Here is a 45,888-nt window from a genome sequence, read left to right on the forward strand (position 1 = left end):
CCGATTGAACTTCGGGGGTGCCGTGGAGAGCTGATCGGAGCGCTGACCGGAAACGGTCGACGCCGAGCACCCTCGCGGCGATCAGCGACAAAGTCGTGATGTCCACGTCACACACGTCTACGGGTGCGGCACCGTTGGACCACAGCCGCTCGTTTGCCATCGCCAGGTCGACAGCTGTGCTGTACCGCTGGGCCATCGCGCGAAGATGGCTGATGACGGAGTCCGTCGAATCCGGTCCTGGGCGGAGCAAGCTGGAGGCGATGCCCCAGTACACGCGGATGGGAGTACCCAGCGCGCCGACCGGGAGCACACCACGTCGATGTGGGGACTCCGAGATCAGAAACCGCAAGTGCCGCTGGACGCGCCGCCGAGGCGCGGCGTCTCCGTGCATCCCCGGATCTGATTCGCTTGGCGGGGCAGCGACGACATGGCCGGCTCCGAAACCACGGACCACGCCAGTGGCGGCGACAAGAAGGTATGCCTGCTGCTGCGGGTGCGACAGAGGCTCCGGCGGAAGGTTGTCCCCCTCGGCCGGGCTGTGCGGTTCCTGTCGGCCGACCATCGTCTCGATGTGCGAGGCCACCTGTGACACGCCCGGGGCTTCCGCGGAGTAGGCGACCCGAAGGTACGTGCCGAATCCGTGGCCGAGATCGTGCAGGATCTCGCCGGCCGCTGAAAGCAGTTGCCTGGCCCGCTCCGTGTCGAACAACATGGCCCACTGGCCCGCGAGACGCAACGAGGTGGCCGTGTCCACTCTCTCTGTCCAGTCGGCAACGTCGGAGACCGCGGTGCTGGTGTGCGGACCGTGCCTTTGCGCAGGATCGAAGAGACCGCGCGAGAGTGTGGCCGCGTAGGATTCGAAGAAGTCGGCCGCGCGACGGGCCTGATCGGGATCGATACGCAGCAGATCCAGCTCACGCTCGCTCACTCAGATCAGCTCCCGCACGTTGCTGAGTCTGTCCGGGGATGTGAACCGTGGATTGGTATGGATCCAAGCCTGCGAGAAGCTCAGTTCCCGGCGGTTCCAAACCCACTTTTCGCAGCTGTGAATATGGTTGTCCGGAACGATGATCTTGGCGACAATCTCGCCCTCCAGCTGGTAGGCCGAGTACCGGCGGTAGGTATTCAGGTCGCGCACCTCTTCGGCGACTCCCTCGATCTCGACCGCCGGCCGCGGGCCCACAAGCACCCAGCAACGGAAGAGATATGCGGTCTCGTGTCGGCCGAACTCGGTCGCGAACCAGAGAGCGGTCCGCCGGGCCGTGTGCGCGAAGTTCGTCTTCGCGAAGGTGTCACGCTCGACCGAACCGGCCGTCAGCGAGATGAACGGGGTCTGCTCGTGGAAAGGCTCTCCAGTGGCGGGATCGGGATCGGTGAAGTGGTTGACGTGCATGTCGATGTTGTCGGCGGTCAATTTCATGCGCCTCGCACGCGGGGTGATGGTGTGCGCCCCCCGCCACCAGTTGCAGATGATCCCCGCGCGGTCGTCAATGACCTTCTTCGCCTCCGTATCACTCCCCAGGGACATTCCCTTGACGCACCACTGAACGATCACTGTTGCTCCGATCCTGGGCACACTTGTGCCGCTTGTTCAGCCGAGAAGGATGCGCATGGCCGTCTGGAAGAGGACTTGGGCGCTGTTGGTGGATCCCTGAGCGCCTCGGCGCCGTGCCTCCGCCTGGAGTTTCTGCGAGTCCGCGCTCGTGTAGATCAAGAAGGGCGTGGATTCGCCGCGTTCGCGCAGCTTCTCCAGCAGGACGTAGGCTTCCGCCGGGCCCTCTCTGCGAGCCATGTCCGAGATGATGAGCGCGAACCTCTGCCGCTCCGTTTTCGATAGAGCCTCATCGGTCGAAAGTGCCAGCGAGATCTGCACGCCTACGGCTTCGAAAGCCTGCCGCTCGTTTATATTGCTCCTGGGATTGTCGTCGACCCACAGGGCCCGCTTGCCTGCTGCTGCGATGTCTCGCGCCGGTACCGCGTCCCGGACGGACCTGGCGATGCTCTGGATGTCCGGAGCCGCCGATGCTGTGTCCTCCCTCTTGACAGAGGCGAGTGTGAGTGAGGCCGTGGCGGACATCAGCTCAACGTAGTTCTCCTCGTGCTTGAAATCGCCGGGCCCGAACAGTTTTGTACTGTGTGTGCTCACCAGCCACGCGAAGATGCCCAGTACCAGGATCGGAAAGATCACCAGGAAGTAGATGAGCGGAGTCTTCTCGGTTGCGGACAGCGAATCGGCGAACGTGGTGACCAGAGCGGCGAATCCATAGACCATCACGATGAACAAGGCAATGATGCCCAGCGGATTGCGGGACAGGCCCTGGGCGGCTTTACTTAATTCTGCTAAGGCGTTTGTCACTTCGACTTCCCCGGTATGAGCGGCGATAGCCGCGGGGTGGTACAAGGCAGTAGCCCGAGGGTAGCCGTCCGTAGTAGCGTGCGTGCTCGGTTCTCGCCTTCCGGCCCCTCAGAGCCCTCGCAGCCGCTCCGCTGCCTCCTTCAGGACCTCGGCGCTCTTGCAGAAGGCGAAGCGGACGAAGGGCGCGCCCTGCTCGCGGTGGTCGTAGAAGACCGTGTTGGGGATCGCGACCACTCCGCAACGCTCCGGCAGCGAACGGCAGAAGGCGAACCCGTCGCTCTCGCCCAGGGGGCGGATGTCGGTGGTGATGAAGTACGTGCCGGCCGGGCGGAAGACCGTGAAGCCTGCCTCCGCCAGGCCGCCCGCGAGCAGATCCCGCTTGGCCAGCATGTCCGCGCGGAAGTCCGCGAAGTACGAGTCGGGCAGCTTCAGGGCCTCGGCGACCGCGTACTGGAAGGGTCCGGAGGCGACGTACGTCAGGAACTGTTTGGCCGAGCGGACCGCCGAGACGAGGCTGGGCGTCGCCGTCACCCAGCCCACTCCTGTTTCGTGCACTCATTTGCGTGTCGTGCAACAGGGCCCCACGGGCATCTGCGGCACCGCCGGTGAGCAGGCCGCTGTTCGTGTCCCGTGACGCACGTTCCAAAGGCATCCGCGCTCTCCCGGCCGCCGCCCGTGCCACTCCCGTTCCGGACGACACCCTGTGCCGTCCCCTGAAGCGGCCCTGTCACCACCGGACGACGGAGCCGTGGCAACCGCAGAGCCTGTCCGGACTGCTCTCACAGCGCATGGACGGCTCCTTCTCGTGTGTGGCCGTGTGGGCCTGCGGGGCTGCGGGGCCGGCGTCGATGGGGTTCGGCCGGAGAGGCGTGCCGTTCTGTGGTGCGGGCCCGTACGACGAAGTTCGGTTCGCCGTATGGACGTTCGAAGCCTCGGTTGCCGCGGGTGACTACCACCACGTGATGCCCTTGAGGCAGCGGGCCGCTCGTCCTCGGCCGAGTTGCCGACCGTGGTTCGGCGGTAGCGTGGCACGGCAGGGAGTGCTGCGGACAGGTTGGGCGATTCTTGTGCGGATGCGGTTCGAACCCGACGCCGAGGAGGAGTTCGAGGCGGCGTGCGGGCTGCTGGTCGACCGGTTGGTCCGGTGGGCCGCGGGCCAGGGCCTGCCGGGGGCTGCGGAGATGGCGGCCTTGTTTCTCGGCGCGCTCCAGGAGCGTGGCTTCCGGGGCGACGAGGAGCCGGCGGATCGGCTGCGCGCGGCCACGGGAGACGCGGCGATCCCCCTCCTGCGCCCGCTCGCGGTCGATGGAGATGCTCGCCATGCTGCTGGAGGGCGACCCGGCAGAGTCCGGTGGCCGGCTGGATCTGTCCACCGGGGAGGTTTGGCCGGCGTTCACTGACGAGCTGGCGCCCGGGCCCCCGGCCGAGGAGGCGGACGATTCCGAGCGATGGCGGTACGTGCCGGCTCCGTGGTCCCGGGCCGGTTACCGGGACATGGAGCTGTTCATCGAAGAGGTCGGGGACGCCGCCCTTGCCGACCGGCTGCGGATCGCCATCGGTGGGCGGGGCGCCTTCCGGCGCTTCAAGGACGTCCTCGCTGGTGACGAGCGCTCCTGGAGCCGGTACCACCGGTTCCGCGATGAGCGACAGCGCGGCAGGGCCCGCGCCCGGCTGGCCGAGGAGGGCTACTGCCCGCCCATCACCTTCTTCGTAGAGCCCAGCTCGGGTTCGTATCCTTCGGGGCCCGGGCCTGGCGGCACCGGTTGATCGCTGATGGAAGCGTGTCAGCCGACGGACAGGGCTGCGTGATGTGGCTGCCGATCACCTGTGTCCCGGTCGACCAGGCAGCAGTCGAGCTTGCCGACGAGGACGCGTGCTTCGAGCGATCCCAGAGGCGGCGTGAGTTCAGGACGCGAGGTGTTGCAGGCGGCTGGTGGCCTCGTGGAGGACGTCGTTCCTCTTGCATAAGGTGAAGCGGACCTGGCTGCGGCCCGCGTCGGAGTCGTCGTAGAAGACCGAGTTGGGGATGGCGACGACGCCGCAGCGTTCGAGGAGGGCGCGGCAGAAGGCGTAGGCGTCCTTCTCGCCGAAGGGGGTGATGTCGGTGGTGATGAAGTACGTGCCCTGGGGCTGGTAGGCCTCGAACCCGGCTGCCCGCAGGCCGTCGCCGAGCAGGTCGCGCTTGCGGCGGAGGTCGGCGCGGAAGCTGTCGAAGTACGCGTCCGGCAGGCGGCCGGCTGCCGTCCCGGCCTGGAAATCAGAGCGTAGTCAGAGTACAGTCTGAGTATGAGCATCGTGCACTCGGTATCCGAATCGGAATCCGTCTCGTTCACCGATCTGTCTCGGAACCCGAAGGCGGTCGCCGCGAGGGCCGCCGCCCTGGGATGCCTGCGTGTCACGCACCGAGACGCGCCCGACATGGTGCTGACCACGGCCATACACGCAGAGCGCAGCGAAGAAAACCTGACCACCGCGTCCCGACTGTTCCTTGCCCTGATGAAGCAGGACGGTGGCGCCAGGTCGCTTCTGCTCGCGCTGCCTGAGGTGTTCCCGTGGGTACGCCACCTGGACGACGAAGAAGTCCGGGAATTCACCATCGAGCTCCTGGATGCGCTGTCCGACGCCGCTGAGCTGGGCGCCAGGGAGGCTGTGCACCGAGCGATCGTCTCGTGGCGGGCAACTGCCCGCATCAACGCCGACCCTGACCAGCTCAGGGAAGCACTCCGTCCGCTCGGTGGCGTCGACCTCGGCCCGGTCGAGGTGCACGGGTGAGCCCGAAGAAGGGCGATCGGGTCAGCGTCCCACCGCTGAGCGGCTGGAACGTCATCCACGGGACGACGGAGGCAGCAACCGGTTGGGAGGAGCTGTGCCGGGTGGCGTTGCCGAACGCGCATCGCTGCCTGGAAGCCCTTCGCACGGACCCGCTGTCGCGGGCCAACTGGAACCGCCAGCACCAGCTCCGCGGCAGGCACGCCACCAGGGAATGGAAGGGCTCCGAGCTGGAGCAGTGGGAGTGCGAGATCACCAGCGGCGGCCGGGTTCGCTACCTGGTCAGTCCGGATACCTCGACTGTGATCCTGGTGTACGCCTCTCCGCGACACCCGAAGGACACCGAATAGCCCGACGGCCCAGGGCCCTATGCGCCCAGTGACTTGAGACGGCGCGTGGCCTCCTCCAGCACGCCCGTCCGCTTGCAGAACGCGAAGCGAACAAAGGGTGCGCCCTGCTCGCGGTGGTCGTAGAAGACCGCGTTGGGGATCGCGACCACCCCGCAGCGTTCGGGAAGGGCGCGGCAGGAGGCGAAGCCGTCTGTCTCGCCGAGGGGGCGGATGTCGGTGGTGATGAAGTACGTGCCGGCGGGGCGGAAGACCTTGAAGCCCGCCTGCTCCAGGCCGCCCGCGAGCAGGTCCCGCTTGGCCAGCATGTCCGCGCGGAGATCCGCGAAGTACGCGTCGGGCAGGCGCAGGGCCTCGGCCACGGCGTACTGGAAGGGCCCGGAGGCGACGTACGTCAGGAACTGCTTGGCCGAGCGGACGGCGGTGACGAGTTCGGGAGAGCCGGTGACCCAGGCGACGCCTCGTTCGCGCACTTATTCGCGTGAGGGCCCACGGGGCTGCACACTCGAGAGACAGTGAGCTGTTGTGTACACATGAGACACTCGGTACCCTTGGGTGCATGACGCAGCCCATGCCCATAGAGTCGATCCGCGATGTCCGGGCACACCTGGCCGAGGTCGTGGAGCGGGCCGACCGGGACGACGTACCTACCGTCATCACCCGGCGCGGCAAGCAGGTCGCCGCCGTGGTGTCCATCGAGGTGCTGCGCAAGTACCAGGAGTGGGAAGAGCGCGAGATCAACCGGATCATCGACGAGCGCATGACCAACCCGGCACCCGGCATCCCGATCGAGGACATCATGAGGGAGACGCTGGCGCGCAGTGAGTGAGTACCGCACCGTCTTCCGGGCCGAGGCTCAGGCCGAACTCCGCAAGGTCCCGCGAGACATGGCCCTCCGCATTCTGGCCAAGCTGACTGAGCTGGAGAGCGACCCGATGGGGTTCAACACCACGGCCCTCGTCTCCCAGCCCGACCGGCGCCGCCTACGGGTAGGCGACTACCGCGTGATCTACACAATCGACAACGGCGAGCTGGTGGTGTGGGTCGTACACGTCGGGCATCGCTCCACCGTCTACGACACCTGAACACTCCTGGCATCGGGTCAGAATATGCAGACGATCCAGCACGGGATCGGTGAAGAGGCCGGGCCCGTAACAGCCTGCACCACAGACGATGCAGGTGCCGGGCTGACCGGAGTGAGAGGGGAGACCGTGCCGCAGGAAGGGCGACGTGCGGATACGTCGTGAGGGACACGCCACGATGAGGGCGAGGGTTGCAGCGGCTGCCGCGCTGGTGCTGGTTCTTCCCGGATGCGGCGCGGCAGGCAGCGCGTCGACGAGCCAGGAACGGCCTTCGGCCACTTTCGAGACTCGGGACGGGTTCCGGCTGGAGGTGCTGATCGGGCCGAACGGCCAGGCCCATCTGAGCGTCACCCCGTGCGTGGAGAAGTCCGAGGTCGCTCGGCCGACGAGCAAGCCGAATGGCCCCGACTGTTCGAGGCAGACGCTGCCGGAGCCGAACGTGCGGTCCACGTTCTGGTCGAGTACGACGCTCCTGCCCAGCTGACGGAAGACGACGTCCGGAGCTCGGAACTGCTGGGAAACGCCCGCCCTCGTTTCGTGGACGGCACCCGGGGCCTGTCGTCAGCCCGCCAGCGCTTTCAGACGTCCCACCGCCTCCTCCAGCACCGAGGTCCGCTTGCAGAACGCGAACCGCACGAACGGGGCACCGGCCTCACGGTGGTCGTAGAAGACCGCGTTCGGGATGGCGACGACGCCCGCGCGCTCCGGCAGCGAACGGCAGAAGGCGAAACCGTCGGTCTCGCCGAGCGGGCGGATGTCGGTGGTGATGAAGTACGTGCCGGCCGTCCTGAACACCTCGAAGCCCGCGTCCGTCAGCCCCGCCGCCAGCAGGTCCCGCTTGGCCCGCATGTCTTCGCGGAAGGCGGTGAAGTACGAGTCGGGCAGGGCGAGCGCCTCGGCGACCGCGTACTGGAACGGGCCGGACGCCACGTACGTCAGGTACTGCTTGACCGAGCGGACGGCGGCGACGAGACCGGGGGCGCCGGTGACCCAGCCGACCTTCCAGCCGGTGAACGAGTAGGTCTTGCCGGCGGAGCCGATCGTGACCGTGCGCTCGCGCATGCCGGGGAACGAGGCCAGCGGCGTGTGCTCGGCGTCGTCGAAGACCAGGTGCTCGTAGACCTCGTCCGTCACCACCAGCAGGTCCCGCTCCACCGCCAGTTCGGCGACCGCCGCCAGTTCCTCCCGGGTGAGGACCGTGCCGGTGGGGTTGTGCGGGGTGTTGATCAGCAGCAGGCGGGTGCGGTCCGTGACGGCCGCGCGCAGCTCGTCCAGGTCCAGGCGGAAGGCGCCGGCGTGCGGCCGGAGCGTCACCGGCACCCGGCGGCCGCCCGCCATCGCGATGCTCGCCGCGTAGGAGTCGTAGTACGGCTCCAGGGCCACCACCTCGTCGCCGGGCTCCAGCAGCGCCAGCAGGGCGGCCGCGATGGCCTCCGTGGCGCCGGCCGTCACCAGCACCTCGGTGTCGGGGTCGTACGACAGCCCGTAGCGCCGGAGCTGGTGCGCGGCGATCGCGGCACGCAGTTCGGGGACGCCCGGGCCCGGCGGGTACTGGTTGCCGCGCCCGTCGCGCAGCGCGCGCACCGCGGCCTCCCGGATCTGCTCGGGGCCGTCGGTGTCGGGGAAGCCCTGTCCCAGGTTGATGGCGCCGGTCGACGCGGCGAGGGCGGACATCTCGGCGAAGATCGTCGTGCCGAACTCCGCCAGACGGCGGTTGAGGTGCGGGCGCGCGCTGGAGGTCATGCCGGTCATCCTGCGCCCAAGCTCCGGAGTTCCTCAACACTGCCTTGGGGCTGAGCGCATGCAGCGACGCGGCGGGCACCGTCTCTGAGCCGGGAGAGAGCCGGTGTCGACCGTCGTCATCTGTCGGCGTCGGCCGGGCTCGGACGGCCCAGGGGCGGCCCGGGTGGCGCCGGACCACGGCCCTCGACGTCGGCAGGGTCCGGACTGGGAGTTGTCGTCAGATGTCACGCCCACATCAGCAGGGACGCGAGGGTGACGGCTGCCTGGTAGGACTCGGCGGTCTTGTCGTAGCCGGTGGCGATGCCGCGCCACGGCTCGAGGCGACGGTGCGGCGGCCGCCTTTGTCCCAGCCCCGCAGCGGGCTGCCCACCGGCCCGCCCGCTGCGGGTGGGCCGGTGGGCCGGTGGGCCGGACAGCGTCGTCGATGCCCACCAGGGTCGTGACGGCCTGGGCGTCAATGGGAGCAGCCGGCGACAGCGCCGGCCGGTGCGCAGTTGTTCGGGTTGTTCGAGGCGAAGAAGCTGCCGACGGCAGTGACCGGTCCCGAATCGACGAAGACACCCCCGCCGTCCGTGGCGGAGTTGCCGGTGACGGTGACGCCGGTGAGGGTTGCGGGCATCTGCACATTGCGCAGGCCGCCCCCCGGTCCTGCCACCGACTTGTTGTTGCGGAGGGCTCCGCCGATCATCTTCAGCGGACCCTCGTTCAGAATGCCGCCGCCGCCGATAGAGCTTGTGACCCGGTTGTCCTTGACGGTCACGCCCGTCAAATCGGTCTCGGTGTCGTTGGCTCCGCCGAAGAAGCCGCCTCCGCTCGTGGCGGTGTTGCGCGCGAGGCTTCCCCCGGACATGCTCACCGTGTTGTCCGGGGCGCCGATCCCGATCCCGCCGCCGAAACCGGTCGCGGTGTTGTTGTCGATCCCGCTGGCGCGCAGCACGAGCGTGACACTGGGCCCCCCGGTGGCGATGCCTCCTCCGAAGTTCGTTGCAGTGTTGTGGCGCACGGCGCTGCCGCTCAGCGTCAGTCTGCCGCCGAGGACGGCCAGGCCGCCACCCAAGGAGGCGGAATTGTCGCGAACGGTGCTGCCGTTGAGTGTCAGCGCGCCGCTGCTCTCGATCCCACCGCCGAGGGAGGCCTTGCCGCCTGCGACGGTGATGCTGTTGAGAGTGAGGGAGCCGCTGGAATCCACCTCCATGACGCGGAAGTCGCTGGTGGACGTGGTACTGCGGACGACGGACGTCCCCAGACCGGAGATCGTGATGTTCCCGGTGACACGCGTCAGTCCGTTGTTCCCGGCGAACGGGCTGCTCAGTGTGTAGGTGCACCCCGGTGCCAGGGTGATGAAGAAGGGACCGGAGGCGGCGTTGCCGGCCACGATCGCCGCGTTCAATGCCTGGACGTCGCCACAGGGCACGAGGGTCGCCGCACGGGCGGCGGCGACGGTGCTTGCCGCGGCGGGCGTCGCCGCGGTGACCGGAAGAGCCAGGGCCCCGCAGCATGCCAGGAGTGCGACCGAACTCCGGTACGTTCGGCTCCTGGCCCCGGGGGCCGTTGTGGCGGGCGCGAAGTCCGCGGCGGGTCTCGCCACTGATGTATCGGAATCATGCATGGCAGCTCCGTGTGATCGGGCCGCCGACGGGTCCGTCATCACCTGACGCGATGGCTCGGGGCGGCGCAGTTACGCCCGGTCTATTGACCGATCCCACCTGCTGCTGCACGCACTCACCTCCAGATCACCCGTACGCCAGAACGAATGCTCCTTCCGAGGTACTGGGCTTCATCGAGTGATGTCGGGACGGTTTGCCCGACAGCGGGTGGCTCGCGCCCGGCGGCTGCCTGCTGAGTGAGACCGGCGAGCACCGGGCGCAGGCGGCGGTGCAGACTTCACCCGCGTCGGTCTGATGACCCGTCTGACGGAGTCCGAGGAGCTGTACGCCCATGTGGTGATCGGGCGCAGAGAGCAGGGCCCGTGCCAGTTCCGGCGCCCGGGCGATGAGCCCCGGGGGAGGGCCACACCGTGGTCCTCCCCGTTCCGTGCTCCGAAGGGACTACGCCCCACCTGGCAGGCCACATCCAGGACCGCTGGTTCAAGACCGAGACCGACTCCGCAGGCAAGTCCGTCCGCGTCCAGAGCGACCGCCACGGGTCCGGCCCGCGTTACCGGGCCCGTGACGTCGGTCCCGACGGCACCGAGAAGTCCAAGAGCTTCCCGGACGGAAAGAAGCGTCTCGCTGAGAAGTGGCTCAGCGCCGTCGGGACGGACACGACGCGCGGTCGTACACCGACCGGAAGATCACGGCCCACAGGCGGCCCAGTAATCCACGGACGGCCCCTGAACTGTCCTTCTGTGCAGGTCAGGGCCATGCCTCCGTGAGAAGGCTCTGAAGTTCCTCAACTCCGCTTTGGCGCGGTCGGCGGCCGGGCATCCCCCGGGCACCGCACGAGAGGCGGTGCCGGCGAGGCGCCCACGGGGGGTCGCTTCGCGGGGAGAGGAAGGAGGGGGCGCCATGGAGATCGGATTCGGCCTGGCTCTGCTCGCGCTGCTGGTCATCGCGGGGGTGGCGGCGAGCAGGAAGCGGGACCGGAACAGGGGCCCGGACCTGAGGAAGAACAAGGCCCGTTCGACCGGCCGGTCCCGCTCGTCCCGCACCAGGTACCCGTCGTCCTCGTCGTCGCACGACAGCGGCGCCAGTTGGTGGGTCGCGGGCGCGGCGGACGGCGGTTCGTCGTCCGGCGGCCATCACGGCGGCCATCACGGCGGCCATGACGGCGGAGGTCACTCCGGTGGTCACCACTCCTGCGGCGGAGGGCACTCCTCGTGCGGCGGCGGCTCGTCGTGCGGCGGGGGTTCCTCGTGCGGTGGCGGCGGCTGCGGGGGCGGAAGCTGACGGGGCGCGAGCGGGGGAGGCGGCCGACACGGGGCGGCCGGCTCCCCCCGGGCCGCGCGCCCGCGGGAGGAACCGGTCCGGCGGGCGGCCGGGCGCTCCCCGGGCCGGCGCCCCGCGCACGTCGTAGTTGAACAGTTGAGCTGTGGAGCCCTCTGAGGGATGGAAACCCCACGAACTTGGGTAAAAACGCTGTGGTGGCACCACTGTTCATGATTCCCTCTAATTCACCAATGCGGCCGTCCTGCTCACCGACACAGCCCTCGGACTCCCGCAGTCGCCCCCACCGGCCGGGCTGACTGGGCTGACAAGGCCGAACTCCCCTCCTTGTTCGTTAGCGGAGCCGACCCATGCTCACGACCCTGAACACCTCCTACACCGATACCCGTGCCGCCGACCTCGCCTGGGCCCTCGGCCGCGAGCCGCTGCCCGCGCTGGCCACGCTCGACCTGGAACTCGGCGGCGCCAGCCTGCAGTTGCGGCTTCTCGGCGCGTCCCACCAGGTGCTGGTCGAGGAGGAGCGGGGGCGATGTTCCGAGACGGTCGCGTGCATCCCCGGGTCCAGCACCCCGCTGCCGCTGGGCGTGGCCAAGCGCGTCGACGACTGGGAGTACGAGTTCGCGGCGCGCGTCGAGTTGCTCGCGCCGGGCTCGTTCGAGGGCCGCGCCCAGGAGTTGCTGGCGCTCGTCTCCGACCACCCGCACGGCCTCGCCGGCGTCTTCCCCGGGAGCCCGCACGCCTTCACCGCGCTGCTGGCCCAGTGGCGCGAGGGCCAGGTCCACTGGCGCACCTGGCACGCCTATCCGCAGGACGGCCAGTTGGTGGCGACCCGGACCCGGGTCGGGGCGCGGGTCCCGGCCGGACGGCCGGGACCGCACGCCTTCCACGCGGCGTAAACCAGTAATGCGTCAACTGCGCGGAGTTCCACACGTGTGGGTGACGAAGCGTACCGAGCGAGTGACGTAACGTCGCAGCGTGATCGATCCGCACGCTCCCGCTCCGCTGGGTGTCCCGCCCTGGACGGCCCCCGTACGGCTGCCCGTCCGGCCCGGCACCGGACGGTTCCTGGTGCTGGTGTGCGTCTTCGTCTGCGCGGCCTGCGGGCTGGTGTACGAACTGGAACTCGTCGCCTTCGCCTCCTACCTGATCGGCGACTCGGTCACCCAGGCCTCCGTCGTGCTGTCCGTGATGGTGTTCGCGATGGGCATCGGCTCCCTCGCGGCCAAGCGGCTGCGCTGGCACGCGGCCGCCGGGTTCGGCGCGATCGAGATCGCGCTCGCCCTGGTCGGCGGCTGCAGCGCGATGGCGCTGTACGCGGTGTTCGCCTGGACCGGTGGCTGGGGCGGGATCTGGGCCGACGGCCCGCGCTGTCTGCTCGTCGCCTTCTCCCTCGCCATCGGGCTGCTCGTGGGCGCGGAGGTGCCGCTGCTGATGGAACTGATCCAGCGCATCCGCCGCCAGGACGCGGGAGGCGCGGTCGCCGACGTGTTCGCCGCCGACTACGTGGGCGCGCTGGTCGGAGGCCTCGCCTTCCCGTTCCTGCTGCTGCCGTTCCTCGGCCAGCTCACGGCGGCGCTGCTCACCGGCGCGGTCAACGTGATCGCCGGGGGCGCCCTGGTGCTCGGCCTGTTCCGCCGCGACCTGAGCCGCCGGGCCCGCTGGACCCTGCTGCTGGCAGGCCTCACCGCGCTCGGCGTCCTCGCCGCCGCGGCCGCTCTCGCCGACGACTTCGAACGCGCCGCCCGGCACGCGGTCTACGGCAAGGACGTCCGGGTCGCGGTGCGGACCGGTGTCCAGGAGGTCGTCCTCGCCGGCGGCACCGGCGGCCGGCCCCTCGACCTCTTCCTGGACGGCCGGCTCAGGGCCGGTGGCGGCGACGAACGGCGCTACCACGAAGCCCTGGTCGAGCCCGCGCTGAGCGGCCCGCACACGCGCGTGCTCCTCCTCGGCGGCGGTGACGGCCTCGCCGCCCACGAGGTGCTGCGCCACCGCGACGTGCGCCGCGTCGACCTGGTCGAACCCGACGCCGGCCTGACCCGCCTGGCCCGCCGCGACCCCGGCCTGTCCGCACTCAACGGCCACGTCTACGACGACCCCCGCCTGCGTCCGGCGACCGCGGACGCGCTCACCTGGCTGCGCGGGGCGCCGGCGGGGGCGTACGACGTCGTGATCGCCGACCTGCCCGACCCCGGCGTCACCGCCAGCACCAAGCTGTACTCCCAGGAGTTCTACGGCCTGGCCCGCCGGGCCCTCGCCACCGGCGGGCGGCTGGTGGTGCACGCCGGACCGGTCACCGGCCGCCCCCGTGCCTTCTGGACGGTGGCGTCGACCCTCCGGGCGGCCGGCTTCGCGACCGCCCCCTACCGGGTCCCCGGCTTCCCGGCCGGCCCCGACCGCTCGGCCGACGCCTCCCGGGCCCCGCAGGACTGGGGGTTCCTGCTGGCGGCACCGGGCGCTACGGCACCACCGCTGCGGCTGACCGGCGAAGGGCCCGCACCCCGCACCCTGACCGGGGACGACCTGGCGGCCGACGCGCGCGCGGCCGCCGCCACCCGGGTCAGGGGACTGCCGGCGTCCACGCTGGTGCACCCGCGCTACTGACGGGGGTGCCCGTGTCTCACGGGCGGTCGTGCAGGGACTGCTGGGCCCACACGGTCTTGCCCTCCGCCTGGTACCGGGTGCCCCAGTCGTCGGCCAGCGTGGCGACGATGAACAGCCCGCGCCCGGTCTCGTCGCTGGTGCGGGCGTGCTTGAGGTGCGGAGCGGACATCGCGGCGTCACTGACCTCGCAGGTCAGCACGCCGTTGCAGATCAGGCGCAGGTTCAGCGGCGGGATGCCGTAGCGCACGGCGTTGCCCACGAGTTCGCTGACGATCAGCTCGGTGGTGAACGCGGCCTCCTGGTCGACCCCCCAGGCCCGCAGCCGGCGCCGGGCCTCCGCCCGAGCGAACGGCGCGGCCTCGGGCCCCGGCGGCAGGGCGCGGCCGAAGACCCGCTCGGCGGGCAGTGCCGCGGTGCGCGCGAACAGCATCAGCGCGTCCTGCGAGCGCTGCTCGTCGCCGACGGCGTAGGCCATGGCGTCGGCCAGGTCGGGCAGCGGCCCGTGGGCGTGCTCGTCGAACAGGGCGCGCAGCGGAGCGGCCGGGGCGAGGACCTCTCGTGCCAGGACGCGGGTGCCGATCGCCAGCGTGCTCCCGGCCGGCAGGTCGATCGTGGTGGCCGGGAACGGGGCGTTGCCGGGGCCGGCGAGCAGCGGTCCCGCGGGCACGGAGACGACGGCCGGATCGCCGCCGGGCGGGACCACGACCGGATCCGCGAGCCCCGCCCGCACGAAGGTGCAGGTGAGATCGATCGGGTCGTAGACGGCGATCAGGCAGCTCGCGGTCAGCGGTTCGCGGTGCAGCGGGTCGCCCGCCGGCAGCGCGGCGCGTTCCGCGGCGAGGCGGGCCGCCGTGTCGCTCAGCCGGGCCACCAGCTCGTCCGGCGCCAGGTCCAGGGACACGAGCGAGTGGATGACGGTGCGGAGCTGTCCCATGGTGGTCGCCGCGGCCATGCCGTGACCGGACACCTCGCCGACGACCAGCGCGGTCCGCGAGCCGGCCATGCCGATCACGTCGAACCAGGCGCCGCCTCCCTCCGATGCGGACAGATGCAGGTGGGACAGCTCCACCGTGTCCGGCACGGCCGGCCGCTGGGGGAGCAGCCTGCGCTGCACGGTCGCGGCGATGGTCCGCTCCCGGGCGTAGCGCCGGGCGTTGTCGATGCAGAGCGCGGCGTGCGCGCACACGTCGGCGGCGAGGGCGACGTCCGCCTCCTCGAAGGGCTCCTCCTCCCGGTGCCGGTAGAAGCTGACCACGCCGAGCGCCTCGCCGCGCAGCGCCAGCGGAGCGACGATCAGGGAGTGGGCACCGGAGGCCCGGATGGCGTCGGCCCGCGGCGGGTCGGCCCCGAGCCACAGACTGTCCTCGTCGACCCTGACCAGCCGCGGCCGCAGGTCGGTCAGCACGCGCGAGAACGGCGTGCCGTAGGGCAGCCGCCGCACCTCGCCCACCGGATACGCCGACACCACCCCCCGGAACGCGGCCCGGCGCAGCGGCACCTCACGGCCGACCGGGACCAGGGGCGGCGCCTCCCCGCGCACCACCTCCTCGACCACCTCGACCACGGCGATGCCCGAGAACCGCGGCACGACCGCGTCCACGAACTCATGGCAGGCGGCGATCACGTCCAGCCGCTCGCCGACCCGGCGCCGCACCTCGTCCACCACCGACAGCCGCCACAGGGCGTGTTCGCGCTCGGTCATGTCGATGGCGGAGGCGACCAGGCCGAGGACGTCGCCGCGCGCGTTCTCCAGACGTACGTAGGAGACGGAGTAGACGCTGTGCTCGCGGCCCGCCGCGGCCGGCACGACCCGCACGATCCGGTTCAGCTCGGCCCGGCCGGTCTCCAGTACCCGGCGCGCCGCCGCCTCCTCCTGCTCGGGGTCGGCCAGGCCGTACGCCCGGGAGAAGACCCGGCCCAGCAGCCGGTCCTCCGCGGTGTCGCGCAACGTGTGGGTCGCGGTGTTGACGCGCACGATGCGCAGCCGGTCGTCGAGCACGTGCAGGCCCACCGGTGACTGGGTGAAAATCGCCCGCAGGACGGCGAGGTCGTGGCCGGACGCGGCGTCCGGCGCCGCGCTCACCTCCCACACCAGCGTGCCGTCCGTCAGCACCGGCCTGACCAGCACGGGCCGCAGCACGTCCGGGCCGACGCGGCCGTCCGGGCCGCCGCGCAGCAGTGACCCCACGGTCCGCCCGACGGTCTCCTCGGCGGACCGGCCGAACGCCTCCCGGGCCGCACGGTGCCATTCGAGCACCCGTCCGGCCTCGTCGAGACGCATGAGCCGGTCGTCGCTGGGCATCGCGGCAACACCTCCGCCCCCATCCATGCCCGCGCCGCCCACCGGACCGACCCGATGCCGGGAAGCTGCCGCCGATCGGGGCATCGCCGGGTCCGCGGGCGGCCACGGGAGCGGGTTCCACGGGCACCGATGCACGGGAGGGTGCGTTCCGGCCGGGACTGGGTAGGCTCAGCCGACATGGAGCACCAGGTCTTCGTTCCGGTTCCGGTCGACCGGCTCAGGGAGGCGCTCGCCGAGCCCGCCCGGGTCGCCCGGGCGGTCCCCGGGCTCCAGCAGGACGCCGGTGCCGAACCCCTCTCGGGACGGCTGAAACTGCGGGTCGGCGGACACTCCGTCACCTACCGCGGGGCGCTGCGCGTCTCGCCCCGCGAGGACGGCGGCTACGCCGTGGACGGCGAGGCCGCCGAGGCCCGCGGTACCGGCGCGGCCAAGGTCGCGCTCACGCTGCGCCTCGAGGGCACCGCCGACGGCACCACGGTCACGGTCGAGGGCACCGCGGAGGCGGACGGACGCATCGCCGAGCTGCCCGCGGACGCGGTGAGCTCCGCGGTGACCCGGCTGCTGAACCGCTTCGTGGAGAGCCTGGCCGCCAGCCCCGACAACCCGGACCGGGGGCCCGGTCCCGAGTCCGCCTCGGTCTTCGGCACCGGGGCCCCGCAGCCCGCCCCGGACCCCTCCCCGGCGCCTTCTCCGGATCCCGCCGCGGACGACGCCACCGCGGACCTGCCGGCGGACCGCTTCGACGGCAGCGGCGCGCCGCCCGCCGAGGCCGCGCACGCGCGCCGCACGATGATCGGCCGCAGCGCGGAGGAGGTCGACCACGCGCCCCCGCGCGGCCGTTACGCCCCCGTGCCGGCCCCCCAGAGCGGCGCCGGCAATCAGATCCTGCGCTGGGCTGCGCCCGCGGCGGCCCTGGCCGTGGCCTCCGCGATCGTGGCGAGCCGCGCGCTGCGCCGCCGGCGCTAGTGCGGTGACCGGACGCCCTCTTGATCGTCCCAGTAGGGTCGTCACGTGAGTAACGAAGACATCACGCTGACCGCGGGCGACGCGGAAGTGAGCGTGCGGCCCGGCAACGGCGGCCGCATCGGTGGGCTCCGGATCGGCGGCGTCGAGCTGCTGCGCCAGGGCGAGCGCTACGGCTGCTTCCCGATGGCACCCTGGTGCGGCCGGATCCGTGAGGGCCGCTTCCTGGACGGCGCCACCGTCCGCCGGATGCCCCTCAACTCCCCGCCGCACGCGATCCACGGCACCGCGCGCGACGGCGCCTGGCGCACCGCCCGGGTGTCGGCGGACGAGGCCGTGCTCACGTACGACCTGACCGACCCCTGGCCGCACCGCGGCCGGGTCACCCAGGTGGTCGCGCTGACCGGGGACAGCCTGACCCTGACCATGTCCGTGGAGGCGTACGACGACTCCTTCCCGGCGCAGATCGGCTGGCACCCCTGGTTCAACCGCAGCCTCGGCGGCGCGGACGCGCGGCTCGACTTCAAGCCCGCCTGGCAGGAGGAGCGGGGCGCCGACCACCTGCCCACCGGCAACCGCGTCGACCCCGGGGCCGGTCCCTGGGACGACTGCTTCGGCATGCCCGGCGGCGTCGACGTCACCCTCACCTGGCCCGGGCAGCTCGAACTGAAGGTGGCCAGCCGCGAGGAGTGGGTGGTCGTCTACGACGAGCAGGCCGAGGCCGTCTGCGTCGAGCCGCAGACCGGCCCGCCCAACGGCCTGAACACCCTCCCGCGCCTGGTCACCCCGCTGGAGCCGCTGGAGGCGACGACCACCTGGACCTGGCGGCGCCTCTAAGCTGGGCGGCATGACGGACGACGTACGCGGCGCGCTGCTGCAGCAGATCAAGGACAAGGCCGTGGTGCACGGCAAGGTGACCCTCTCCTCGGGTCTCGAGGCCGACTACTACGTCGACCTGCGCCGCATCACCCTCGACGGCGAGGCCGCCCCGCTGGTCGGGCAGGTGCTCCTGGACCTGACCGCGGACCTCCGGTTCGACGCGGTGGGCGGTCTCACGATGGGCGCCGACCCCGTCGCGGCCGCGATGCTGCACGCGGCCGCCGCGCGCGGCAGGCGGCTCGACGCGTTCGTCGTCCGCAAGGCGGCCAAGGCGCACGGCCTGCAGCGGCGCGTGGAGGGACCGGAGATCGCGGGCCGGCGTGTGCTCGTGGTGGAGGACACCTCCACCACCGGCGGCTCGCCGCTCGCCGCCGTGGAGGCGGTCCGCGAGGCGGGTGCCGAGGTCGTCGCGGTCGCGACCATCGTCGACCGGGCCACCGGCGCGGCGGAGAAGATCGAGGCCGGCGCGGGCGTTCCGTACCGTTTCGCCTTCTCGAAGGATGAACTGGGTCTGGACTGACGGCCGGAATTGACCTGGACTTGCCCGTGGCTTGACCGGAGCGCCTGGCACCGGTTCATGTCTGGAAAGATGGGGACGACGATGACGTCACACCCAAGGTCTAGGTCAGGGCCGTAGTACGCAGAACCCCAACCCGCACACTCCAAGGAGCGGACCATGCCCATCGCAACCCCCGAGGTCTACAACGAGATGCTCGACCGGGCGAAGGCAGGCAAGTTCGCCTACCCGGCCATCAACGTCACCTCGAGCCAGACCCTGAACGCCGCCCTGCGCGGTTTCGCGGAGGCGGAGAGCGACGGCATCGTCCAGATCTCCACGGGTGGCGCCGAGTTCCTGGGCGGCCAGTACAGCAAGGACATGGTGACCGGCGCCGTCGCGCTCGCCGAGTACGCGCACATCCTCGCCGAGAAGTACCCGGTCAACATCGCGCTGCACACCGACCACTGCCCGAAGGACAAGCTCGACGGGTACGTGCGCCCGCTGCTGGCGCTCTCCCGCAAGCGCGTCGAGGCGGGCCTCAACCCGCTGTTCCAGTCGCACATGTGGGACGGTTCCGCCGAGACCCTCGCCGACAACCTGGAGATCGCGCAGGAGCTGCTGGAGCAGGCCCGCGCCGCGAAGATCATCCTCGAGGTCGAGATCACCCCGACCGGTGGCGAGGAGGACGGCGTCACCCACGAGATCAACGACTCCCTCTACACCACGGTCGAGGACGCGATCCGCACCGCCGAGGCCCTGGGCCTGGGCGAGAAGGGCCGCTACCTGCTGGCCGCCTCCTTCGGCAACGTGCACGGCGTCTACAAGCCGGGCAACGTCGTGCTCCGCCCCGAGCTGCTGAAGGAGCTGGCCGACGGCGTGTCCGCCAGGTTCGGCAAGGACGCCCCGTTCGACTTCGTCTTCCACGGCGGCTCCGGCTCCACGGAGCAGGAGATCCTCACCGCGCTGGAGAACGGCGTCGTGAAGATGAACATCGACACGGACACCCAGTACGCCTTCACCCGGCCGGTCGCCGACCACATGTTCAGGAACTACGACGGCGTCCTGAAGGTCGACGGCGAGGTCGGCAACAAGAAGACCTACGACCCGCGTACCTGGGGCAAGCTCGCGGAGGCCAGCATGGCCGCGCGCGTGGTCGAGGCCACGCAGAACCTGCGCTCGGCGGGCAACAAGATCAAGTAAGTCGCGTACGGCCACGTCGCGTACGGCGGCCCGGGCGGGCCCGGTGCCTAGGCACCGGGCCCGCTGTATACCTGGAACATGCCCGATGTCCGGCTGGGCTCGTCCCAGGGCAAGTGGATCCTGCTCACCACGGTGCTCGGCTCCAGCATGGCGATGCTGGACTCCACCGTGGTCAACGTGGCGCTGCCGACCATCGGCCGCGACCTCGACGCCGGCCTCGCCGCCCTGCAGTGGACGGTCAACGCGTACATGGTCACGCTGGCCGGCCTGATCCTGCTCGGCGGCTCCCTGGGGGACCGCTACGGCCGGCGGCGGGTCTTCGTGCTGGGTGTGGTCTGGTTCGCGGCCGCCTCCCTGCTCTGCGGCCTCGCCCCCGACCCGGTGGTGCTGATCGCCGCCCGCGCCCTGCAGGGTATCGGCGGCGCCCTGCTCACCCCCGGCTCCCTCGCCCTCATTCAGGCCTCCTTCCACCCCGACGACCGCAGCCGGGCGGTCGGTCTGTGGTCCGGCTTCGGCGGGGTCGGCGCGGCCGTCGGCCCGTTCCTGGGCGGCTGGCTGGTGGACGGCCCCGGCTGGCGCTGGGTGTTCCTGCTCAACGTGCCGATCGCCCTGCTGTGCGCGCCGATCGCCGTGCGGCACGTACCGGAGTCCGCCGCCGGCCCCGGCAAGGGCCGCTTCGACGTCCTCGGCGCCGGCCTCGGGGCCCTCGCCCTGGCCCTGCTGACGTACGCCCTGATCGAGGCGGGCGGCGGCGGGTGGGGGGCGGCGGTCAGCGCGGTCCTCGGCCTGGCCGCGGCGGCGGCCTTCGTGTACGCCGAGAAGCACCGCGCGGACCCGATGCTCCCGCCCTCCATCTTCGCCTCGCGCCGGTTCACGGCCGTCAACCTGGTCACGCTGTGCGTGTACGCGGCCTTCGGCGGCTTCTTCTTCCTGACCGCGCTCCAGCTCCAGGTGGTGTCGGGCTACTCGCCCCTCCAGGCGGGCACGGCCCTGCTGCCGACCACGGTCCTGATGCTGCTGTTCTCGGCCCGCTCGGGCGCCCTGGCCGACCGCACCGGTCCGCGGCTGCCGCTCACCGTGGGACCCCTGCTGTGCGCGGCGGCGATGCTGCTGATGCTGCGGGTGGGGGTGGACGCGGACTACCCGACCGACGTCCTGCCCGCGCTGCTCGTGATGGGCGCCGGCATGGTCATCCTGGTCGCCCCGCTGACCGCCACCGTGCTCGCCTCCGTCGACACCGCCCGGGCGGGCCTGGCCAGCGGCATCAACAACGCGGCGGCCCGGGCGGCGGGACTGGTCGCGGTGGCCGCGCTGCCGCTGCTGACGGGTATGGGGCCGGAGGCGTACCGGTCCCCGGTGGCCTTCGACGCCGCGTTCTCCCGGGCGATGCCGATCTGCGCGGGGGTGCTGGTGCTGGGGGCGGTGCTGGCCTTCACTCTGATCCGGCGCCCGCCCGCCGGCTGCCGCCACCCGGAGTGCAGGACCTTCTGCGGTGTCGCGGCTCCGCCGCTGGAGGCCGAGCGCCGGACGTAGCCGCGGGCACGGGGATCCCCGGTCGTGCTTCGCCCGCGGGGCTTGGGGGAGGGGTTGGTCGCGCGCTTCCCCGCGCCCCTTTCAGGCACCGGGGCCGCCCAGCCGCGGGCAGGGCGCCGCTCGGGGCGGCGCGGGTGGGCGCGGCGGCACCCCGCGAGCGCGGGCGAGCGGAACGCCCCTCCGCCCGAGCACCGGCGCCGGGCACCTCGGAGGCGCGGGGCCCCGACGCACCGGCGCCCGGCACCTCGGAGGCGCGGGCCCCCGACGCACCGGCGCCGGGCACCGGTGAGCGCAGGACACCCGGCACGACTCCGCCGCGGCCGGGCACGTGCGCCAGACTGGAGCCATGACGATTCATGAAAACCTCCTCGGCGGCCCGCCCCCCACCCACCTCCCCGACGACCCGGAGCCCCGCGAACTCCTCGCGGGCGGCACCGCCCCCGCGGACGTCGCCGCCAAGTACCCCACCTCCTCCCTCGCCTGGGCCCAGCTCGCCGACGAGGCGTTCGAGCGGGGCGCGGTCGTGGAGTCGTACGCCTACGCCCGGACCGGCTACCACCGCGGTCTGGACGCCCTGCGCCGCAACGGCTGGAAGGGCCACGGCCCGGTGCCGTGGGAGCACGAGCCCAACCGCGGCTTCCTGCGCGCCCTGCACGGCCTCGCCCGCGCCGCCCAGGCGATCGGCGAGCAGGAGGAGTACGAGCGCTGCGCCCAGTTCCTGAAGGACTCCTCGCCCACGGCGGCCCAGACCCTCGGCTGACCGGCCCGACCGGCCGGACAGCACCCGCGGAGTCACCTGTGTGGCCCGTCTGGCAGCAGGCGGGCCTTGCCGTGACCGGAGTGATTGCGGAGGATGCGGGTGGGGACCGGGGCCCCCGTGCCGGCATCGGCAGGGGCGGACCGCCACCCGGAGCAACAACAGGAGACAGCGATGTCGCAACAGGCTCGCCCCCCTCACGAGGCCGCTGAGCCCGAGACCCCGCATCTCGACTTCGCGGGTACGACGCCCTACGAGGACTACGTCCGGGCGGACGTGCTCACCCACCTCCAGCACACCCTCTCCGACGACCCCGGAGAGATGGTGTTCCTGGTGACGACCCAGGTCATGGAGCTGTGGTTCACCGTCGTCGTGCACGAGTGGGAGACCGCCGCGGCGGCCCTGCGCCAGGACGACGTGCCGACCGCGATCGCCGCGCTGAAGCGCTCCGTACGCGAACTGGAGGCGCTGAACGCCTCCTGGAGGCCGCTCGGCCAGCTCACCCCGGCGCAGTTCAACTCGTACCGTGCCGCCCTTGGCGAGGGCTCCGGATTCCAGTCGGCGATGTACCGCCGACTGGAGTTCCTGCTCGGGGAGAAGTCCGCGTCGATGCTGGTCCCGCACCGCGGCGCCCCCCGCGCGCACGCGGAACTCGAGAAGGCCCTGCACGAACCGAGCCTGTACGACGAGGCCCTGCGCCTCCTCGCCCGGCGCGGCCACGCGATCCCCGCCTCGGTGCTGAACCGGGACGTCTCCCGGCGCTACGAGCACTCGGACGCCGTCGAGTCCGCCTGGGCCGCGGTCTACTCCGGCGACCAGGACGGCGAACTCGTCCGTCTCGGCGAGGCCCTGTCGGACGTCGCCGAACTGGTCTGGCGCTGGCGCAACGACCACCTGGTCGCCACCCGCCGCGCGATGGGGGCGAAGGCCGGCACGGGCGGCTCCGCGGGCGTGGCCTGGCTGGAGAAGCGCGCCCGCAAGAACGTGTTCCCCGAGCTGTGGACGGCGAGGTCCCATGTCTGAGCGTCCCGAACTCGCCCTGCGCGCGAAGGAACTGGACGCGGCCGACGAACTGGCCCCGCTGCGTGGGCGCTTCGTGCTGGACGACGTGGTCTATCTCGACGGCAACTCCCTCGGCGCCCTGCCCGTGAACGTCCCGGACCGGGTCGCGGACGTGGTCCGCAGGCAGTGGGGCGAGCGGCGCATCCGCTCCTGGGAGGAAGGCGGCTGGTGGACGGCCCCGGAGCGGATCGGGGAGCGGATCGCCCCGCTCGTCGGCGCGGCTCCGGGCCAGATCGTGGTGGGCGACTCCACCAGCGTCAACGTCTTCAAGGCGGTCGTGGCGGCGGTCCGAATGGCGGACGCCGGCCGCGACGAACTCCTCGTCGACGCGACCACGTTCCCCACGGACGGCTACATCGCCGAGTCGGCGGCCCGGATGACCGGCCGCACCGTGCGCGCGGTGACCCCGGCGGAGCTGCCCGCCGCGCTGAGCGACCGCACCGCCGCGGTCCTGCTCAACCACGTCGACTACCGCACCGGCCGGCTGCACGACCTGCCCGGCCTGACCGCCGCGGTCCACGCGTCGGGCGCCCTCGCCGTCTGGGACCTGTGCCACAGCGCGGGCGCGCTGCCGGTGGGCCTGGACGAACACGGGGTCGACCTGGCGGTCGGCTGCACCTACAAGTACCTGAACGGCGGCCCCGGTTCGCCCGCGTACCTGTACGTGCGCCGGGAGCTCCAGCACCGCTTCGACTCACCCCTGCCCGGCTGGACCTCACACGCCGAACCCTTCGCCATGAGCGCGTCCTTCGCTCCGGCGCCGGGCGCCACGCGCGGCCGGGTCGGCACTCCGGACATCCTCTCCATGCTGGCCCTGGAGGCCGCCCTCGAGGTGTGGGACGGGGTTCGGGTCGACGCGGTCCGCGCCAAGTCCCTGGCGCTGACGGACTTCTTCCTGGAGTGCGTCACCGCGTACACCGAGGCCGGGAGGGTCGAGTGCGTGACCCCCGGGCCGCACGCGGAGCGGGGCAGCCAGATCGCCCTGCGCTGCCCCGACGCGGGCGAGGTGATGGAGCGGCTGATCGAGCGGGGCGTGGTGGGCGACTTCCGCCACCCCGACGTCCTCCGCTTCGGTTTCACCCCGCTGTACGTGGGCTTCGCGGACGCGGAACGCGCGGCGCGGGTACTGGGAGAACTGCTGGCCCGGACCGGGTGACAGCGTGACACCGCGGGGTGCCGCCGATCCGCGGCGGCACCCCGCCGGCCGGCCCCGGTCCCGGTCATCCTGCCTGACATCCCCGTGTCCGCCCACGTCACCCGCCTGATACCGTCCCGGCCAACGGCCGCCGATGCGTACCGACCCGTACCCGCCGGGCCCGCCGATCCCATTCCGCCGCTGAGAGGTTGGAGCATGCCGGACGACGCCGCAGCAGCCCGCGCCGCCGCCGAAGAGGAGTCGGCCTTCTCGCACCCCGAGGTCGACCCCGACGCGACCGCCGCGTACGGCGACCATCCCGACCAGGTGATCGACTTCTACGCCCCGCGGACCGGCACCTCCGGCGCACCCCTGGTCGTCGTCCTGCACGGCGGAGCCTGGCGCGCCCGCTACGACCGCCGCCACGTCACCCCGTTCGCGGACCACCTGGCCCGCGCCGGCTTCGCCGTGGCCAACGTCGAGTACCGGCGCGGCGGTGAGCCCCTGATCCCGGCGCAGAGCCAGGGCGCCGGACCCGCCACCGAGGCCGCGACCCCGCCGGCCGGCCGCTGGCCCGACACCTTCGACGACGTCGCCGCCGCCCTGGACGCCCTGCCGGGCCTGGTCCGCGAGGCGCTCCCGCGGGCCGACCCGCGCCGCACCGTCCTGACCGGGCACTCGGCGGGCGGCCATCTCGCCCTGTGGGCCGCGGCCCGTCATGTCCTGCCCGCCGGCGCCCCCTGGCGCACCGAGGGCCCCGCCCCGCTGCGCGGCGTGGTGGCCCTCGCCCCGATCGCCGACTTCGACGTGGCGGAGAAGCTGGACGTCTGCGGCAACGCCTCCCTGCAACTCCTCGGCGGCCACGACCACTTCGCCGAGCGCCGGCCCTGCGCCGACCCCGTGCTGCTCCTGCCGAACGGCATCGCCACGACGCTGGTCCAGGGCCGTACCGACCTGGTGGTGCCGCAGCCGGTGGCCGAGTCGTACGTGGACGCCGCCGAGAAGGCGGGTGAGCTGGTGGGCCTGACCCTGCTGCCGGACGTCGGGCACTTCCCGCTGATCGACCCGGCGACGGACGCCTGCGCGGTGGTGGTCGAGGAGATCGCCCAACTGGCCTGGTGAACGGCCCCGGTCATACCCGTAGTACCTGAGGACTACCCCGCGGGACAGCTCCCCGGCGGGACGCCGGTGACGCCTGCCCGCTCCTAACTTCCCTTCTGGACAAGCCCGATGGCCGGGCTCTGCGAAGGGAAGCCACCATGGGGCACGCACTGCCGCCCGCCACCGGTTCGCACCCGCCGTCGCCCCGCGGGGCCCGGCGGCGGCCGGGGAGGTTCCGGATCCTGTGCCAGGCGCTGCTCACCGCGGCCACGGTCGCCGCCCTGACCGCCGCCGGGCACTGCGCGATCCCCGCCCCGCCCCCCGCCGCCCAGGCCCCGCCCACCGCCGCCACCCTGCGGTCGGTCTACGCGGCGAACCGCGCCAACGCCGCCGAGGCCGCCGCCATGGCCGCGGCCCACGGCGACGAGCGCCGGGCCGCCGCCGACCGCGCCCTCGCCACCCGCGACCTCCTCGCCTTCGACGGCCGGGGCCCCGGCCGGGTCACCGAGGTCCTCGGCGAGCTGCGCCGGGCCGACCGGATCGCCGTCCTGGTACCCGGCTCCGACACCTCGATCGACACCTACGCCCGCTTCCACCGGGCGGCGGCGGCCCTGTACGACGACCTCACGCACCGCGCCCCCGCCGGCACCCGTGTCGCCGTGGTCGCCTGGCTCGGCTACCGGACCCCCGGCACCGTCAGCACGACGGTGACCACGACGGCCAGGGCCGACGAAGCGGCGCCCCGGCTCCGCGCCCTCACCGGGCGGTTGCGCGCGCTCGCCCCCGCCCGCGCCCGCGTCGCCCTGCTCTGCCACTCCTACGGCTCCGTCGTCTGCGGCCGGGCCGCGCACGGCCTGGACGTCGCGGACATCGTCCTCGTCGGCAGCCCCGGCACCGGCGCCGGCACCGTCGCCGCGCTGCACACCCCCGCCCGGGTGTGGGCGGCGCGCGGCAGCGGCGACTGGGTCGGCCACGTACCGCACATACGCGCCGGTCTGCTGTTCACCACGGTCGGCTTCGGCACCGACCCGGTCTCCCGGGCCTTCGGCGCGCGGGTCTTCGACGCCGCGGGCGCAGGCCACAGCGGCTACTTCACGCCGGGCTCGGCCGCCCTCGCCGGCCTGGCCCGGATCACCCTCGGCGAGACCCCGGAGGTGCCCCGTGCCTGAGCGGACTCCCGGTCCCCGCCGCCCGGCTCCCGCCCGCCCCGCCCCGGCACGGCGCCGCCGCACGGCGCGCCTGCCGCACGCGATGCGCCGGGCCGTCCTCCGCGTGGACGCCGCCACCCCCGCCTCCCGGGACCGCGCCGTCGACGCACTGCGCGCCCTCGCGATCTGCGGTGTCGTCCTCGGCCACTGGCTGGTCACCGCCCTCGTCCCGCAGGACGGCGCGCTGCACTCGGCGAGCCCGTTGCAGCGGCTGCCGTGGCTGGCCCCCGTCTCCTGGGTCTTCCAGACCCTCGCGGTGTTCTTCCTGGTCGGCGGCCATGTGGCGACGCGCTCACTCGCCTCGGCGCAGGCCCGGGGACGGTCGTACGGGGCGTGGCTGGGCCGGCGTCTGACCCGTCTGCTCCGGCCGCTGCTCGCGCTCCTCACCCTGTGGACGGCGGCGGCCGCCGCCCTGCTGCTGTCCGGCACCCCCTTCGGCACGCTGCACACGCTCGTCAAGCTGGCCCTGTCCCCGCTGTGGTTCCTGCTGGTGTTCGCCGCCCTCACGGCGGCCACCCCGCTGCTGGTCCGGCTCAGCCCGCTCTGGCCGCTGGCGGTCGTGCTGCACGTGGACCTCCTCCGCTTCGGCCTGCACGTCGGCCCCCGGCTGGGCTGGGTGAACGTGGCGGCCGGCTGGCTGGTGCCGTACACCCTGGGCGCCGCCTGGACCCGTGGCGAGCTGGAGACCCGCCGCGCGGCCTGGACGCTGCTCCTGGGCGGTGCGGCGGCCACGGCCCTGCTGGTGACGTGCGCGGGCTACCCCGCGTCCATGGTCGGGGTGCCGGGCGCCGCCGTCTCCAACCTCAACCCGCCGACACTGGCGGCCGTGACCTTCGGTCTGGCCCAGTGCGGGCTGGCCCTGCTGCTGCGCGACCGGCTGCGCCGGGCGATGCGCCGCCCGCTCGCCTGGGCGGCCGTGGCCCTGGCCAACCTGTCCGCGATGACCGTCTTCCTGTGGCACCAGACGGCCCTGATGACCACCACGGCCGCCGTCTTCGCGACCGGCCGGCTTCCCGGCCTGCACACCCACCCGGACGGTCTGCGCTGGGTGGCGGCCCGGCTCCTCTGGCTCCCGGTGTTCACCGCCGTACTCGCCCTGTACTGGGCGGTGTTCCGCTCCTGCGAGCGGGGCACCCGCCCCCGCCGTACCGCGGGCGGCGGCGCGTCCGGACGGTCCCCGGTGGTCCGTGTGCACCGCGTCACGGACCGGGACACCGCGGACGCCGGCCACCGGGTCCGGCGTCCCCCGGGCGGGCCCCAGGGCCTTCCGCCGGACCCCCGTCCGCCCCACGACGCCCGGCCGGCACCCTCGCCGCACCGGGCGAAACCCCGGGTACGGCGGGTATGAGGACGTCCGCCCGGCACGCGCGCGGTCCCCGCCCGGAAGGACCCACGGCACGCACCGGACGCCGCGCCGCCCGCCCGCCGCGGCTCCCGGCGCCGAGACCGGCGACCGGCGCCGGGAGCCGCTCCGCGGTCCCCGGCGGGCGCACGACACCGGCCACGGCACCTCGCCGCGTCGCCGGACCGCCCGAACACGCCCGGCGCGAGGACGCCCCGCCGCCTCGCGGCGCACCGCGTCCGGCGCCGTGCGCTGATCCACCGGGGAGCACGGGAGAGACCGTAGGGTGGAGCGCGTGACGGGGACGGGGGGCCGCCCGGCACCGGTGCCGCGCGCGGGCCGGTGGTGGCGGATGCGGATGCGGATGCTGCACGACGACCTGTGGGACTTCGGGCTGGATCCGCTGCCCGCCTCCGTGTGGCTGCGCTGGCTGCCGCACGGCCTGCTGTGCCTGGCCGCGTTCGGCGTCACCCTCGGCGGCACGGCCCAGCTCGGGGACAACGGGCACCTGCAGCCCGGATCGGCCTTCCTGGTCGCCCTCGCGCAGGGCGGTGCGATCGTGCTCGGGCTGTGGCGGCCCGTGGCCGGCTGGTGGCTGTCGACGGCCGGGGCCGTGGTGGGCGCCGTCGCGGTGCACGGCAGGCTGGCGATGGTCCCCGACACGTCGTTCACCTGGCCCTGGACCGCGGCCGGGCTCATCGCCCACCTGCTCGTCCTGCTGCTGCTCGCGCTGCGCGTGCGCACCCGGGTCTCGGCCGAGGCGCTGGCCCTGACCGCGCTGGTCACCTGGCTCCTGCAGGGCGTGTGGGGCGGCGCGGGCTACCAGCCCACCGGTGTCCTCGCCGTCGTCCTGTCCACGGTCGTCGTGGTGCTCGGAGCCGCCCTGCGCGGCCGCCGGGTGGCGCGCGCCGAACTCGTCGAGCAGACCACCCTCACCGCCGAGGAGCGGGCCCGCCGCACCCTGCTGGAGGAGCGCAGCCGCATCGCGCGGGAACTGCACGACGTGGTCGCGCACCACATGTCGGTCATCTCCATCCAGGCGCAGGTGGCCCCGCATCTCGTCGCGGACCCCTCGCCGGAACTGGTGGAGAACCTCGCGGGCATCCGGCAGAACGCGCTGGAGGCCCTCACCGAGCTGCGCCGGGTGCTCGGCGTGCTGCGCTCGGAGAACCCCGAGGACCCCTACGGCCTGGGCGACCCCGGCACCGGTGCGGCACCGGACGCCCCCCAGCCCACGCTCGACCGGCTCGGCGCGCTGATCGAGAACACCCGGACGGCCGGCCTGGACGTGACCGCCGAGGTCGGCGGCGTGGCGCGGCCCTGCGCGCCGGGGGTGGAGCTGTCGGCGTACCGGATCGTGCAGGAGGCGCTGAGCAACGCCCTGCGGCACGCGCCGGGTTCGAAGGTGCGCGTCGAGGTGGCGCACGGTCCGGACGGACTGCGGCTGGCGGTGACCAACTCCCGCCCGCACCGACCCGTACCGCCCTCACCGGGCGCCGGGCACGGGTTGCTCGGCATGCGGGAGCGCGCGGCGATGCTCGGCGGCCACGTCACCGCCGCCGCGGCCGCGGACGGCGGCTTCGCGGTCGCGGCCTTCCTCCCCCGGGAGGGCACCCCGCCCGCCTCCCGGACCGACGCGCTCGATCCACCCGACCCGCCCCATCCGTCCACGACAGGAGACCAGACGCCATGACGAGCGGCGCCGGCACCATCCGCGTACTCATCGCCGACGACCAGCAGATGGTCCGGCAGGGCTTCACCGTGCTGCTCGACACCCAGCCCGGCATCCAGGTGGTCGGTCAGGCCGTGCACGGCCTGGACGCGATCGCCAAGGTCGGCGAACTGGCGCCGGACGTGGTGCTGATGGACATCCGGATGCCCGAACTGGGCGGCATCGAGGCGACCCGCCGCATCACCGCCGACCACCCGGACATCAGGGTGCTGGTGCTGACCACGTTCGACCTGGACGAGTACGTCTACCAGGCGCTGCGCGCGGGGGCCTCCGGGTTCCTGCTGAAGGACGCCTCGGCCGACCAGCTCGCCGAGGCGGTCCGGGTGGTGGCCGCCGGGGACGCGCTGCTCGCCCCGGGCGTCACCCGCCGGCTGATCGACCAGTTCTCCCGGCTGGACGGCGCGCCCCGGCCCCCGCTCATGCGGCGGGTCGGCGACCTGACCGAGCGGGAGACGGAGGTGCTGACGCTGATAGCGCAGGGCCTGTCGAACGCGGAGATCGCCGGGCGGCTGGTGGTGGCCGAGCAGACGGTGAAGACGCACGTGGGCCGGATCCTGGTGAAGCTGGGCCTGCGCGACCGTACCCAGGCGGCCGTCTTCGCCTACGAGTCGGGCCTGGTGCGGCCGTCCGGACAGGGACGCCCGGGGCGGCCGTAGTACTTGAGGAGGACCGCCGAGGACCCGTCTGCGAGGTGACGACCGGGGCGCCGGGGCGGCCTACCGTTGCCCACGTGACCGAGACGACGCACACGCAGACGACCCCGGCGGGCGGAGCCGGGCGGCAGCGCAGCCCCGAGTGGCGGCTCACCGCGGACGCCCTGGACGGCCTGCGGCAGGACCTGTTCGACGACGCCTTCGCCTACCGTCCGCTGCCCCGGACCCGGGCCGTCGGCCGCTCCGGGCGCTCGACCCGCTACACGGGCTGGACACCGCACGCCGTCGTCGTCGGCCTCGGCGCGCTGGCGATGCTGTTCGGGCTGGTCGGCACGAGCGGCTCCGGCCTGCCGTCGCTGCTGTGCGCGCTGCTGGCGCTCGGCCCGGTGCTGCTGACCCTGGTGCGTCCGGTGGGGGCGTTCTGGGCCTCGCTCGCCGCGACCACGGTCGCCTCCGTCGTCGGCGGGGCGACCGGCATGGAGTGGCCGTGGGGGCCGGGCAGCTTCCTCTCGCACCTGGCGGTGCTCACGGTGGTGGCGATACGCACCCGCCCGCGCACGGCGGCCTGGATGTGGGTGCTCACCGCGGTCTACGGCCTCGTGGCCGACACCCTCCTCGGCCGGGAGCGCTACGACACGGACGTGGCCCCGATGCTGCTCGTGTCGGCGCTGGCCCTGCTGGCCGTGACCGTCCGGCACATCCGCCGGCAGGCCCAGCGCGAGGTGACCGCGCAGCGGACGGTGACCGCGGCGGAGCGCTCCCGGCGCACCCTGCTGGAGGAGCGCACGACCATCGCCCGTGAGCTGCACGACGTGGTCGCGCACCACATGTCGGTGGTCGCCATCCAGGCCGAGGCAGCGCCGTACCGGGTGGAGAACCCGCCGGAGGAGCTGGAGAAGGCGTTCGCCACCATCCGGGAGAACGCGGTGGCGGCCCTGACCGAGCTGCGCCGGGTCCTCGGAGTGGTCCGCGCGGAGGACCACGAGGCGCCGGACGCCCCGCAGCCGACCCTCGCGGACCTGGACCGGCTGCTGGCCAATGTGCGGGAGGCCGGTCTCGACGTGGAGAAGGCGGTGACCGGCGCGGTGCGCGAACTGCCGCAGGGCGTGGAGCTGTCGGCGTACCGGATCGTGCAGGAGGCGCTGAGCAACGCCCTGCGGCACGCGCCGGGCGCGGGCGCCCGGGTGGAGATCGGGTACGTGCTCGGCGGCCTGGGCCTGCGCGTGGTCAACGGCCCGCCGCCCGCTCCCGGCCCGGCCGGCGCGCCGGAGCGAGTGCTTCGCCCGCACCCCTCCGGCGGGGCCGGGCACGGCATCACCGGCATGCGGGAGCGTGTCACCATGCTGAACGGCGAGATGACGGCGGGCCCGGCGGCCGACGGGGGCTACGAGGTGGCGGTGTTCCTGCCGGTGCCCGCGGACATCGCGGACGCGGGTGGGGCATGACGATCCGCGTACTGGTCGCGGACGACCAGATGATGGTGCGCGAGGGCTTCTCGGTCCTGCTGAACGCGATGCCGGGCATCGAGGTCGTCGGCGAGGCCGTCAACGGCCGGGAGGCGGTCCGGCGGGTGCGTGAACTCGCCCCGGACGTCGTGCTGATGGACATCCGCATGCCCGAGCTGAACGGCATCGAGGCCACCCGGGAGATCGTCGCCGCCGACGGGGCGGCGAAGGTGCTGGTGCTGACCACGTTCGACCTGGACGAGTACGTGTACCAGGCGCTGCGCGCGGGGGCCTCGGGGTTCCTGCTGAAGGACGCCTCGGCCCGCCAACTGGCGGACGGTGTGCGCGTGGTGGCCTCCGGCGAAGCCCTGCTCGCCCCCTCGGTGACCCGGCGGCTGATCACCGAGTTCTCCCGGCTCGCGGACACCCCCCGCCTGATGCCGTCGGCGCAGGCGGCGTACGGGGAGCTGACGGAGCGGGAGACGGAGGTGCTGGTCCTGATCGCGCAGGGCCTGTCGAACGCGGAGATCGCCGGGCGGCTGGTGGTGGCCGAGTCGACGATCAAGACGCATGTGAGCCGCGTCCTGGTGAAGCTGGGCCTGCGGGACCGCACCCAGGCCGCGGTGTTCGCGTACGAGGCGAGGCTGGTCACACCGGGCTGAGCCGGGCTAGCGTCCCTCCATGTCAACTGCCGCGGACCTCGCTTTCGACCCCTGGGACCCCGGGTTCGTCGCCGACCCGTACCCGGTCTACGCCGAGCTGCGGGCGCGCGGCCGGGTGATCCGGTACGAGCCGACCGACCAGTGGCTCGTCCCGCACCACGCGGACGTCTCGGCGCTGCTGCGCGACCGCCGCCTGGGCCGCGCCTACCAGCACCGCTTCACCCACGAGGAGTTCGGCCGGACCGCGCCCCCGCCGGAGCACGAGCCGTTCCACGTCCTCAACGACCACGGCATGCTCGACCTGGAACCGCCGGACCACACCCGGATCCGGCGCCTGGTGTCCAGGGCGTTCACCCCGCGCACGGTGGAGCGCCTGCGGCCGTACGTCCACGGCCTGGCGAACGAGCTGGTGGCGAGGCTGGTCGAGGCGGGCGGCGGCGATCTGCTGACGGACGTCGCGGAACCGCTGCCGGTGGCGGTGATCGCCGAGATGCTGGGCGTTCCGGAGGCGGACCGCGCCCTGCTGCGGCCCTGGTCGGCGGCCATCTGCGGGATGTACGAGCTGAACCCGTCCGCGGAGACGGCGGCGAGCGCGGTCCGGGCCTCGGTGGAGTTCTCCGCGTACCTCGCGGAACTGATCGCGGCCCGTCGCGAGCGGCCCGGCGAGGACCTGATCTCGGCCCTGATCGCCGTGCACGACGAGGGCGACCGGCTGACCGAACAGGAGATGATCTCCACGGTGGTGCTGCTGCTCAACGCCGGCCACGAGGCGACGGTCAACGCCACGGTGAACGGCTGGTGGGCCCTGTTCCGCAACCCCGGCCAACTGGCGGCCCTGCGCGCCGACCACTCCCTGATCCCGTCCGCGATCGAGGAGCTGATGCGCTACGACACCCCCCTCCAGCTCTTCGAGCGCTGGGTGCTGGACGACATCGAGATCGCCGGGACGACCATTCCCAGGGGCGCGGAGATCGCCATGCTCTTCGGCTCCGCCAACCACGACACGGCCGTCTTCACCGACCCCGCCCGCCTCGACCTGACCCGCCGGGACAACCCGCACATCTCCTTCAGCGCGGGCATCCACTACTGCATCGGCGCCCCGCTGGCCCGCATCGAGCTGGCCGCCTCGATGAAGGCCCTGCTGGAACGGGCACCCTCCCTCACCCTGGCTGAAGAGCCGCGACGCAAGCCGAACTTCGTGATCCGGGGGCTGGAGGGGCTGAGCGTGGCGGCGAGGTGATCATCCGTTCGGACGATCACCGAGTGATCCCGGCCGGTGGCCATCCCCCCCGTCACGCTGGGGCCCGCCTGCGCAGGGAGGCACCATGACGGTCATGGCGGAGCGCGCGTCATCGCAGTGGTCGCTCGACATGTTCGAGCGGATCGCCGAGTCCGCCGCTCGTGAGGACGAGACCGTGGGTCTCGCAGCGGGCAGGGCGATGGGCCCGACCCCGACGGCGTGCTGATGGCGGTCGAGATCACTTCATTCGACTCGGACACCCACCCTCCCCGGCCCCGTCGGCATCGAACTCGGCACCGGGGAACCGAAGCGGTACCCCGACCGAGGTGCTCAGCCCGCCAGGTCCCGCCGCCGCAGAGCCGCCAGGCCCGCCGCGGTCAGCGCCGCCGCCAGGCCGGTGAGGGTGAGGACCGGCGTCCACCGCATCGCCCCGCCCGGCAGCTTCGGCAGGTGGCCGAAGGGGGAGAGGTCCAGGACGAGCCGCGGTGCGTCGAGGGCCGGCCCGACCCAGCCGATCAGCAGCACCGCCACCGCGACTCCCCAGGCGGCGGGTGCGAGCCGGGGGGTCAGGCCGTACAGCAGCACCGCCACCGCGCCGACCACCCACACCGCCGGGAGCTGCACCAGGCAGGCGCCGAGGACCGGCAGGACCTCCTCGCCCCGGCCGACGGCGAAGCCCAGGCCCGCCAGGGTCATGATCAGGGCTGAGCCGCCGAAGGCGATCGTCAGATGGCTCGCGGCCCAGCGCAGCCGCCCCACCGCGCAGGCCAGTACCGGTTCCGCCCGGCCCGAGGTCTCCTCGCCGTGCAGGCGCAGCACCGAAGCCACCACGTACAGGGCCGCGATCAGGCCGAGCATTCCGGTCGTCGACGCCAGGAACGCGTCGGTGAGGCCGCTTCGGCCGCCCATCCGCTCGACGATCCGCCGGGCGCTGTCGTTGTCGCGCACCAGGTCGGCCGCGCCGTCGGTGAGACCGCCGTAGACGACTCCGGCCAGGAAGAACCCGATCGACCAGCCGAGCACACCGCCCCGCTGCAGCCGCCGGGCCAGCGCGCCCGCCGTGCCGAGGCGGCCGGCGGCCGGGCCCGGCCGGGTCGGCAGGAAGCCCATGCCGGTGTCCCGGCGCCCGGCGAGCGCGTACGCCACCACCGCCTGGGCGGCGGCCGCCGCGGCGAACAGCGCGAGCACCCACCAGCGTTCGTCCGCGAAGGGCCGCAGGTTCTCCAGCCAGCCCAGCGGCGACAGCCAGGTCAGCGGCGAGGAGCCCGCACCGGTGCCGGGAGCCAGGGAGGCGCCCCCGTCCGCCGCCGAGTCGCCCGCCGCGCGCAGTACGAACGCCGCTGCGAGCACGGCCGCCGTCAGGCCGCGGGCGAGGCGGGCGCTCTCCGTGAGCTGGGCGACGATCGCCGCCGTCGTGGCGAAGACCATGCCGACGCCCGCCAGGCCGAGTCCGAAGGCCAGGGCGCCGCCGGCGCCCAGCCCGGCCAGGCCCGCCGTGACCAGCAGGGCCAGGGCCGCGTCGGCCACCGCCGCCGCCAGCAGCGCGGCCGTCAGGGAGGCCCGGCGGCCCACCGCGCCGGACGCCACCAGTTCCTGCCGGCCGCTCTCCTCCTCGTCCCGGGTGTGCCGTACGACGACCAGCAGGCTCGTCGCGGCCGCGAGCGCGGCGGCGTACACCCCCACCCGCCAGACGGTCAGCGCGCCGACGGAGGTGCCGAAGACCGGGCCGATCAGCGCCCGGAACGAGGCGTTGCCCTCCACCTGGTGGACCAGGCCGACGCGTTCGGCGGTGGTGCCGTACAGACCGCGCAGGGTGCCCGGCATGGACAGGACCATGAGGGCGTTCACCGCGACCCAGACCGGGGTCGTCACCCGGTCCCGGCGCAGCGCCAGGCGCAACAGGATTCCCGTGCCGGCCAGTTGACGGGAACGGCCGGAGGCCGGCCCCGCGAGCGTGGTCATCGCGGCACCTCGTTCCGCCCGGCGGATCCGCCGGGCCCGGCGGATCCGCCCGGTCCGTCCGGTCCGTTCTGGTAGTGGCGCAGGAAGAGCTCCTCCAGCGTGGGCGGCTTCGAGGTCAGCGACCGCACGCCCGACTCGCCGAGCCGGCGCAGCACCCCGTCCAGCTTGTCGGTGTCGACCTGGAGCCGCACCCGCCGGCCCCGGACGTCCAGGTCGTGGACGCCGGGGAGGTCCGCCAGCCCGTTCGGCGGGCCGGCGAGTTCTGCGCTGACGCCGGTGCGGGTGAGGTGGCGCAGGTCGGCCAGCGAGCCGCTCTCCACGGTGCGGCCGCCCCGGATGATGCTCACCCGGTCGCACAGCTCCTCCACCTCGCCGAGGATGTGCGAGGAGAGCAGGACGGTCCGGCCCCGGTCCCGCTCCTCCCGCACGCACCGCTGGAAGACCTCCTCCATCAGCGGGTCCAGGCCGGAGGTCGGCTCGTCCAGGACGAGCAGGTCCACGTCCGAGGCGAACGCCGCGACCAGGGCGACCTTCTGCCGGTTGCCCTTGGAATAGGTGCGGCCCTTCTTCGTGGGGTCCAGCTCGAACCGCTCGGTCAGTTCCGCGCGCCGCCGCGGGTCCAGGCCCCCGCGCAGCCGGCCGTAGAGGTCGATGACCTCGCCGCCGGACAGGTTGCGCCACAGGGTCACGTCGCCGGGGACGTAGGCGATCCGCCGGTGCACCTCCACCGCGTCCGCCCACGGGTCGCGGCCCAGCACCCGCGCGGTGCCCGCGTCGGCGCGCAGCAGGCCCAGCAGGACACGGATGGTGGTGGACTTCCCCGAGCCGTTCGGGCCGAGGAAGCCGTGGACCTCGCCGGCCGCGACGTCCAGGTCGAGGCCGGCCAGCGCGTGCGTACGGCCGAAGGACTTGTGCAGTCCGCAGACCGTGATGGCCTTCGTCATGGTGGGCAACGTACGCTTCTTTCACAAACTTGTGAAGTTAAGGAACCGTATAAACTACGAACGGATGCGGTGACGGTGTGCCGCGGTGGTGCCGATCAGGGGAGATGATCCGGGAATGACGGAGCGGGCGGACAGGGCCGAACGGCCCGGGGCGGCGGCCCGGCGGACCGCAGCGCAGCCGGAACGCGACCCGGAGGCCGTCTCCCGGTTCGTGGAGCGCTTCGCGGCCCAGCTCGTCGAGGCGGGCGTGCCCCGGATGCCGGCCCGTGTCTTCGCCGCGCTGCTCGCCTCCGACGCCGGCACCCTGACCTCGGCCGAACTCGGCGAGCGGTTGCGGGTCAGCCCGGCCGCCGTCTCCGGCGCCGTGCGCTACCTGGCGCAGGTCCACATGGTGTCGCGGGAGCGCGAACCCGGCTCGCGCCGGGAGCGGTACCGGGTGCACGGCGACCAGTGGTACGAGGCCCTGACCAGCCGGGAGGCCGTCATCAAGCGCTGGGAGCACGCCCTTCGGGAGGGCGTGGACAGCCTCGGCGCCACCACCCCGGCCGGGCGCCGGCTGGCCGAGACGCTGGCCTTCTTCGAGTTCGTCGACACCGAGATCGTCGCGATGATGGTCCGCTGGCGTGCCCGGCGGGAGGAGCTCTTCGGCTCCCCGTGACGCCCCGGTGCCCGGGCTACCCGGGCACCGGCAGGGTCAGCCCCCAGGCCCTCTCGCGCACCGTCCACGTCCGCCGCCGCACCGGACCCGACACCATCGCGTCCGCCCGGTAGCGGAAGTCCGTCCCCACCACCGTCACCGTGCGCCCCGCGGCCAGCAGCGGCGACTGCTCCGCGCCGGGACCGGTCAGCGGCCGCACCTCCACCGAGGCCGTCCCGCCGTCGCCCGGTGTCACCGACACCGCCTCCACGGGCTGGTCCAGGTCCACGACCGTCTCGCCGTCGACCTCCACCCGCAGCCGGGCGGGCCCGGGCGCCGGCACCGCGTCGAGCCGGGTGGGGCGCGGGGCCAGCGTGCGGACCAGCGAGCGGTACCGCGTACGCAGCCAGGGATGCCCCTCGGGGACGGCCACCGGCCGCGCGGCGGCCGCCCGCACCGGCGGGATGCCCAGCGCGCCCAGCACCACCCCGTCGCTGTCGTCGACCAGCAGGTCCAGCCGCCGCTCGGCGCCCTCCAGCACGGCCCGCGCCGCCGCCACCGGGCCGGCCGGCACGCCCAGGGACTCCGCCAGCGCCGCCTCCCCCACGGGCACCACGGCCAGCGCGCATCCGGTCAGCTCCCGGTGCCGGTGCAGCAGGGTCACCGCGCGCACCAGAGCCCGGTCGTCACCGATCACGACGGGCCGCCGGGAACCCCGTCGGCGGAGGGCCCGGGCGAATTCCTCCGGGCCCTCCGGCAGGCACACCTTGGTGGTCGCACCCGCGCTGAGCACGTCTTTCGCGATCCGTACGGACTCCCCGTCCCCCTGCCGTGCCGCCGGATCGATGATCACCAGCAGCTGATCGGACGTCGCGAAAGTCGCCACCTCGGTCCTGCCTCGCTTCCTCGGGTAGCATCTTTGTGCAAGAGCCCCTTGCGCTATTGCGCCAGGGGCTTCGTCTATTCCGGGGCATCCGGTCCGACGGTCGTGCGACCAAAGGCGGTCGCGGGTATGCGGCGATGCACCTTACGCCCACGCCCCCGACCATGGACATGCCCCGCCCGGAAGGGGTGTACGCGCGTGCCCGCACTTGTGCTGCTCGGTGCTCAGTGGGGTGACGAAGGCAAGGGGAAGGCGACCGACCTGCTCGGTGGCTCGGTGGACTACGTAGTGCGATATCAGGGCGGCAACAACGCCGGCCACACGGTCGTCGTGGGCGACCAGAAGTACGCACTCCACCTCCTCCCTTCCGGAATCCTCTCGCCCGGCTGTACGCCGGTCATCGGCAACGGTGTCGTCGTCGACCCATCGGTCCTGCTCTCCGAGCTGAGCGGTCTGAACGAGCGCGGCGTCGACACGTCCAAGCTCCTGATCAGCGGTAACGCGCACATCATCACGCCGTACAACGTGACCGTCGACAAGGTGACGGAACGCTTCCTCGGCAAGCGCAAGATCGGCACCACCGGCCGCGGCATCGGTCCGACCTACTCCGACAAGATCAACCGCGTCGGCATCCGGGTCCAGGACCTGTACGACGAGTCGATCCTGACCCAGAAGGTCGAGGCGGCGCTCGACGCCAAGAACCAGATCCTCACCAAGCTCTACAACCGCCGCGCGATCGCCGCGGGCCAGGTGGTCGAGGAGCTGCTGGGCTACGCCGAGCAGATCAAGCCGTACGTCGCCGACACCGTCCTGGTCCTCAACCAGGCGCTGGAGGACGACAAGGTGGTCCTCTTCGAGGGCGGCCAGGGCACGCTGCTGGACATCGACCACGGCACGTACCCGTTCGTCACCTCGTCGAACCCGACCGCGGGCGGTGCCTGCACGGGTGCCGGCGTCGGCCCGACGAAGATCAGCCGCGTGATCGGCATCCTCAAGGCCTACACGACCCGCGTCGGCGCCGGCCCGTTCCCGACGGAGCTCTTCGACGAGGACGGCGAGGCGCTGCGGCGCATCGGCGGCGAGCGGGGCGTGACCACCGGCCGCGACCGCCGCTGCGGCTGGTTCGACGCGGTCATCGCCCGCTACGCGACCCGGGTGAACGGCCTGACCGACTTCTTCCTCACCAAGCTGGACGTCCTCACCGGCTGGGAGCAGATCCCGGTCTGCGTGGCGTACGAGATCGACGGCAAGCGCGTCGAGGAGCTGCCGTACTCGCAGACGGACTTCCACCACGCCAAGCCGGTCTACGAGACCCTGCCCGGCTGGTCCGAGGACATCACCAAGGCGAAGTCCTTCTCCGACCTGCCGAAGAACGCCCAGAACTACGTCAAGGCGCTGGAGGAGATGTCCGGCGCCCCGATCTCCGCGATCGGCGTGGGCCCGGGCCGGACCGAGACGATCGAGATCAACTCGTTCCTGTAGGCCGCGGGCGGCACCGCACCGCCCGCGCGAGCGCCGCGACCGCCCGCCGGCGGCACCCCAGGGGTGCCGCCGGCGGGCGGTCCGCTTTCAGTGATCTCGATCCCGTTCCCGCGGTCCCCGGTATGCCGCCGACGCCCCCCACGGGTCCCGCTGGTACTGCTGATCCTTGCGTATTCAACTGACCAGGGGGACAGGCGGTATGGAGGCATGGGCACATGCTCTGGGCGGGCTGTGCGAAGGCCCGGGGCGGCAGCCCCGGGACGTCGTACGGGATCTGGGGGCAGTCCGGGTGGCGTCCGTGAGCGGGGGCGCCGCGGCGGTGCGGGGGGACGGGCGCGGGCCCGGCTGGCACCTGCTGCTGGTGCGGCACGGGGAACTGGTGCTGGAGCAGCAGGGGCGGACCCTGCGGGCGGGGCCGGGCGGGAGCGTGCTGCTCGACTCGGGCCCGCCCTACCGGCTGCGGCTGGCCGGCACCTCCAACAGCGTGGTCAGCGCCCACCTGGGCGGGCGGCCGCGGGCCCACGGCCGGCTGCGGACCCGGGAACTGGGCGCACGGCCCGACCTCGCCGTGCTGGTTGCCGGGCTCCTCGCCGGGCTCGCGGGCGAGAGCGCGCCGCACCGCCCGGGTGGTGAGCAGCGGCTCGGCACCGTCGTGTCCGATCTGGTCACGCTGCTGCTCGACGAGGAGGAACCCGGCGACTCGGCCCTGCTGCCGCGCATCCAGGCGTACATCTCGCGGAACCTGTCGGACGGTGCGCTCACCCCGGACCGGGTCGCCGCCGCGCACCACATATCCACCCGCTACCTGCACCGGCTCTTCCAGCGGCAGGGTCTCACCGTGGCGTCCTGGATCAAGGCGCAGCGGCTGGACCGGTGCCGGCGCGACCTGCGCGACCCCGGACTGGGCCACCTGCCGGTCCATGTGATCGGCGCGCGCTGGGGTTTCGCCCAGCCGGCCGACTTCAGCCGTGCGTTCCGGGCCGCGTACGGGACCACGCCGACGTGTTTCCGCGCGGGTTCGCCGGAGGCCCGTGGGCGCTGTGCGCCAAGGGACTGTGCGCGCAGCGCCAACGACATCCGCCTACCGGCACAGCAGACTCGTGAGCAGGACGAGGCACGGCGGATCGTGCCCGTCCCCGTACACATGGGGGAGCTGCATGCCTGAGAACGATGGCCACCCGCCCGTCGAACCGCGCGGGGGAGCCGGGGTGTTCGACGTCGACCCGGATCAGTCCGGGGTGAGCCAGGACCCGAACCTCGTCGTCAAGGGCGACATCGACGCCCTTCCCGAGAACGGAGCGGTGTGACATGGGCTCCGTAGCGGGAATGCTCGCGCAGATGCGCGGCCTGCTGGGCACCGGGGAGTACCCGCCCGGCTCGAACCACAACAAGGTCACCGAGTGGTACGGGCTCAACGACGCCTGGTGCGACATGACCGTCAGCTACGCCGCGGCCCACTCGGACAACCTGAGCGCGGTCGGCGGCGGCAGGAAGTTCGCGTACACGGTGGCCCACGCGAACTGGTTCCAGTCGGTCGGCCGCTGGCACTACGGCATCGGCGGCATCACCGCCGGTGACATCGTCTTCTTCGACTGGAGCGGCACCCGGTCGATCGGCGCCATCGACCACGTGGGTGTCGTCGAGGCGGTGCACTCCGACGGCACCATCACCACCATCGAGGGCAACACCAGCGACCAGTGCATGCGGCGGCTGCGCAACGCCGCCACGATCGTCGGCTACGGCCGCCCCTCCTACGGTGACGCCGACCCGCTGCCGGCCTCGGACGGCATCCTGCGCAAGGGCTCCACGGGGCCCGCGGTGAAGACGCTCCAGCAGAGCCTCAACACCGTCATGGGCGCGGGACTGGACGTCGACGGCGACTTCGGGCCGGCCACCGACAAGGCGGTGCGCGCCTTCCAGACGAAGTACGGCCTGGAGTCCGACGGCGAGTACGGGCCGGCCTCGGCGGCGATGATGGCGTCCGCCCTGAAGGGCGGGAGCAGGCCGCAGCCGCCGGCCCCGCGGCCGCCCTCCTCCGGGAAGCTCGCGGTCGACGGCCGGTTCGGGCCCGCGACGTGCGCCGCGATGCAGCGCGTGCTCAACCAGCACGGGGCGAAGCTGTCCGTGGACGGTGCCTTCGGGCCGCAGACCAAGAAGGCGCTGCAGGGCTACCTGCGGGTGACGGCGGACGGAGTGGTCGGCCCGAACACGATCAGGGCCCTGCAGAAGAAGGTCGGCTCCGGTGTCGACGGCGACTGGGGTCCGGACACCACCCGGCACCTCCAGCAGGCCCTGAACGCCGGCACCTTCTGACCGGCGCGACACACGGATCCGCGTGGGGGGAGGGAGCCCGTGCTCCCTCCCCCCACGCGTGCCGGGGTTCAGCTGAACACGATCATCGAGCCCTGGGCCAGGGAGCGGGTCGCCGCCGCGTGCAGGCCCAGCCAGACGTGCCGTTCCCGGGCGAAGGGGCTGGGGTCGTACGGCGCGGGGACGGCCGGCTCCTCCAACTCCGTGGGGGCGGAGGGCGGCTCCGGCGCCGCCGGGGGGTTGGCCGGGTCGATGCCGATCGCCGGGGCGACGTGCTCCAGCTCGCGCAGCAGGCTCTGCGAGGAGCCCAGCGGACCGCCGCCGGCGAGGAGTTCGTCGTTGGACAGCGGGTGCGGGAAGTCGACGGGGACGTACGCGCCCGCGTGGTCGTAGTGCCAGACCAGGTGGGACTGCTGGGCCGTCGACTCGAACATCTCCAGCAACTGCTCGTAGTCGCCGCCGAGTTCGTCCACCGGGGTCACCGGAAGTCCGCAGACCTGGAGGAGGTGGGCCCGGCGCAGGAAGTGCAGCGCGTCGTAGTCGAAGCCGGCCACCGGGGCGACCTCGCCGGACAGGCCCGGCATGTACTGGTAGACCGGCACCGGTGGGAGCCCGGCCGCGGCCAGCGCGTCGTTGTAGTGCGCGAGTTCCTCCGCGAACGGGTTGTCCGGGGTGTGGCACAACACGTCCACGAGCGGTACCAGCCACAGGTCACAGGCCAAAGAGAGCTCCTCGCATCGGCGGGTGCGCGTCTCGCGCACGGCAGCGGGTGGTCAGGGAAGGGTAGTCGGTGCGGGGCGGGCGGAGCCCCTGTCGTACGGGTCCCATACCCGGAGCGCGCCGTGCGGCCCCCGTCGGCGCCTCATTCCCGCGGCAGCCGTTCCAGCAGGGCCAGCGAGTGGGCGTTGGCGGCGGCGACGATCTCCTGGGCGGCCCGGGCCTCGCGGCGGGCCAGCGCGTCGACGAGTTCGGTGTGGCCGGCCCACAGCCGGCCGCGGAGGTCGGGCAGCCGGCGCAGGTGCTGCACCGCACACACCCAGGACTGCACGCGCAGCCGGTGCAGGAAGTCGGCGAGGTAGGGGTTGCCGAACAGTCCGCTCAGCTCGCGCCAGAAGCGCAGGTCGTAGCCGATCAGCACGCCGAGGTCGCCGGCCGCGGCGGCCCGCTGCGCCTCCTCGCCGCGCCGGCGCACGGCGGCGAGGGCCGCCACCGTCCGCGGGCTGTCCATGCCGGCGAGGGCGGGGTGGGCCTCGGTGAGCGCCTGGAACATGCCGTCGGTGACCAGGCCGCGGGCCTCCAGCATGCGGCGGTAGTCGGCGAGGGAGTACTCCGGGACCCGGAAGCCCCGGTGCTGGTCGGCCTCCAGGATGCCCTGCGCGGACAGGTCCACCAGTGCCTCGCGCACCGGCGTCGCCGAGACGCCGTACTGTTCGGCGATCTCCTTGACGGTGAACGCCCGGCCCGGAGTGAGGCGGCCCGCCAGCACCTCGTCGCGCAGCGCGTCCGCGATCTGCTGGCGCAGGGTGCTGCGCGTCACGGAGCCGTTGCCGGGCATCGTCGGGGCCTCTCCTCACACCTAAGGGTGACGTACTCGCACGTACTCGCCATTCTTTACGAGCACGTCACCTTACGCGTTCGGGTCCCCCCGGCGGCAGTCGCGGAGCGGTCAGCCGGTGTACTCGTCGGCCGTGCCCAGCGCCGCGTCCAGGGCCGCCAGGCCCTCCTTCAGCTCGGCCTCGGTCACATTGCACGGCGGCACCACATGGGTGCGGTTCATGTTCACGAAGGGCCACAGGCCGTTCCGCTTGGCGGTGGCCGCGAAGGCGGCCATGGGGGCGTTCGCCTCACCGGCCGCGTTGTACGGCACCAGCGGCTCGCGGGTCTCCCGGTTCTTCACCAGGTCCAGCGCCCAGAACATGCCGGTGCCGCGGACCTCGCCCACGCTCGGGTGCCGCGCGGCCAGTTCGGCCAGGGCCGGCCCGAGCACGCTCTCGCCGAGCCGCCTGGCGTTCTCGACGACGCCCTCCTCGGCCATCACGCCGATCGTGGCGACGGCGGCGGCGCAGGCCAGCGGGTGCCCGGAGTAGGTGAGGCCGCCGGGGTAGGGCCGCCTGCCGAAGGTCTCGGCGATCTCGGCGGAGATGGCGACCCCGCCGAGCGGCACGTAACCGGAGTTCACGCCCTTGGCGAAGGTCATCAGGTCGGGCACCACGCCGAACAGGTCGGCCGCGAACCACTCGCCGGTCCGCCCGAACCCGGCCATGACCTCGTCCAGCACGAAGACGATCCCGTGCCTGTCGCACAGCTCGCGGACGCCGGCCAGGTAGCCGGGCGGCGGCAGCATGATCCCGGCGGTGCCGGGGACGGTCTCCAGGACGATCGCGGCGACCGTGCCCGGTCCCTCGAAGGCGATCGTCGTCTCCAGGTGCTCCAGGGCCCGCGCGGTCTCCTGCTCCTCGGTCTCGGCGTAGAAGCGGGAGCGGTACAGGAACGGCGCCCAGAAGTGGACGACACCGGCGGTGCCGCTGTCGGACGGCCAGCGGCGCGGGTCACCGGTGAGGTTCACCGCCTGCTGGGTGCCGCCGTGGTACGAGCGGTACGCCGAGAGCACCTTCGGGCGGCCCGTGTGCAGCCGGGCCATGCGCACCGCGTGCTCGACGGCGTCCGCGCCGCCGTTGGTGAAGAAGATCTTGTCCAGGTCACCGGGGGTCCGCTCGGCGATCAGCCGGGCCGCCTCCGAGCGGGCCTCGATCGCGAACGCGGGCGCGAAGGTCGTCATCCTCGCCGCCTGCTCCTGTATCGCGGCGACGACCTTGGGGTGCTGGTAGCCGATGTTGGTGTAGACGAGCCCGCTGGTGAAGTCCAGGTACCGCTTGCCGTCGTAGTCCCAGAAGTACGACCCCTCGGCGCCGGCCACGGCGAGCGGGTCGATGAGGTCCTGCGCGGACCAGGAGTGGAAGACGTGCGCGCGGTCCGCGGCCTTCACTGCGGCACCGGCTTCGGGATGGGGCTGAGGGGTCATGCGGCCGAGGGTAGACGGCCTCGCCGCGGTCGCGACATCGGCGTCCTGTTCCCCGCCCGGGCTGTTACCGAACCGTGGACGCACGTCGGCACGGCTCCCGGCGCGCCCGCACTATTCTCGGTCCGTTGCAGACCTATGGGGGGAAGGCGGCGCGGGCATGGACAAGCTGGGACCGGGGGACCCGCGGCAGATCGGCGCGTACCGGCTGCTGGCGCGGCTGGGCGCGGGCGGCATGGGGCAGGTGTTCCTGGCGCGGTCGGACCGGGGCCGTACCGTCGCCGTGAAACTGATCCGCCGGGAACTGGCCGCGCAGGAGGAGTTCCGGGCCCGGTTCCGGCAGGAGGTGGGCTCCGCGCGCCGGGTCGGCGGGTACTGGACCGCGCCCGTGCTGGACGCGGACACCGAGGCGCCGGTGCCCTGGGTGGCCACCGGGTATGTCGCCGGGCCGAGCCTCCAGCAGGTCGTCGGGCACGATCACGGGGCGCTGCCCGAGCGGTCGGTGCGCATCCTGGCGGCCGGGCTCGCGCACGCGCTGAAGGACATCCACGCCGCCGGTATCGTCCACCGCGACCTCAAGCCGTCGAACGTGCTGGTGACGATCGACGGCCCGCGCGTGATCGACTTCGGTATCGCCCGGGCGCTCGAGACGCTGGCCGGGGACGGCCTGACCCGGACCGGTTCGCTGGTGGGGTCGCCCGGGTTCATGGCGCCGGAGCAGGTGCGCGGGGACCGGGTCACGCCCGCCTGCGACGTCTTCTGCCTCGGGTCCGTGCTGGCCTACGCGGCGACCGGTGTGCTGCCCTTCGGCGGCGCGAACAGCGGGGTGCACGCCCTGATGTTCCGCATCGCCCAGGAGGAGCCCGACCTCCAGCGCATGCCGGAGGGCATCGCCGACCTGGTCCGCGAGTGCCTGCGCAAGGATCCGGCCGCCCGTCCCTCGCTGGAGCGGATCCTGGAGCGGACCGGCGCGGAGGACACCGTCTCCGGGGGCCGCTCCCGCGACCCCTGGCTGCCCGGCGCCCTGGTGGCCCAGCTCGGCCGCCACGCGGTACGCCTCCTGGAGGTGGAGGACCCCCACACGGACCCGGACACCCGGGGCGGGGGCGGCCCGGGCGGTGCCCGGGGCCCGCAGGCGCCCACCGGGCCGGGGGG

Annotated in this window: 43 protein-coding genes and 5 pseudogenes (1 of these 48 cut by a window edge); 33 read left to right on the forward strand and 15 right to left on the reverse strand. The window is 73.0% G+C overall.

Translation table 11 applies throughout. From position 1 onward, the window contains the following. The 4 genes and pseudogenes from MXD57_RS09700 to MXD57_RS09715 form a co-directional block, all read right to left on the reverse strand. On the reverse strand, positions 1–928 hold the 5' portion of the coding sequence (locus MXD57_RS09700) for a hypothetical protein (RefSeq protein WP_250400923.1). Its footprint begins 50 nt before the window's first position; 928 of the gene's 978 nt are visible here — the first part of the coding sequence; the start codon lies at positions 926–928; its stop codon lies off the left edge, out of view. Then, entirely contained in the window at positions 929–1,555 is a 627-nt protein-coding gene (locus MXD57_RS09705) for a hypothetical protein (RefSeq protein WP_250400924.1), read from the reverse strand. Positions 1,556–1,591: 36 nt separating this feature from the next. Continuing rightward, on the reverse strand, positions 1,592–2,356 hold the full coding sequence (locus MXD57_RS09710) for a response regulator (RefSeq protein ID WP_250400925.1): 765 nt from the start codon (positions 2,354–2,356) through the stop codon (positions 1,592–1,594). Between the two features lie 108 nt (positions 2,357–2,464). After that, positions 2,465–2,896 (reverse strand): annotated as a pseudogene (locus tag MXD57_RS09715) (aminotransferase class I/II-fold pyridoxal phosphate-dependent enzyme); the annotation flags it as partial. Between the two features lie 765 nt (positions 2,897–3,661). Between MXD57_RS09715 and MXD57_RS09720 the strand changes: the two are divergent. After that, positions 3,662–4,123: a hypothetical protein gene (locus MXD57_RS09720; protein ID WP_250400926.1), complete on the forward strand. Its 462-nt coding sequence runs from the start codon at positions 3,662–3,664 to the stop codon at positions 4,121–4,123. 138 nt (positions 4,124–4,261) lie between these two features. Here the strand turns inward: MXD57_RS09720 and MXD57_RS09725 are convergent. Next, a pseudogene (locus MXD57_RS09725) lies at positions 4,262–4,588 on the reverse strand (aminotransferase class I/II-fold pyridoxal phosphate-dependent enzyme); the annotation flags it as partial. Positions 4,589–4,642: 54 nt separating this feature from the next. Here MXD57_RS09725 and MXD57_RS09730 point away from each other — a divergent pair. Together MXD57_RS09730 and MXD57_RS09735 are read left to right on the forward strand one after the other, a co-directional pair. Continuing rightward, on the forward strand, positions 4,643–5,128 hold the full coding sequence (locus MXD57_RS09730) for a prevent-host-death family protein (RefSeq protein ID WP_250400927.1): 486 nt from the start codon (positions 4,643–4,645) through the stop codon (positions 5,126–5,128). Then, complete coding sequence (locus tag MXD57_RS09735; RefSeq protein WP_250400928.1) at positions 5,125–5,475, forward strand: hypothetical protein; 351 nt, start codon at positions 5,125–5,127, stop codon at positions 5,473–5,475. The genes MXD57_RS09730 and MXD57_RS09735 overlap by 4 nt, the downstream gene beginning before the upstream one ends. A 17-nt stretch (positions 5,476–5,492) precedes the next feature. Here the strand turns inward: MXD57_RS09735 and MXD57_RS09740 are convergent. Further along, positions 5,493–5,930: pseudogene (locus MXD57_RS09740) on the reverse strand (aminotransferase class I/II-fold pyridoxal phosphate-dependent enzyme); the annotation flags it as partial. A 101-nt stretch (positions 5,931–6,031) separates the two neighbouring features. Between MXD57_RS09740 and MXD57_RS09745 the strand changes: the two are divergent. Together MXD57_RS09745 and MXD57_RS09750 are read left to right on the forward strand one after the other, a co-directional pair. Further along, a complete protein-coding gene (locus tag MXD57_RS09745; RefSeq protein WP_005483715.1) occupies positions 6,032–6,301 on the forward strand; it encodes a type II toxin-antitoxin system Phd/YefM family antitoxin in 270 nt (89 codons plus the stop codon). Continuing rightward, positions 6,294–6,557, forward strand: coding sequence for a type II toxin-antitoxin system RelE family toxin (locus MXD57_RS09750; protein ID WP_045558184.1), 264 nt, complete (start codon positions 6,294–6,296; stop codon positions 6,555–6,557). The genes MXD57_RS09745 and MXD57_RS09750 overlap by 8 nt, the downstream gene beginning before the upstream one ends. Before the next feature lie 558 nt (positions 6,558–7,115). On the opposite strand, the gene MXD57_RS09755 is transcribed toward MXD57_RS09750, so the two are convergent. Next, positions 7,116–8,306 (reverse strand): pyridoxal phosphate-dependent aminotransferase, encoded by a 1,191-nt coding sequence (locus MXD57_RS09755; protein ID WP_250400929.1) that lies wholly within the window; start codon positions 8,304–8,306, stop codon positions 7,116–7,118. A gap of 445 nt (positions 8,307–8,751) precedes the next feature. After that, on the reverse strand, positions 8,752–9,672 hold the full coding sequence (locus tag MXD57_RS09760) for a hypothetical protein (RefSeq protein ID WP_250400930.1): 921 nt from the start codon (positions 9,670–9,672) through the stop codon (positions 8,752–8,754). Positions 9,673–10,112: 440 nt separating this feature from the next. On the opposite strand from MXD57_RS09760, the pseudogene MXD57_RS09765 reads away from it, so the two are divergent. The 5 genes and pseudogenes from MXD57_RS09765 to MXD57_RS09785 form a co-directional block, all read left to right on the forward strand. Next, positions 10,113–10,258, forward strand: a pseudogene (locus MXD57_RS09765) (putative protein N(5)-glutamine methyltransferase); the annotation flags it as partial. A gap of 98 nt (positions 10,259–10,356) precedes the next feature. Continuing rightward, positions 10,357–10,575, forward strand: a pseudogene (locus tag MXD57_RS09770) (site-specific integrase); the annotation flags it as partial. A gap of 229 nt (positions 10,576–10,804) precedes the next feature. Beyond that, complete coding sequence (locus tag MXD57_RS09775) at positions 10,805–11,185, forward strand: hypothetical protein (protein WP_250400931.1); 381 nt, start codon at positions 10,805–10,807, stop codon at positions 11,183–11,185. A gap of 347 nt (positions 11,186–11,532) precedes the next feature. Next, positions 11,533–12,078, forward strand: coding sequence for a DUF2617 family protein (locus MXD57_RS09780; protein WP_250400932.1), 546 nt, complete (start codon positions 11,533–11,535; stop codon positions 12,076–12,078). A gap of 79 nt (positions 12,079–12,157) precedes the next feature. Then, positions 12,158–13,783 carry a polyamine aminopropyltransferase gene (locus MXD57_RS09785; RefSeq protein WP_250400933.1) on the forward strand — a complete coding sequence of 542 codons (1,626 nt, stop codon included), beginning with the start codon at positions 12,158–12,160 and terminating at the stop codon, positions 13,781–13,783. 16 nt (positions 13,784–13,799) lie between these two features. On the opposite strand, the gene MXD57_RS09790 is transcribed toward MXD57_RS09785, so the two are convergent. Continuing rightward, positions 13,800–16,085, reverse strand: coding sequence for a SpoIIE family protein phosphatase (locus tag MXD57_RS09790; RefSeq protein ID WP_250400934.1), 2,286 nt, complete (start codon positions 16,083–16,085; stop codon positions 13,800–13,802). Positions 16,086–16,262: 177 nt separating this feature from the next. Here MXD57_RS09790 and MXD57_RS09795 point away from each other — a divergent pair, with 177 nt between their 5' ends. From MXD57_RS09795 to MXD57_RS09875, 17 genes are all read left to right on the forward strand, one after another. Beyond that, on the forward strand, positions 16,263–17,051 hold the full coding sequence (locus MXD57_RS09795) for an SRPBCC domain-containing protein (RefSeq protein WP_250400935.1): 789 nt from the start codon (positions 16,263–16,265) through the stop codon (positions 17,049–17,051). A gap of 45 nt (positions 17,052–17,096) precedes the next feature. Beyond that, positions 17,097–17,885, forward strand: a complete 789-nt coding sequence (locus tag MXD57_RS09800; RefSeq protein WP_250400936.1) for an aldose epimerase family protein — start codon at positions 17,097–17,099, stop codon at positions 17,883–17,885. 10 nt (positions 17,886–17,895) lie between these two features. Further along, positions 17,896–18,447 carry an orotate phosphoribosyltransferase gene (gene pyrE / locus MXD57_RS09805; protein WP_250400937.1) on the forward strand — a complete coding sequence of 184 codons (552 nt, stop codon included), beginning with the start codon at positions 17,896–17,898 and terminating at the stop codon, positions 18,445–18,447. 156 nt (positions 18,448–18,603) lie between these two features. After that, positions 18,604–19,626 carry a class II fructose-bisphosphate aldolase gene (gene fbaA, locus MXD57_RS09810; protein ID WP_250400938.1) on the forward strand — a complete coding sequence of 341 codons (1,023 nt, stop codon included), beginning with the start codon at positions 18,604–18,606 and terminating at the stop codon, positions 19,624–19,626. 78 nt (positions 19,627–19,704) lie between these two features. Next, positions 19,705–21,159 carry an MFS transporter gene (locus tag MXD57_RS09815; protein WP_250400939.1) on the forward strand — a complete coding sequence of 485 codons (1,455 nt, stop codon included), beginning with the start codon at positions 19,705–19,707 and terminating at the stop codon, positions 21,157–21,159. Between the two features lie 346 nt (positions 21,160–21,505). Beyond that, positions 21,506–21,919, forward strand: coding sequence for a DUF3151 domain-containing protein (locus MXD57_RS09820; RefSeq protein ID WP_250400940.1), 414 nt, complete (start codon positions 21,506–21,508; stop codon positions 21,917–21,919). A 171-nt stretch (positions 21,920–22,090) separates the two neighbouring features. Beyond that, entirely contained in the window at positions 22,091–22,939 is an 849-nt protein-coding gene (locus MXD57_RS09825) for a tryptophan 2,3-dioxygenase family protein (RefSeq protein ID WP_250400941.1), read from the forward strand. Further along, positions 22,932–24,134, forward strand: a complete 1,203-nt coding sequence (gene kynU / locus MXD57_RS09830) for a kynureninase (RefSeq protein ID WP_250400942.1) — start codon at positions 22,932–22,934, stop codon at positions 24,132–24,134. Before MXD57_RS09825 ends, kynU begins: the two co-directional genes overlap by 8 nt. Before the next feature lie 195 nt (positions 24,135–24,329). Continuing rightward, positions 24,330–25,235 carry an alpha/beta hydrolase gene (locus MXD57_RS09835; RefSeq protein ID WP_250400943.1) on the forward strand — a complete coding sequence of 302 codons (906 nt, stop codon included), beginning with the start codon at positions 24,330–24,332 and terminating at the stop codon, positions 25,233–25,235. Between the two features lie 137 nt (positions 25,236–25,372). Continuing rightward, positions 25,373–26,383: an alpha/beta hydrolase gene (locus MXD57_RS09840; RefSeq protein ID WP_250400944.1), complete on the forward strand. Its 1,011-nt coding sequence runs from the start codon at positions 25,373–25,375 to the stop codon at positions 26,381–26,383. Positions 26,384–26,465: 82 nt separating this feature from the next. After that, on the forward strand, positions 26,466–27,770 hold the full coding sequence (locus tag MXD57_RS09845; RefSeq protein WP_250400968.1) for an acyltransferase family protein: 1,305 nt from the start codon (positions 26,466–26,468) through the stop codon (positions 27,768–27,770). A 346-nt stretch (positions 27,771–28,116) separates the two neighbouring features. Next, positions 28,117–29,457 carry a sensor histidine kinase gene (locus MXD57_RS09850; protein WP_250400969.1) on the forward strand — a complete coding sequence of 447 codons (1,341 nt, stop codon included), beginning with the start codon at positions 28,117–28,119 and terminating at the stop codon, positions 29,455–29,457. Further along, a complete protein-coding gene (locus MXD57_RS09855; protein WP_250400945.1) occupies positions 29,454–30,152 on the forward strand; it encodes a response regulator in 699 nt (232 codons plus the stop codon). Before MXD57_RS09850 ends, MXD57_RS09855 begins: the two co-directional genes overlap by 4 nt. A 74-nt stretch (positions 30,153–30,226) precedes the next feature. After that, positions 30,227–31,594, forward strand: a complete 1,368-nt coding sequence (locus tag MXD57_RS09860) for a histidine kinase (protein WP_250400946.1) — start codon at positions 30,227–30,229, stop codon at positions 31,592–31,594. After that, positions 31,591–32,256: a response regulator gene (locus MXD57_RS09865; RefSeq protein WP_250400947.1), complete on the forward strand. Its 666-nt coding sequence runs from the start codon at positions 31,591–31,593 to the stop codon at positions 32,254–32,256. Before MXD57_RS09860 ends, MXD57_RS09865 begins: the two co-directional genes overlap by 4 nt. Positions 32,257–32,275: 19 nt before the next feature. Continuing rightward, complete coding sequence (locus MXD57_RS09870) at positions 32,276–33,496, forward strand: cytochrome P450 (RefSeq protein ID WP_250400948.1); 1,221 nt, start codon at positions 32,276–32,278, stop codon at positions 33,494–33,496. A gap of 85 nt (positions 33,497–33,581) precedes the next feature. Then, a complete protein-coding gene (locus MXD57_RS09875; RefSeq protein ID WP_250400949.1) occupies positions 33,582–33,722 on the forward strand; it encodes a hypothetical protein in 141 nt (46 codons plus the stop codon). Positions 33,723–33,826: 104 nt separating this feature from the next. Here the strand turns inward: MXD57_RS09875 and MXD57_RS09880 are convergent, their stop codons facing one another. Together MXD57_RS09880 and MXD57_RS09885 are read right to left on the reverse strand one after the other, a co-directional pair. Beyond that, the gene (locus MXD57_RS09880; RefSeq protein ID WP_250400950.1) at positions 33,827–35,458 is read right to left on the reverse strand and encodes an ABC transporter permease; all 1,632 of its coding nucleotides are present in this window, start codon (positions 35,456–35,458) and stop codon (positions 33,827–33,829) included. Continuing rightward, entirely contained in the window at positions 35,455–36,402 is a 948-nt protein-coding gene (locus tag MXD57_RS09885; protein WP_250400951.1) for an ABC transporter ATP-binding protein, read from the reverse strand. Before MXD57_RS09885 ends, MXD57_RS09880 begins: the two co-directional genes overlap by 4 nt. A gap of 115 nt (positions 36,403–36,517) precedes the next feature. On the opposite strand from MXD57_RS09885, the gene MXD57_RS09890 reads away from it, so the two are divergent. Next, positions 36,518–37,060 carry a GbsR/MarR family transcriptional regulator gene (locus MXD57_RS09890; RefSeq protein ID WP_250400952.1) on the forward strand — a complete coding sequence of 181 codons (543 nt, stop codon included), beginning with the start codon at positions 36,518–36,520 and terminating at the stop codon, positions 37,058–37,060. 16 nt (positions 37,061–37,076) lie between these two features. On the opposite strand, the gene MXD57_RS09895 is transcribed toward MXD57_RS09890, so the two are convergent. Beyond that, the gene (locus tag MXD57_RS09895) at positions 37,077–37,925 is read right to left on the reverse strand and encodes a diacylglycerol kinase family protein (RefSeq protein ID WP_250400953.1); all 849 of its coding nucleotides are present in this window, start codon (positions 37,923–37,925) and stop codon (positions 37,077–37,079) included. A gap of 195 nt (positions 37,926–38,120) precedes the next feature. Between MXD57_RS09895 and MXD57_RS09900 the strand changes: the two genes are divergently transcribed. The 4 genes from MXD57_RS09900 (at position 38,121) to MXD57_RS09915 (ending at position 41,717) form a co-directional block, all read left to right on the forward strand. Beyond that, on the forward strand, positions 38,121–39,404 hold the full coding sequence (locus MXD57_RS09900) for an adenylosuccinate synthase (RefSeq protein ID WP_250400954.1): 1,284 nt from the start codon (positions 38,121–38,123) through the stop codon (positions 39,402–39,404). Between the two features lie 199 nt (positions 39,405–39,603). Then, positions 39,604–40,569 carry a helix-turn-helix domain-containing protein gene (locus MXD57_RS09905; protein WP_284505316.1) on the forward strand — a complete coding sequence of 322 codons (966 nt, stop codon included), beginning with the start codon at positions 39,604–39,606 and terminating at the stop codon, positions 40,567–40,569. Continuing rightward, a complete protein-coding gene (locus MXD57_RS09910) occupies positions 40,562–40,711 on the forward strand; it encodes a hypothetical protein (RefSeq protein WP_250400956.1) in 150 nt (49 codons plus the stop codon). Before MXD57_RS09905 ends, MXD57_RS09910 begins: the two co-directional genes overlap by 8 nt. Position 40,712: 1 nt before the next feature. After that, on the forward strand, positions 40,713–41,717 hold the full coding sequence (locus tag MXD57_RS09915) for a peptidoglycan-binding protein (protein WP_250400957.1): 1,005 nt from the start codon (positions 40,713–40,715) through the stop codon (positions 41,715–41,717). A 68-nt stretch (positions 41,718–41,785) separates the two neighbouring features. On the opposite strand, the gene MXD57_RS09920 is transcribed toward MXD57_RS09915, so the two are convergent. The 3 genes from MXD57_RS09920 to MXD57_RS09930 all read right to left on the reverse strand — a co-directional run bounded on the left by MXD57_RS09920 (position 41,786) and on the right by MXD57_RS09930 (position 44,736). Then, positions 41,786–42,436 (reverse strand): hypothetical protein, encoded by a 651-nt coding sequence (locus tag MXD57_RS09920; RefSeq protein WP_250400958.1) that lies wholly within the window; start codon positions 42,434–42,436, stop codon positions 41,786–41,788. Between the two features lie 140 nt (positions 42,437–42,576). Next, positions 42,577–43,269, reverse strand: coding sequence for a GntR family transcriptional regulator (locus MXD57_RS09925; RefSeq protein WP_250400959.1), 693 nt, complete (start codon positions 43,267–43,269; stop codon positions 42,577–42,579). 111 nt (positions 43,270–43,380) lie between these two features. Continuing rightward, positions 43,381–44,736, reverse strand: coding sequence for an aspartate aminotransferase family protein (locus MXD57_RS09930; protein ID WP_250400960.1), 1,356 nt, complete (start codon positions 44,734–44,736; stop codon positions 43,381–43,383). 157 nt (positions 44,737–44,893) lie between these two features. Between MXD57_RS09930 and MXD57_RS09935 the strand changes: the two genes are divergently transcribed. Next, a partial coding sequence (locus tag MXD57_RS09935; RefSeq protein WP_250400961.1) for a serine/threonine-protein kinase occupies positions 44,894–45,888 on the forward strand: 995 nt, incomplete at its 3' end.

The organism is Streptomyces cellostaticus, assembly GCF_023630175.1.
GTDB lineage: Bacteria > Actinomycetota > Actinomycetes > Streptomycetales > Streptomycetaceae > Streptomyces > Streptomyces cellostaticus_A.

What these genes read in the sequence shown, in the direction of transcription:
- MXD57_RS09820 (WP_250400940.1), top strand. Translation starts at nt 21,506, where the DNA reads ATGACGATTCATGAAAACCTCCTCGGCGGCCCGCCCCCCACCCACCTC.
- MXD57_RS09775 (WP_250400931.1), top strand. Translation starts at nt 10,805, where the DNA reads ATGGAGATCGGATTCGGCCTGGCTCTGCTCGCGCTGCTGGTCATCGCG.
- MXD57_RS09875 (WP_250400949.1), top strand. Translation starts at nt 33,582, where the DNA reads ATGACGGTCATGGCGGAGCGCGCGTCATCGCAGTGGTCGCTCGACATG.
- MXD57_RS09885 (WP_250400951.1), bottom strand. Translation starts at nt 36,402, where the DNA reads ATGACGAAGGCCATCACGGTCTGCGGACTGCACAAGTCCTTCGGCCGT.
- MXD57_RS09815 (WP_250400939.1), top strand. Translation starts at nt 19,705, where the DNA reads ATGCCCGATGTCCGGCTGGGCTCGTCCCAGGGCAAGTGGATCCTGCTC.
- MXD57_RS09910 (WP_250400956.1), top strand. Translation starts at nt 40,562, where the DNA reads ATGCCTGAGAACGATGGCCACCCGCCCGTCGAACCGCGCGGGGGAGCC.
- MXD57_RS09850 (WP_250400969.1), top strand. Translation starts at nt 28,117, where the DNA reads ATGCGGATGCGGATGCTGCACGACGACCTGTGGGACTTCGGGCTGGAT.
- MXD57_RS09865 (WP_250400947.1), top strand. Translation starts at nt 31,591, where the DNA reads ATGACGATCCGCGTACTGGTCGCGGACGACCAGATGATGGTGCGCGAG.
- MXD57_RS09890 (WP_250400952.1), top strand. Translation starts at nt 36,518, where the DNA reads ATGACGGAGCGGGCGGACAGGGCCGAACGGCCCGGGGCGGCGGCCCGG.
- MXD57_RS09835 (WP_250400943.1), top strand. Translation starts at nt 24,330, where the DNA reads ATGCCGGACGACGCCGCAGCAGCCCGCGCCGCCGCCGAAGAGGAGTCG.
- MXD57_RS09795 (WP_250400935.1), top strand. Translation starts at nt 16,263, where the DNA reads ATGGAGCACCAGGTCTTCGTTCCGGTTCCGGTCGACCGGCTCAGGGAG.
- pyrE (WP_250400937.1), top strand. Translation starts at nt 17,896, where the DNA reads ATGACGGACGACGTACGCGGCGCGCTGCTGCAGCAGATCAAGGACAAG.
- MXD57_RS09825 (WP_250400941.1), top strand. Translation starts at nt 22,091, where the DNA reads ATGTCGCAACAGGCTCGCCCCCCTCACGAGGCCGCTGAGCCCGAGACC.
- MXD57_RS09745 (WP_005483715.1), top strand. Translation starts at nt 6,032, where the DNA reads ATGACGCAGCCCATGCCCATAGAGTCGATCCGCGATGTCCGGGCACAC.
- MXD57_RS09790 (WP_250400934.1), bottom strand. Translation starts at nt 16,085, where the DNA reads ATGCCCAGCGACGACCGGCTCATGCGTCTCGACGAGGCCGGACGGGTG.
- MXD57_RS09930 (WP_250400960.1), bottom strand. Translation starts at nt 44,736, where the DNA reads ATGACCCCTCAGCCCCATCCCGAAGCCGGTGCCGCAGTGAAGGCCGCG.
- MXD57_RS09845 (WP_250400968.1), top strand. Translation starts at nt 26,466, where the DNA reads ATGCGCCGGGCCGTCCTCCGCGTGGACGCCGCCACCCCCGCCTCCCGG.
- MXD57_RS09780 (WP_250400932.1), top strand. Translation starts at nt 11,533, where the DNA reads ATGCTCACGACCCTGAACACCTCCTACACCGATACCCGTGCCGCCGAC.
- MXD57_RS09925 (WP_250400959.1), bottom strand. Translation starts at nt 43,269, where the DNA reads ATGCCCGGCAACGGCTCCGTGACGCGCAGCACCCTGCGCCAGCAGATC.
- MXD57_RS09855 (WP_250400945.1), top strand. Translation starts at nt 29,454, where the DNA reads ATGACGAGCGGCGCCGGCACCATCCGCGTACTCATCGCCGACGACCAG.
- MXD57_RS09905 (WP_284505316.1), top strand. Translation starts at nt 39,604, where the DNA reads ATGGAGGCATGGGCACATGCTCTGGGCGGGCTGTGCGAAGGCCCGGGG.
- MXD57_RS09840 (WP_250400944.1), top strand. Translation starts at nt 25,373, where the DNA reads ATGGGGCACGCACTGCCGCCCGCCACCGGTTCGCACCCGCCGTCGCCC.
- MXD57_RS09915 (WP_250400957.1), top strand. Translation starts at nt 40,713, where the DNA reads ATGGGCTCCGTAGCGGGAATGCTCGCGCAGATGCGCGGCCTGCTGGGC.
- MXD57_RS09720 (WP_250400926.1), top strand. Translation starts at nt 3,662, where the DNA reads ATGGAGATGCTCGCCATGCTGCTGGAGGGCGACCCGGCAGAGTCCGGT.
- MXD57_RS09870 (WP_250400948.1), top strand. Translation starts at nt 32,276, where the DNA reads ATGTCAACTGCCGCGGACCTCGCTTTCGACCCCTGGGACCCCGGGTTC.
- MXD57_RS09755 (WP_250400929.1), bottom strand. Translation starts at nt 8,306, where the DNA reads ATGACCGGCATGACCTCCAGCGCGCGCCCGCACCTCAACCGCCGTCTG.
- MXD57_RS09730 (WP_250400927.1), top strand. Translation starts at nt 4,643, where the DNA reads ATGAGCATCGTGCACTCGGTATCCGAATCGGAATCCGTCTCGTTCACC.
- MXD57_RS09880 (WP_250400950.1), bottom strand. Translation starts at nt 35,458, where the DNA reads ATGACCACGCTCGCGGGGCCGGCCTCCGGCCGTTCCCGTCAACTGGCC.
- fbaA (WP_250400938.1), top strand. Translation starts at nt 18,604, where the DNA reads ATGCCCATCGCAACCCCCGAGGTCTACAACGAGATGCTCGACCGGGCG.
- kynU (WP_250400942.1), top strand. Translation starts at nt 22,932, where the DNA reads ATGTCTGAGCGTCCCGAACTCGCCCTGCGCGCGAAGGAACTGGACGCG.